This is a genomic window from Streptomyces sp. NPDC020965 (assembly GCF_044333555.1).
Taxonomy (GTDB): domain Bacteria; phylum Actinomycetota; class Actinomycetes; order Streptomycetales; family Streptomycetaceae; genus Streptomyces.
This window is the reverse complement of the sequence record NZ_JBIRRE010000008.1, coordinates 173,015-230,685: the sequence shown is the minus strand read 5'-3', so window position 1 is coordinate 230,685 and position 57,671 is coordinate 173,015. Positions and strand designations below refer to the sequence as shown.

Genomic DNA, 57,671 nt, shown 5'->3' with positions numbered 1-57,671 from the left:
CGGCACCCGATCGTGTCGCCGTCGAGAGACCCGTCCGCGAATCGGAGTCCCGTGGCTGCTCCCCGTGCGCGGTCCCCGTGGGCGGGGGCGCTGCGGAAGTCCGGCCGGGAAGCCGAGTGGTTGAGCGTCCTCGAATTCAACGAGGCATACGCGGCCGAGGTGTTCTTCTGTCTCGGGCGGCGGCCGGTACGTCGATCCCGCCGTGATCAATCCGCGCGGCGCCGGACCATCGGCGGGGGATATCGGCATTGCCCATCACCTGTTCGAGCCGATAACATCCCCGATGTGACTGCCGGGTCGGCCATGTGCCACAAGCGAGTAGGGTTCCCGGCCTCGGCGTGATGCCGGGGCGGGCGCGAGCCCCGCCTTTTCCCTCCGTACACCGTGTGCCGTGTGCGATCTGTTCTGCGCTCTCGCGTGTTCATTCCGCGTGTTCCGTGCGCTCGTGCTCGGTGTATTCGGTGTATCCAGTCTCCTCAGTGTGTTCCGTGGGCCCGTCGTGCTGTTCGGCGCGCCCGGTCCCACCACACCGCCCCGCCCCCGTAACGCCGCACGCCGCGTGAGCGTGCCGGCTCGATTCCTCATGTCCGCGTCCGCCTCCGGGCGGCTGTTCGCCATGCCCGTACGCGGTGCGCGGTCTCCGCAGAACCACAGAGAAAGAAGCGAATGCCCAACGATTTCAACCAGCGGATCATCGACGAGTTCCGCGCCAACGGAGGCCGCGTCGGCGGCCCCTTCGAAGGGGGCCGGCTGCTCCTGCTGACCACCACCGGCGCCCGGTCCGGCGCCCGCCACACCACTCCCGTCGGCTATCTCCCCAACGGTGGCGACAGCGTGCTCGTCATCGCGTCGGCCGGGGGCGCGCCGCACCATCCCGACTGGTACCACAACCTGGTGGCCGTCCCCCGGGTCACCGTCGAGAGCGGCGTCTTCACCTATGACGCGGAGGCCGCCGTCCTGACCGGCGACGACCGTGACCGCGCCTTCGCCCGCGCGGTCGAATCCGACCCCGGCTGGGCCGAGTACCAGGCCAAGACCTCGCGGATCATTCCCGTCGTCGCCCTGACGGAGATCCCGGCCGGGCCCCCGAATGTGTCGGCGGCTTCTTGGGGCGATGCGGTGAAGCTGATTCACGACGGATTCCGGAGTGAACTCGCCCTGATCCGGCAGGAGATAGCGGATTCCGGCCCCGGTCTGGGCGCGCAGCTTCGGATCAACTGCCTGAGCGTCTGCCAGGGGCTGCACAACCACCACACCGGCGAGGACAAGGGCATGTTCCCGATGCTCGGCGAGCGCCATCCCGAGCTGGCGCCGGTGCTGGACCGGCTGCGGCGGGAACACGAGAAGATCGCCGCCCTCATCGAGGAACTCCAGCGGGTCATTCGGGTGGACGGGGCCGATCCGCTGGTGGTGCTGCCGGAGGTCGAACGACTCACGGATGAGCTGGAGAGCCATCTCCGCTACGAGGAGGAGCAGTTGATTCCGCTGCTCGACGCCTGATCGGACGCTTCCCGGGCCGCCTTCGCCGGCGACCCGGGAAGGGGTGTCATCCCGTACGGTCCGCTTCCCGGGAGCGGAGCGTACGGAAGAACGCCCGGACGTCACCGACCAGCGCCTCTGGTTCCTCCATCGCCGGAAAGTGCCCGCCGCGGTCGAATTCCGTCCACCGCACGATGGTGTTCGTCTCCTCCGCGATATGCCGGAGCGGAATGAAGTTCTCCTCCGGGAAGACGGCGAGCGCGGTGGGCACGGTCGACGGGGCGGGCGGTTCGCCGAAGTAGTCGGCGTGCGCGCGCTCGTAGTAGATACGGGCGGCTGACCCGGCCGTCCCGGTGAGCCAGTACAGCATCACCGTGGTGAGCAGCAGGTCGCGGTCGATGGCGCCGTCCGGGCGGTTCCGGGTGTCCGCCCACTCGTGGAACTTCTCCGCGATCCAGGCGAGTTGACCGACGGGGGAGTCGGTCAGGCCGTACGCGAGGGTCTGCGGCCGGGTCGCCTGGATATCGGCGTACCCCTGCCGGTCCCGGCTCCACTCCCGGCCGCGCCGCCAGGACGCCAGCGTCCGTTCCCGCTCGGCCGGGGAGAGGGCGGCCAGTTCCCCGGGGCCGGGTTCGGCGGTGACGGAACCGCCCGGCAGCAGATTGAGATGTACGCCGATGACCCGGTCCGGATGGGTCCGCCCCAGCTCCCGCGAGATCGCCGAACCCCAGTCGCCGCCCTGCGCCCCGTACCGCTCATGGCCCAGTCTGCGCATCAGCTCCCCGAACGCCGCCGCTATCCGGCGCGGCTCCCAGCCCTTGTCGCGGGTCGGTCCGGAGAGACCGAAGCCGGGGATGCCGGGCACGACCAGATGGAAGGCGTCACGGGGGTCGCCACCGTGGGCGGCGGGGTCGGTGAGGGGGCCGGCGATCCGCAGGAACTCGGCGATGGAGCCCGGCCAGCCATGGGTGATGATCAGCGGGGTGGCGTTCGGTTCGGGCGAGCGGATGTGGGCGAAGTGGATGTTCGCCCCGTCAATGACCGTGGTGAACTGGGGCCACTCGTTGAGCGCCGCCTCGGCGGCCCGCCAGTCGTAGCCGTGCCGCCAGTACCGGACGAGCTCCTGGAGACGGCCGAGGGGCATCCCGTAATCCCAGCCCACGCCGGGCAGTTCGTCCGGCCAGCGGGTGCGGTCGAGGCGTTGCCACAGATCGTCCAGATCGCTCTGCGGGATATCGATACGGAAGGGCCGGATGCTGTCGTCGGAGGAGATCGTCACGGCCGGGGATGCTATCCCGCCCGCGGTACCCGGCACGGCCCGACCCGTCGCTCGGCGCGCGGGGGGAGGGAATGCGCCCCCCGGCGGCCCGGCCCCCCGACCGGGTCGCCTTCGCCCAAGGACGGAACACTCACCGTACCCCCGGACGGTGTATCGCCGGAGGGCTCGAATGGGACACCGACTGGCCGATACGAGTCTCCGGCCGGCGCCCGCCGTCAGACGGGGTGCCCCCGCGGGGGGTCCGGACGCCGTATGGAGCATTTCGGCGGTCGTCCCGGCCGGGGCGGGCGGATGGTGTGAGGAGGAACAGCGCACCGCTCCCGCCGGCCCGCGGCGGGCGGGTCAGAGAGGACGCACCGCCATGCAGTTCACCGACGAGGAGATCGCCTATCTCCAGTCCCAGCCGCTCGCGCGGTTCGCGAGCGTCGCGGCCGACGGGCAGCCGGACGTGGTTCCGGTGGCCTATGAGTTCGACGGGGCCTACTTCTGGGTCGGTGGTGGTGGGCGAGCCGTCACCGGGACCCGTAAATTCCGCAATGTCCGGGCGGGGAACCCGAAGGTCGCCCTGGTCATCGATGACATGGTCTCCCTGGACCCGTTCATCGCCCGCTGTATGCGGATCTACGGGCTGGCCGAGGAGCCCTTCGACCGGGTGGGACTGGTCGGCCCCGGCACCTATCTACGGATCGCCCCGACCCTGAGCTGGAGCTGGAACCTGGAGGGATATCCGGCCGGTCCCGACTGGTACGTGCCGCGACGCACGGTGCACGCTCCGCCCGCCACGGGCTGAACCGGTCTCTTCCGGCCACCCGGGCGGCCCGGGGTGCGCTTTGTCCGGTCGCAGCCTCCGGCGTTCGCGGCGGTGATGGCGACAGGGCCGGCTGGGGACCGGGTGATCGTGGGCGCGGAGGGGTGCCCTCCGGCGCGAACTTACGGCCCTCGGCCCGCGCGGTGCGAGGGTGCCGCCGGGACCGCGGCCCACGATCTAGACAGTGGCCGAAAGTAGTTGTGTGCTGGCCCGGGAGTGATGAAGAGGAGCCCACCACCTTGCTTGGCGGGAGCCGGGCGACCTAGGGTGAATGCGCTTTCAATCGCACGAGCACAGGGTGTTCCGACCGCGATTCGGCACAGAACAGCGATCGGAACAGCGATCACAGGACAGAAGAAGCGGACGGTCGGACGGTTGAGCACTCCCACTGTGTACGACGTCGCCGAGCGGTCGGGCGTCTCCATCGCGACGGTCTCGCGGGTCTATCGGAACCCCGACTCGGTCCGCGCCCAGACCCGGGACCGGGTGCTGGCGGCGGCGCGGGCACTCGGCTATGTCCCCAGCGGGAGCGCGCGGGGGCTCGCGAGCCGCACCACCGGCGTGCTCGGACTCTGCTTCCCCGACTACACGGACCCGGACGCGGAGGCCGACGGAGTCGACGCCGAGGACGACGACTCCGGCGTCATGCTCTATTTCGACCAGATCCTGCGCGGGATGGAGCGGGCCGCCAGACGCCATGGCTACGCGCTGCTCATCGCCGCGTCCCCGGAGAGCGGGCCGCGGAGTCTGGTGGAGCAGGTCGCCGGGCGGGTCGACGGCTTCGCCGTGCTCGCCCGGACGGTGCCCACCGAGGACCTGGAGGTGATCTCCCGGCGGCTGCCGGTGGTGATGCTCGCCGGGCCGCGCGAGATCGACCACCTCGACCATATCGAGGTGGCCAACGCGGATGGCGAACGTGAGCTCACCCGCCATCTCATCGAGGACCACGGACTGCGCCGGCTCGCGTTCATCGGGGGCGAGCTGGATTCACCGGATGCGCTGGCCCGCTTCGCCGGCTTCCGCGCGGCATGCCGTGACGCCGGCCTCCCGGTGCCCGACGAGCCGGCGGTTCAGGGCGTGATGATGACCCGGGCCGAGGGCGCGCGAGCCGCCGAGACGCTGCTCGACCGGGCGGGGGAGCGCCCCCAGGCGATGCTGTTCGCCAATGACCAGATGGCGGTGGGGGCGTTGCACGCCCTGGAGCGGCGCGGTGTGCGGGTGCCGGAGGACATCGCCGTGGCCGGCTTCGACGGGATCCCGCTGAGCCGGATCGTGCGACCGGCGCTGACCACTGTGCGCCAGCCGATGCTGCGGCTCGGCGAGGAGGCGGTGGGCCTTCTGGTGCGGCGTCTCCAGGACCGCACCCGCGATCCGGTCTCGCTGATGCTCCCGGTGTCGGTCGCCCGGCGGGCCAGCTGCGGCTGCGGCCCGGACGGTCCCCGGGCGTCCGCCGCACCCGCTCCACGTGTGCGGGGAGAAGCGGAATAAGTCACAACCGCTTCTGATTCGCAAACACCCGGCCTAGCGTGCAGAGGTCGGGTGTTTTGATGTCCGCGTCGTTACCGAAGCGTGATCACAAGGGTTCTTGCGGATGTCCGGGCCGCTGTCGCAGGGTGATGTATGCGCTTACAGGCAGCGCATACATCACCGGTTCGTCGTGCCGGAAAGCTCAAGGAGGAGCCCCATGCACCGCACTGCCAGAACAGCCTCGGTCGCCGTCGCGCTCGCGGCCACGTTCGGAATCTCCGCGTGCGGCAGCTCGGGCGGGGCCGGGCTCTCGGCCGACGAGAAGCAGACCCTGACGGTCTGGGCGATGGGTACGGAGGGCGAGAAGCTCGGCGACGTCGCCGCCGCCTACAAGAAGCAGAACCCCAATGTCACGGTGAAGGTGACCCCGGTGGGCTGGGACGTCGCCCATCAGAAGCTGGTCTCCGCCGCCGCGGCCGGCACCCTGCCGGATGTGACGCAGATGGGTTCCACCTTCATGGGCGAGTTCGCCGAGCTCGGCGTCCTGGAACCGGTGGACACCGAGCAGTTCGCGAAGGACGATTTCTTCCCGGCCGCCTGGGACGGCAATGTCGTCGACGGCAAGGTGTACGGAGTCCCCTGGTACGTCGACACCCGGGTCCTCTACTACCGGACCGACCTGGCCGCCAAGGCCGGTGTCACCAAGGCGCCCGCCACCTGGGCGGAGATGTCGGCGCTCGCGACCGCCTACCAGGACAAGGCCGACACCAAGTGGGGCATCTCCCTCCAGCCCTACAACCTCGACGCCTGGCAGAACTGGCTGCCCTTCTTCTACTCGGCCGGTGGCGAACTGATCAAGGACGGTAAGCCCGCCCTGGACAGCGAGGCCGCGGTCACGGCCCTCGCCGAGTACGCCTCGTACTTCGAGAAGGGCCTTGCCAAGAAGAGCGTCCAGCCCGGCTATGACGTCATCAAGGACTTCGGCAACGACAGTGTGCCGATGTTCATGTCCGGGCCCTGGCAGACCACTAACATCGCTGACAACCAGCCCGAGCTGAAGGGCAAGTGGGCCGCCGCGCCGATACCCGCCGGCGCCTCCTCCACCTCCTTCGCGGGCGGTTCCAGTCTCGTCATCGCCAAGGACAGCGAGCACAAGGCCGCCGCCCGCGAATTCATCAAGTACCTCACCGACGCCAAGGGCCAGGCTGACTGGTACGAGCGCACCACCGATCTGCCGGCCAACAAAGCCGCCTGGAACGAGGGCAAGCTCGCCGCCGACCCGAACCTCAAGACCTTCCGCACCCAGATGGAGACCGCCAAGGCGATACCGGCGCTCGCCCAGTGGGCCGAGATCGGCTCCAAGATCGATGACGCGATCGAGTCGGTGACCCAGGGCAAGGCCAGCCCGGCAGAGGCGGCCAAGAAGATGCAGTCCGCCACCGCGGGCCTTGTGGAGTAGTGCCGTGAGCACTGTCACCGAAACGGTCGCGAAGGACCAGGCGGGGGCGCGCGGACCGTCCCCGGCCGGGCGACCGCCGCGCAAACGGCGCGCCGGCGTCCAGAACCTCGCCGGCTGGCTCTTCTCCACCCCCTTCCTGGTGCTGTTCGCGGTCTTCATGGCCCTGCCGATCATCGCCACACTGGTGATGAGCTTCACCGACTTCGGGCTGCGCAATGTCACCGACCCGTTCTCGGCGGAGTTCATCGGCTTCGAGAACTACACCAAGCTCTTTCAGGACGAGAAGTTCCTCGAATCGCTCTTCAACACCGCGTACTTCGTCGTGGTGGGTGTACCGCTGACCATCGCGGCCGGACTGGTCATCGCCGTGCTACTGAACAACGGCATCGGCCGAATGCGCTCCTTCTTCCGGATCGGTTTCTACGCTCCGGTCGTCACCAGCATCGTCGCCATCGCCGTCGTCTGGCGCTTCGTCCTCGACCCGGCCGACGGCCTGGTCGCGGGCGTCGCCGCCGAACTGGGGATGACCTCGCCCGACTTCCTCGGCTCCGAGACCCTCGCCATGCCCTCCCTGATCGTGATGGCCGTGTGGCGCAATCTCGGCACGGTCATGGTCCTCTTCATCGCGGGTCTCCAGTCCATCCCGACCGAGGTCCGGGAGGCCGCCAAGCTGGACGGGGCCGGCATGTGGCAGGAGTTCCGCACGATCACCGTGCCCCTGCTGCGTCCGACCCTGCTGTACGCGACCGTGATCACCACCATCGGCTATCTCAATGTCTTCGAGGAGCCGTTCGTGATGACCAACGGTGGCCCGTCCAACAGCACGCTGACGGTCTCCCTCAACATGTACCGAGAGGGCTTCAACTTCTTCCACATGGGCTACGCGAGCGCCATGGCGTATGTCCTGTTCGTCGTGATCATGGGCATCACTGTGCTCCAGCTCCGTCTGCTGAAGGACAACACCAAATGAGCGCCGAACGACTGAAGAAGCCCGCGGCCTATCTGCTGCTCAGTGTGGGTCTGGTCCTGATGGCGACGCCCTTCCTCTGGATGGCGCTGTCCTCCTTCAAGACCAAGCCGGAACTCGCGGCCAGCCCCCCGGTGTGGATCCCCACCGAATGGACGCTGGCCAACTTCCGGGAACTCCTCGACCTGCTCGATCTGCCGGCCTATTTCCTCAACTCCACCATCGTCGCCAGCCTGGTCACCATCTCCAATCTGCTGTTCTGTTCGATGCTCGGCTATGCGCTGGCCAAGCTGAACTTCGCCGGCCAGAACAAGGTCTTCGGTCTGGTCCTGGGCGCGCTGATGGTGCCCGGCAACCTGATGCTGCTGCCGCTCTTCGTGCTGATGAGCAAGATGCAGCTCATCGACTCCTACGCCGGTCTCGTCCTGCCCTTCGCGGCCGGTGCCTTCGGGGTCTTCCTTATGCGGCAGTTCATGCTCTCCGTCCCGGACGAATTGCTGGAGGCCGCACGGCTGGACGGTGCCGGAGAGTGGTACATCTTCTGGCGGATCGTGATGCCGCTGGTGAAACCGGCCCTCGCGACGCTGGCGATCCTTACGTTCCTCCAGTCCTGGAACAACTTCGTCTGGCCACTGATCGCCACCAACGATCCCGATAAATACACCCTGCCGGTGGCGCTGGCGACCTTCGCCACCGACCCCAACCGGGCCAATGGCGCCAATGGCGTCCTGATGGCCGGCTCCTTCCTGGTGGTGCTGCCCGTGCTGCTCGTCTTCGCGGTACTGCAGCGGCACTTCACCCAGGGCATAGCGACCGCCGGTCTGAAGTAGCGCGGTTCGACCTGGCCCACCCGGCCCGCGGTAGTCCGGCCAGAAGGGGCCCGGTCTGCGGCAGTCCGGTCCGAAGAGGCCGGGCGGGCGATGGCCCCGGCCGGTCCCCCCGGGCCGGGCGGTGGCGACGCCCGGCCCGAGGGGGACCGGCTCGGGAGGACCGACCGGAACGAGCACGGTCCGCACCCGACCGGCTCGGCTCGACACGGCCCGCCCGTGAACCGCCGGGCGGCCTCCGGGGCCCTGTCCGAGGGCCCCGGAGCCCCTCGCCTCCAGCTCACCCCGGCCCCGGCTCACCCCGGCCCCGGCTCACCCCGGCCCTGGCTCACCCCGCTCCGGGCCACCTTCCAGGCTCCCCAACGAACTCCAGCGGCGTCCGCGCCGCCGCCGTACCACCCCACACCCCCCTATGGAGAGGTTTGTATCGCTATGAGTGAAAAGTCTGCTGCCCATGTCGACTGGGAGTCCCGTATCGGCAAGCCCAGCGATGTCCGGCTCACCGGAGTCGGCGAACTCCCTGCCCCCACCGGGCTGACCGCCGAGGACAGCACCGGCCATGTCCTGCTGGACTGGGCGCCGGTGGACGGCGCGCTCGGCTATCTGGTGCATCGCGCCGACTCGGCCGACGGTCCGTACGAGCCGTTGGACCACCTCGGCGGCGATGTGCTGGCGGTACCGCACCCTCCGTACGCCGACACCCTCGCCGAGCCCGGCCGGAGCTACTCCTACAAGGTCGCCACCTGGTCCGACAGCGGCGCCGGTGAACTGTCCGAGGCCGCCACGGGCAGCGCCAGGGCCGCGGGCCCGCAGCCCGCCGAGGTCATCGTCACCCTGGACGCCGCGGCCCCCACGACCGAACTCCCCGGGGTCTGGAACAGGATGATCGGCGCGGAGCACTTCTCCCTGCTGACCTGGGAAAAGCCCGGAGCGGGTGGCTCCGACGTCGCCGCTGAGTACGCCCAGGCGCTCGGGATCGTCCGCGACGAGATCGGGGTGCGGACCGTACGCGCCCACGGCACCTTCCTGCCCGAGACCGTCTCGGTCCGCGCCGACGGCTCCTTCGACTTCGCCGGCCTGGACGAGGTGTACGACCGGTTCCTCGCCACCGGCCTCAAGCCGGTCGTCGAACTCTCCTTCATGCCGAAGGAACTCGCCTCCGACCCCGAATACACCGTCTTCGACTACAAGGCGCTCGTCTCGACCCCCGGCGACTGGGACCGCTGGGGCGACCTCTGCCGTGATCTGACCCTCCACCTCCAGGACCGCTACGGCAAGGACGAGGTCGCCGGCTGGGAGTTCGAGGTCTGGAACGAGGCCAATCTGGAGGTCTTCTGGAACGGCACCCAGGACGACTACCACCGCCTCTACGAGGTCGCCGTACGCGCCGTCAAGGGTGTGGACGAGCGGATCAGGGTGGGCGGGCCGTCCTCCGCCGCGGCCGGCTGGGTCGGCGCGCTGCTGGAGCACTGCCGGACGCACGACGTCCCCGTCGACTTCGTCTCCACCCACACCTACGGCAACGCGCCCCTCGACTTCCGGCCCATGACCCGCGCCTTCGCCGAGGCGACCGGGCGGCCCGAGCCGGAGATCCTGTGGACCGAGTGGGGTGTGACCCCCACCCACTTCCACCGGGTCAGCGACTCCGTCTTCGCCGCGCCCTTCGTCCTGCGCGGCATGAAGAGCGCGCTCGCCTCCACCGACTGCCTCTCCTACTGGGTCGCCTCCGACCAGTTCGAGGAACTGGGGTGGCCGCCCCGCCTCTTCCACGGCGGCTTCGGGCTGCTGACCGTCGGCAATCTGCGCAAGCCGCGCTTCTGGGCGCTGTACCTGCTCTCCCAGCTCGCCGGGGGCCGGATCCCGGCCACGCTCACCGGCGACGGAGCCGACGCGCTCGTCGAGTCCATCGCCACCCGGTCCGATGACGGGTCCACCCTGGACGTCCTGGTCTGGAACGGGACGCTCGACCAGTCGAAGATCGACGGCTCGGCGGCGCTCGACCGGACGATCACCCTCCGGGTCTCGGGGCTCGTGCCCGGGGCCGCGTACACCGTGTCCTCCAGGCGGGTGGACGAGGAGCACGCCAACATTCGCGCCGTCTGGGAGAACCTCGGCGGCGGCGAATGGCCGGACGAGCGGCAGTGGGCGGAGCTGCGCACCGCCGACCGGCTGCCGGAGGAGGGCCTCGCCCCGATCGTCGCCGACGCGGACGGATCGGCTGCCCTGAGCGTCGATCTGCCCAATCCGGGCATCCGCTTCCTGCGGCTCGCCCGCGGCTGACCCCGCTGGATCCGGGGGCCGTCGGAACCACGGCGGCCCCGGATCCCGCACCCTCACCGCCACCCCTCCGCATCCATCACCGGGAGCCGGAATCACATGGACCGTCTCGACCGTCGTACGCTCCTCACCGCCGCGGGGGCAGGGGCAGCAGCCCTCTCCCTCCCGGCGCTTTCCGCACCGACCGCATCCGCCGCACCGACCGGATCCACCCCGCTGACCCGATCCGCCGCGCCGTCCTCCGCTGCCGCCCCCCGGGGCGTGGCACGTTCTCATGCCTCTGATACACCGCTGCTCCGCAAGTGGTTCCGCGACACGTACCACTCGATCGAAGCGCTGACGACCGACTTCGGGCTCACCGCCGACAAGGCCGACATCAGCGGCCCCGGCCGGCCCGTCCCGTCGCGGAACACCTCGCCCACCAACATCGGCTGCGGCCTCTGGTCCACCGTCGCGGCTGGCGGACTCGGTGTGATCGGCCGCCCCGCGATGCGGCAGCGGCTGGACCATATGGTCACCGCCGTCGAGAAGCTCGAACGACACCACGGCTTCTGGGTCAACTGGTACGACTCGTACGACGGCTCCGTACTCACCACCTGGCCGGAGAACGGCAACCCCGTCCGGCCCTTCCTCTCCTCCGTCGACAACGCCTGGCTCGTCGCGGGGCTGCGGATCGCCGCCGACGCCGAGCCCCGCCTCGGGCGCCGTATCGCCAGGATCCTGGCCGACGCCGACTGGTCCTACTTCTACACCCCGTACGACCCCGCCGACCCGGTCAAGGGCCCCGGCCAGCTCCGGGGCGGATTCTGGACCGACACCGGCGAGCCCACCGGCCACCACTACGGCGCCCTCAACACCGAGCCCCGGATGGCCAGCTACCTCGGCATCGCCGACGGCTCGCTCCCCACCGACCACTACTGGCACATGCTGCGCACCATGCTCCCGGAGCACGAGCAGGAGCAGTACCCCGCGGGTTCGTATGTCACCGTCGACGGCGTACGCGTCTGGAACGGCCACTACACCCATCGGGGCCGCAAGATCGTCCCCGCCTGGGGCGGTTCGATGTTCGAGGCGTTGATGGTCCCCCTCTTCGTCCCGGAACCCGAGTGGGCCCGGCGCTCCTGGGGGCTGAACCACCAGCGGTTCGTCCGTTCCCAGATCGAGCACGGCCTCCAGGAGGAGAAGTACGGCTACTGGGGCTTCTCCCCGGCCAACATCCCCGACGGCGGTTACCGCGAGTACGGCGTCGACGCCATCGGCATGCAGGTCGACGGCTACCACTCCGGGGGCGTCGTCACCCCGCACGCCTCGTTCCTCGCCCTCCCGTACGCACGACGTGAGGCCATCGCCAACCTCAAGGCGATGGCGCGCGACTTCGGCGCGTACCACGACGGCTACGGCTTCCGTGACTCCGTCGACGTGCGTACGGGACGGGTCAGTGACTTCGTCCTCGCGCTCGATCAGGGCATGGTCGCGGCGGCACTCGCCCAGGAGCTCCGTCCCGGCCTGCTCCAGCGGCCCTTCCGTACCGGCGGTTTCGCCTCCCGGGTCAAGCCGCTCCTCGCCAAGGAACGTTTCAGCATCTGACCCCCAGGAACCTACGCCCGGGCATCTGCCTCTGCGCCCCGCACGGAAACCGGTGCGCCCGGACACCTGCGCCCAGGCACGTGCGCCCAGGCGCCTCCGCCCGGCACCTGCACCCAGGGACCTGCACCTGCGCCCGGCACGGAGACCTCCTCCTGGGGGCACCTGCGCCCAGTACCGCCACCCCGGCGCGGAACGCGGAGAGCGGGGGTACCACGGTCATCACCGTGGTACCCCCGCTCCCGCGATCCCGGACCGGACACCGGACACCGAACACCGGCGCCGTGACGGCCCCGGGCGGGCACCCGGGCCGGCCGGGGATTCCCCCGGCCGGCTCAGAGCGCTCCCTTCCGCCGTTCCCGCATCAAGAGGTAGCCCAGATACGCTCCGCCGATCGCCATCGTGTAGATGCCGACGGGCAGGTTGTCGAAGAGCGGCAACTGCTGAGCGCAGAGATCCGCCAGGACGAGCAACAGCGCACCGGTCAACGTGGCGAGCAGCAGATGGGGCCCGGACACCCGGGTGATCCGCTTCGCGATCTGCGGCGCGGTCAGCGCGATGAACGCGATCGGGCCGGCGACACTGACCGCACCCGCCGAGAGCACGATGGCGAGGACCACGGCGAAGGTCTTGGTGTTCCTCGGCTCGGAGCCGAGGCCCTGCGCGATGTCGTCGCCCATCTCCCCGATGTCGAGCCGACGGGCGATCAGCGCCGTCAGCGGGGCCACGACCAGCAGCACCAGCCAGATCATCCGGGCGTCGTCCCATGACCGTGCCGCCAGGCTGCCATTGACGTACGCGGTGAGTACGGACGCTTTGTCCCGCTCCATCGAGTAGACGACGTACTGGGTGACGGCCGCGCCGATCGCGGCGACCCCGATACCGGCGACGACGAGCCGGGCGGGGTTGCGGAATCCGGTTCCGGTCGACACGTAGACCAGGGCCATGGCGAGTACGGCGCCGGCGAGCGCGCCGACGGGTACCGGCACCACGCCGGTCAGCAGCAGCGCCGCGATGGCCGCCCCCGCTCCCGCCCCGGCGCCGAGACCGATCACGTCCGGACTGCCCAACGGATTGCGCGTCGCGGACTGGAACAGCGCACCCGCCAGACCCAGCGCCCCACCGGTGCCCAGGGCGACGACCAGCCGGGGTCCGCGGAGCCGTTCCAGCACGAATGCGTTCTTGCCCCGGGCGCCGCCGGTGAGCGCGTCGGGCAGCTCGGCCAGCGGGATTCCCAGCCGCCCGAGCGCGAGGGTGGCGACGGATGCCACCACGATCAGGACCAGCACCACGAGTGCCGTGATCACGGACACCCGCCGGACCGGAACGGCGATACGCGGCCCGATCCGGAGGAATCCCCTCGGGGCTGAGGAACTGGCGGTGGTACGCGGGACCGTCGGCGTCGAGGTCATGCGTTCCCCCTCATTCTGCGTACGGCGATGAGCAGCGCGGGCGCGCCGATGAAGGCGGTCACGACGCCGACCATCAACTCCTGGGGGCGCATCACGACCCGGCCGACGACATCCGCCGCGAGCAGCAGCGCGGGTCCCAGGATGATCGAGAACCCGATCTGCCAGCGGAAGTCCACCCCGACGACGGCCCGCACCACATGCGGAACGGCCAGGCCGACGAAGGCGATCGGACCCACGGCCGCCGTCGCCGCCGCGCTGAGCAGCGTCGCGGCGAAGAGGCCGGAGGTGCGGACCAGCCAGGGGTGGGCGCCGAGCGCGGCGGCCGTCGCGTCACCGAGGGCGAGCGCGTTGAGGCTGTGTCCGAGCACCGCGGCGATGACGAGACCGGCCGCGGCGAACGGCAGCATGGCCAGGAAGACATCGAAATCCCGGCCGCCGAGCGCGCCGACCACCCAGTACCGGTAGCTGTCGAACACCTGGGGTTCACTCAGGGTGACCGCCTGGATGTACGCCATCAGGACGGCGGAGAGTACCGCACCCGCCAGCACCAGCCTGACCTGGCTCCTGCTGGCCCCCGCCGCCCCGATGACCTGCACCAGTACACCGGCGAGCAGGGCCCCGGGGAGCGCCCACCACATGGTGGCGGTGGATCCGGTCACGCCCAGGAACGCGGTTGCGGTGACGATGCTCGCCGACGCTCCCGCGTTGATCCCGAGGAGTCCGGGGTCGGCCAGCGGATTACGGCTGACGCCCTGCATCAGGGTGCCCGCGACGGCGAGGCAGAGCCCGGCCAGTACACCGAGCGCGGTCCGGGGGTAGCGGCTTTCGATGATGGTCGTCGTCTGCGCGTCGGCGGTGCCCGAGAGCACATCGACGACATCGCCGAACGACGTGGTCCGGCTGCCGAACATGACACTCGCGAAGAGGGCGAGCGCGAGCACGCCCAGACCGATGAACAGGAACGACACCCGCCGGGCGGTACCCCCCTTGTGGGAGGCACCGCCCGGCGGCGCGTCGGTGACGGTAGTCATCCGGGGAGTGGGTCCCCGCCTACTTGCCGGCGGCGGCGAGGGCCTTGTCGATCAGCGGCAGATACCGGTCGATCGTCCACGGCACGGTCAGCGGGTTGATGATCGAGGAGGCGGTGACGAAGGAGTTGTTGTCACCGACCACCACGGCGCCCTTCTTGACCGCCGGGATGTTCCCGTACAGCGGCTGCGCCTCGATCTCCTTGCGGTTCTTGGCGTCGCTGTAGAAGGTGAAGATCAAGTCGCTGTCCTTGAGCTTCTCCGCGTTCTCCAGACCGATCAGCGCGGAGTCGGTGCCCTTGGTCTCCTTGAAGCCGTTGACCACCGGGTCGACGGTCAGGCCGAGCGACGAGACCATCTTGACCCGCTGCTCTTCGGGCTTGAAGACGCCGAGGGTGCCAGGACCGGTGTTGTAGATGTACGAGAACGTGCGGTTCTTGTAGGCCGGGCGGGTCTTGGCGGCGTCGGCGAGCTGCTTCTCGATCGTGGAGGTCAGCTTCTTCGCCTCTTCGGGCTTGCCCAGCGCCTTGGAGATGATCCCGATCTGCTCGTCCCAGTTGGTGCTCCAGGGCAGATCCGGGTAGGCCACGGTCGGCGCGATGTCCTTGAGGATGTCGTACTGCTCCTGCGTGACACCCGACCACGGCGCGAGGATGATGTCCGGCTCCAGCTCGGTGATGGCCTCCATGTCGAGTTCCTCGCCACCGGTGAACTGCTTGGGCAGCTTGTCGCCCGCCTTGGTCACCGCCTCGTGGATCCACGGCAGGTAGCCGGTCTTGTCGCTGCCCCACGGGTAACTCTCGATGCCCACGGGGGTGTGTCCGAGGGCGATGGCCGTCTCGGTCGAGCCCTGGCCCAGGGTGACGACCCGCTTCGGCTCCTTCGTGATCTCGGCGGTGCCGAGGGCGCTCTTGATCGAGACCGGGAACGCTCCACCCTTCTCCGACGCGCCCGACTCCTTCTTGTCGCCGTCCTCGGACGACGAGCAGCCGCCGATGGTGAGTACGGCGGCGGTCGCGGTGGCCGCGGCGGCGAGCGCGCGACGACGCGCGCGAGTGAACCCGAGCATGGCTGTTCCTCAAGAGTCGATGTGCAGGGCAGCCGACCCGGTGTCCGTCGGGAGGGCTCCTCGGAGGAAGGGTCCTCTGGAAACCGCCGCCGTCGGACGGGCCCCACCCCTCCCGTGATCCCGGCAATGCGGGCACGGCGAACTGCGGCACTGATCAGCTTAGGTAAGCCTAAGCTATGACTGACTCAACGTTCAACCACCCTCGGCGGGGGGTCTGCGGCGCACCTGCGCGGGGTCCGTGCGTGGGCGGCGCCGGTCCGCGGGGCGCGTGGGTGGCGCCGGTGAGCGGACGCCCGGCCGGATTGGCCGAAAGAGGACAGCGAGTCGTCGTTCCCTCCCGATCGGCCTATGACAGGCCCCACGCTGTCCCTAGCATGGCCGTCTTCATTAACTCTGGTTCTACTAGACGCGGGTGAGTACTGGATGCGAGCGGAGTCGTGGCGCCCGGACGCCATCGACACGACGGTGCCCAGCGTGGCACGGATGTACGACTACTACCTGGGGGGCAGCGACAACTACGAGTCGGACCGGCTGGCGTGCGAGGAACTGCTCAAGCAGGTTCCCAGCACCAAGGTGCTGGCGGTCAACAACCGTCGCTTCCTGCAGCGTGTGGTGCGCATGCTGGCCACCGAGTACGGCATACGGCAGTTCGTCGACCACGGCTCCGGCCTGCCCACCCAGGACAACGTCCACCAGGTCGCCCAGGCCGTGGACCCGGCCGCCCGGGTGGTCTACGTCGACAATGACCCGATCGTGCTCGCGCACGGACGGGCGCTGCTGGACGAGAACGACCGCACCGCCGTCATCCAGGCCGATATGCGGGACACCGAAGGCATCTTCGGCCATGAGGAGACCACCAGGCTGATCGATTTCAGCCAACCCGTCGCCGCCCTCTTCGTCTCGGTGATGCACTGCATTCCCGATGAGGACGATCCGGCCGGCCTCGTACGCCGGGTCGCCGAGCGCCTCGCGCCCGGCAGCTTCCTGGTCGTCTGCCAGCTCGTCAGCGATCGGCCGCAGATCCGGGACTTCGTGACGCAGTTCATGGCCGAGGCGACCGGCGGCCACTGGGGCAGGGTGCGCGAGGAGCGCGAGGTCGTGGAGTACTTCAACGGTCTGGAGATCCTCGAACCGGGCCTGGTGGAGGTCTCGACCTGGCGGCCGGACAACGAGCTGGCCCCCGTGCAGCAGACCGACGAGTGGATCGAGTGGGGCGGCGTCGCCCGCCTCGGCTGACGGCGTCCCCGAACCGTGGTGACGGCGTCCCCGAACCGTGGCCCGTACCGGGGGAGCGGGATTCGGGTGGAGCACCAGCGGCCCGGGTTCCCCGATGGCACCGAAAGGTCTCAGCCGGGGAGCCTGGGCCGCGTCCATGAGCGGCCGGAGGCACTCGTCCCCCCGTCGCGCCCGGGTCAGTAGGTGCTCAGTCGCTCCCGCAGCACCGCGAGGGTCTCCGACGGGGTCAGCGCGCACGCTCCCAGCCGGTCCAGCATGTTCCGGTACTGCTCGACCGTCTGGGGCTTCTGGCTGAACGTCGAGTCCGTCAGGTGCTCGATGTACACGGCGTCTTTGAGGTCGTTGAGCGCGAACCGCAGATAGGTGACGCCGGTGCCGACCCCGACGGCGGCCGACACGTCCAGCGGGGCGATCTGGAGCGTGACCCGGGGCCGCTCCATCATCGTGATCAGGTGCTGGAGCTGTGCGCGCATCACGTCCCGGCCGCCGACCGTCCGCATCAACACCGATTCGTCGATCACCGCCCAGAGCCGCGGCGCGTCCGGGTGGTCGAGCTGCCGCTGGCGCTCCTGCCGGAGATCGACCCGCCGCAGTACGTCATGGGCGAGGAGCTGGCCGGGACCGGCCTTGATCACGGCATGGGTGTACGCGGGGGTCTGGAGCAGCCCCGGCACATAGAAGGGCTCGTAGGTGCGGATGCGTTCGGCCGCACCCTCCAGCGAGACCAGCGGGGTGAAGAAGTCGGAGAGGACATCGCTGAACGAGCGCCACCAGTCCGCCCGCCGGGACTGGTCGACGAGCCTGAGGAACTCGCCCACGTACTCCTCGGACTCCACGCCGTAGAGGTCGAGGAAGGACAGTGCGTCGGCCTGCTTGCAGCCGTGTCGGCCCAGTTCGATGCGGCTGGTCTTGGAGCGGGAGAAGCCGAGTGTGCGGTCGACGGCCGCGGGGTCGAGCCCGGCGGCGGTGCGCAGTTCGCGCAGCTTGCCGCCGAGGATCAGCTTCAGCGCCGTGGGGTTCTTCTCCACCGCCCCCAGCGGTCGTACGAACAACGACGCGTTCGGGTCGGTTGCAGCCATCGGGCGCTCCTGCGGAAGGACCGGAAAGAAAGATGCCAGTATCCATCAACGGTCACGCCGCCATCACGGAATGATTTGTTCCTACAGTGCTTTTCAGCCGATGACGGAGTCGAAGTCGCCGTCCCGGGCGCCGGCCACGAACGCGGCGATCTCGTCACGCGTATAGATCAGTGCCGGTCCCTGCGGATCGCGGGAGTTGCGGATCGCGACCGAGCCACCGGGCAATCGCGCCAACTCCACGCAGTTTCCCGTGGCGTTGCTGTGCCGGCTCTTCGTCCAGACGACGGAGTCCAGTGCGCTCGCACACATGCCGTTGATGAATCGCTCCACTGCGACAGCCCTTCGTCCTCATGTCTGCGTTCGCCGCCGATCCCGGCAAATGCAATCCCGTCTGCAATCCCAGATGCAATTGCATTATGCAGTGCCGCTCGACCATACTCGTTCCACGGCGACTGCGGCAGCGCCGAAGTCCACTTCCTCCAGGGGGACATGACCAGTGACGACCGACCTGTCAGCCTCAGTGAGTACGAGCACCGGGCACGGTCGTGGCTTCCGTGGTGTCGATCCCGTTGTGGGTCGTCCGCTGCGGTCGGCCGCGCCGGGTGAACCTCCCTGGGGAGTGGGTCAGGACGTCTGTCCCGGCGGTTTCGCCGCGTGCGGACTGGACGGTCGGTTGCGCAACGCACCGCAGGCGCGGCGGTTCGTCACCATGACGCTCAACAGGTGGGCGCTGGGCGTTCTGGTGCCCGACGCGGCCCTGGTCGTCAGCGAGTTGGTCACCAACGCCGTACAGCACGCGCTCGACCCCACCGCCCGGGACGCGGGGGACAGCGGGGAGTATCCCGTCTGGCTCGGGATATTCCGGCACCCGAGCGATCTTGTCTGTGCGGTCACCGACCCCAGTCCGGCGCCGCCTCGTCCTCGTGACGCGGACGCCTCCGCGCTGGGGGGCCGGGGGCTCACCCTCATCGAGGCGGTCAGCGAGACCTGGTCGTGGTCGCTGACCCCGCCCCGGGGCAAGACGGTCTGGGCGACGCTGCCCCTGTACCCGGCCGGTGCCTGACCCGACCCTGTCGGGTGGGGCGTCCGGCCCGCTTCTACCACCCCGGCCCCGCGGACGACTCGCTGTCGTCCCGGCGCCGCGGAGGGCGAGAGGGGGACGAGGGGCGGGGGTCCGAAGGCAAGCCCTTCCGACCCCCACCCCTCGCTCGTGCCGGCCGTACCGTCCCTGGCGGGCGCGGTCAGTAGTTGAAGGCGACCCCGCGCGAGGCGGAGATGCGCTCGGACGCGTGACCCGCGTGGATGTTCAGCGGATTGCCGGCCGTGTTCCGCACCTTGAGACTGGCGCGCAGCTCGGTGCAGTCGCCCAGCTGAGCCCGGGTCGCGTACAGGGTGTTGGTGACCGCCTGGTGGTGCTTGGCGTCGGAGATGGTCCACTTGCCCACGGCGCTCTTCAGCGGTGCGCCGCAGGTCGTGCCGTCGGGCCGCTGCGGCTGGGCCTCGATCCAGGTCTCCGCCGAGCTGCCCTGATATGCGGGTGTCCCGCCGCCGCAGATGGGCGAGCCGGCCGTGCACGTGCTCACATTGGCGTCCAGCACGATCGCGACCCGGTCGGTGGCGGACGCCGTGTAGGTGTACCCGAGGGTGGAGGCCGTCGTGCCCCGGGCGACCACGGCGTTCCCCGAGGCCGGTAGCGTCCAGCGGGCGGCTGAGGGGTAGACGGCGCGGGCGAGCTGGGCGCCGGCCGGTATCCGCATGGTGACCTGACGGCCGCTGTGGATGATGCTGGAGTACGCCGTCACGGACAGCCGGCAGGTGAAGCTGCCCGCGTCGGGTGCGATGAACAGCCACCGCAGTGTGGGCCGCAGCGCCGCCTCGCCCGGGGGCACCAGGTTCGCCGCCCAGTAGGCGCCCGTCTCGGTGCCGGCCGGCAGGGTGGCGCCGTTCGCGTAGCGACAGCGGACCGCGAAGGTGTTGCCGATGTTGTCGCCCTGGGCCAGCGCCGAGACCGCGACGGCCGTCATGTTCCGCGACCACAGGTACGACGCTTCGCCGGCGGCGGCGGTGAAGGTGACCTCCGTACCCGGGATATCGGCGTAGTAGTCCGGCGCGGCCGGGGGCTTCACCGGGTAGTCGAACTGGACCGAGTCGGCGGACGCCGGTGACACCGCGGCCGCCCCCAGTGCCAGTGCCGCCGCCAGCCCCGCCGCCAGTCTCCTGCCCCGCCTCTGGTCACGCATGGTGCCGCCCCTCTTTCGGTGATCGGTGATCGGTCGACCTTAGGCGGCCGTCCCGTATCCGCTCAACGGCGACATCGGGCCTCTTCAGGGCTGGATAGCGGTGGCCGAGAAATGTCCTGGCGGGACGTCAGAGAGCCTCCTCGCCCTCGAGGAAGGTACGGAGCACATCGATGTCCGCGATGCGTGAGGGATCCACCCGCCGGGGGTCGTCACCCAGCACGACCAGGTCCGCCCGCTTGCCCGGGCTGATGCTCCCGGCGCTCCTCTCCCACCGGCAGGCGTACGCCGCGTCCACGGTGTACGCGCGCAGTGCCTGGTCGACCGTGATCCCCTCGGCCGGTCCGATGATCCGGCCCGAGGTCGAGGCGCGCTCGACCATGAACTGGATCGCCCGCAGGGGCGCCCCGTCCGCGACGGGCCGGTCCGAACTGCCCGCGACCCTGACCCCGTGGTCCAGGAAGCCCCGGCCCCGGTAGAGCCAGGGGGCCCGCTCGTCGCCCATGATCGAGGCGTAGTCGTCGCCGAAGTACCGCAGGAAGGCCGGCTGGACGACGGCGGTCACCCCGGCGTCGGCGAATCGGCGCAGTTGGTCCGGGCGGACCAGTCCGGCGTGTTCGATCCGGTGGCGGGCGTCGGGGCGGGGGAGTAGCCGCTGGGCCTTCTCCAGGGCGGTCAGCGCGATGTCCACCGCATGATCACCGATGGCGTGGACGGCGAGCTGCCAGCCCGCGAGATGGCCGGCGACGATGGTCTCCTCCAGCGGCCGCGGCGTCCGTTGGAGTTGGCCCATGGTCTCCGTGCCCTCGTACGGGCTGGTCAGCGCGGCCGTACGGGCCATCATGCCGCCGTCCACGAAGATCTTCAGGGCGCCGAGAGAGAGCCGTCCGTCCCCGAAGCCCGTGCGTAGCCCCAGTCCGAAGGCGTACGGGGTGGTGTCCTCGGGTGCCGCGTCGACCGGGCGCAGGGCGTCGGCCGCCACCATCAGTTGGAGCCGGACCGGCAGCCGCCCGCTCTCGTGGGCGAGTTGGTAGGCCGCGGCTTCGATGGGGCTGTGAGCGAAGAGTTCGCTGCCTATCCCCGCCTCGGCGCAGGCCGTCACGCCTTCGGCCCGGCAGAGCCGCGCCGAGCGCTCGATGGCCGCCACCAGCTCGGCCTGGGTGTGCGCCGGCCGCAGGAGTCGGGCGGCGCTCATCGCCTCCTCGGCCAGGAAGCCGTCGCTGCCCGCGGCGGCCTCCGGGGGCAGCCGGTCGAGGATGGCGCCGTTCACCACGCATCCGTGCCCGGAGATGTGCCCGACGAGCACATCGCGGCCCGCGCTCACCGTGTCCAGCTCCCGTGCCGTCAGATGGCGCCCCAGCGGGCGCTGGTCGTATCCGGCCAGGTCGACCCAGCCCCCCGGAGGGGTGGCGGCGACGGCGCGCGCCACCACGCCGAGGATGTCCTCGATCCGGTCGCTGGGGGCGACGCTCGGGGCGACGGCCTTCAATCCGGCCCACACCATATGCACATGGCTGTCGATGAAGCCGGGGAGTACCGTCGCGCCATCGAGGTCGATGGTGCGACGCGCCGGGAGACCGGCCACCTCCTCGTCGAGGCCCACGACGAGGCCGCGCCAGATGCCCAGCTCCCGGGCGCGGGGTCGGGCCGGGTCCATGGTGATGACCTGGGCGTTGGTGATTCTGGTGCAGAGCACAGGGTTTCCCTTCGGCGGGCGGGGGTCCCGCGTCGGTCGGAGTCTCCCTCACACGGCAAGATATGCTTAGGTGAGGCTAACCTAAGAAGGTGTTGGTCAATGGATGAGTCACAAGTGACCTCTGTGAATCACCTGGAGACATGGGCCGATGGTGTGGTCGCGGAGCTCGCAGCGCAAGAGGCTCTGGACCGCTCTCTGCTGAGCGCCCTGCCAGGGAAGCCGTCGCTGCGGGAGGAGACCGCCGCTCGGATGGCTGACGCGCTCCGCGCGGCGGCCCTGGGGCTGAACCCCGGCGGCTGCGCCGTCGCGGCCGGTGTGTCCGAACGGCTGCTGCTCACCTGGCAGGCGCGTGAGCCCGCGTTCGCCGCCGCCATGGCGGCGGCGGCCGAACTCGCACGCGTCCGGACGCCGTCGACGTCCGTCCGGCTGAGCCCGCTCTCCCTGCGCGTGGTGCTGAAGGCGGTACGGGACGGTGCGCTGCACGCGCCGGCCGCGGCGCTGGTCGGCATGTCGGGGCGGGCGTTCTACCGGCTGCGCCGGGAGAGCCCCGAACTCGGTGCCCTGGTCGCCGCGGCGCGGCGGGCGAGGCCGAGACGGGCCGACCGGCGCAAGAAGTGGCAGGAGCGCGAGCGGGGATATCGGCTGGTCCGGGTCGACGAGGCGTCACCCGTGCGGGAACCTACGGGAATCGGCCACCATGCGGTCCAGGAGCGCGGCTCCGCGGACGATTTCGGGGAGGCCCCGGACGAGACGGACGAAGTCCTCGGCGGGTACGACGACCCCCGGACGGGGGGCCACCACACATCCGTGCTCGAGGGGGGACACGGGCGAAAGGTGGCGGAGCGCCGTAACTCCCAGCCCGGGCACGGTCATGGCCACGAACACGGCCTCTCGGCCCGGGCCCGGTACCGGCTCTCCTTCTGACCCGGCTCCCGTCCGCCGACGGCCGAACGGCCCTCGGCGGACGGGGTGTCCGGTGCGCACGGCGCTCCGCCGCCGCGCCGGCCCCGCGCCCCGCACTCCGCTCCGGTCTCAATCCGGCGAACGTCGGGCATCGGGGTGGAACACCCGTGCGTACTTAGTCTAGCCTTACCTAATTCTTGTGCTCGTTCCATGGGCACCGCGAGACAGGTCCGGGGGGTGCGGTGGGTTCAACAGACCTGTCGGGACGAGTGGTTCTACGACGGTCGATCAAGGGACAGCGGCGCGATGTCGTGGTGGGCTCCCTGCTGGGCGCCGGACACCAGGCGGGCGAGGCCCTCGTACCCGTCCTGATCGGACTGGTGATCGACCACGGTGTCGCCGACGGCGACGGTGCCGGACTACTGCTCGGACTCGGCGCGTTGGCCGTCGTCTACATCGGTCTGTCCTTTAGCTTCCGCTTCGGCGCCCGCGCCGGGGAACGCGCCGCCGAGACCGCCGCACACCGGCTCAGAACCGAGTTGATCGGCCGGCTCTTGGCCCCGGAGGGCGGCGCCGACAGCGGCCGGCTGCCCGGCGAGCTGACCAATATCGCCACCCAGGACGCCAAACGCGTCGGCGCCGTCAACATGGCCGTGATCGTCGGGATCGCCGCCCTCACGGGACTCCTCGTCAGCGCGGTCGTCCTGCTGCGGATCTCACCCGCCCTCGGTCTGGTCGTCCTGCTCGGCACCCCCCTGCTCCTCTGGCTCGGTCATCTGCTGAGCAAGCCGCTGGAGCGCCGCAGCGAGGCCGAACAGGACCGCGCCGCCCACGCCTCCGGCATCGCATCCGACCTGGTCGCCGGCCTCCGGGTGCTCAAGGGCGTCGGCGCCGAGTCGGCCGCCGTCGCCCGCTACCGCGGCACCAGCCGCGATTCGCTCTCGGCCACCCTGCGCGCGGCCCGCGCGCAGGCGTGGCAGAACGGCATCGTGCTCACGCTGACCGGCGCGTTCATCGCACTCGTCGCCCTCGTCGGTGGACGGCTCGCCACCCAGGGGGACATCAGCCTCGGCCAGTTGATCTCGGCGGTCGGCCTGGCGCTGTTCCTCCTCGGCCCGCTCTCCGAGTTCTCCTGGGTCAACGCCGAACTGGCCCAGGGCCGTGCCTCGGCCGGCCGGATCGCCGAGGTGCTCGCCGCCGACCGCGCCGTGCTCCCCGGCACCGGTACCCCGCGCCGGCCCGTCGAGGGAGGCGTCCGGCTGCGCCAGGTGTCGTACGGAACCCTCCGGGACATCGACCTCGACATCGCGCCCGGGGACATCGTGGGTGTCGTCACCACCGACCCCGCCGACGCGACCGCGCTGCTGCGCTGTCTCGGGCGCCACGAGGACCCCGGGAGCGGCACCGTCGAACTCGACGGAGTCGCGCTCGCCACGCTCGATCCCGCCGATATCCGCGCCGAGATCCTGGTGGCCGAGCACGACGCGGATCTCTTCGAGGGCACCCTCGCCGCCAATGTCTCGGCCGCCGCGCCCGGCGCCGACATCGGTCCCGCGCTCGCCGCGTCGGGCGCCGACGACGTCGCCCGGACACTGCCTCGGGGCCGTGACACGGAGCTGACCGAGCGCGGCCGTTCGCTCTCCGGCGGCCAGCGGCAGCGGGTGGCGCTCGCCCGCGCCCTCGCCGCCGACACTCCCGTCCTGGTGGTGCACGATCCGGCGACCGCGGTGGACGCGGTCACCGAGGCCAGGATCGCCACCGGGATCCGTGACATCCGACGCGGCCGTACGACGATCATGGTGACGACCAGTCCCGCGCTGCTGGCGGTCGCCGACCGGGTGGTGCTCATCGAGGACGGCCGGGTCACCGGCACCGCGGCGCACGCCGAACTCGTCCGCGACCGCCTCTCCTACCGTACGGCGGTGCTCTCATGACCGATGCGATCGAGCCGACGGACGGGCCCGACGGGACCCGTCCGGCCGACGCGGCAGACGCGCCCGACGCGCCCGCGCCGCCACAGGCGACCGATCCGGCCGACGGTACGGGCAGTAAGGGCGCGACGCCCGGTGCCGGGCCCGGCCGGGTCCTGCTGCCCATCGCCACGGCCGCCCGCACCCGTGCCGCCGTCGGTGAACTCCTGCGCCCCCAACGCGGTCTGGCGCTGCGCGGCTTCGCCGTCATGGTGGTCGCCACCGCCGTCGGACTGCTCACCCAGCCGCTACTCGGCCGGGTCGTCGACCTGGCCGCCGACAACCGTCCGCCGTCCGCCATCACCACCACCGTGGTCCTGCTGGTGGCCGTCGCCGTCACCCAGGGCCTCACCACCGGTCTCGGCCTCTCCCTCATATCCCGGCTCGGCGAGACCGTGCTCGCCCGGCTGCGCGAGCGGTTCGTGGAACGCGCGCTGGGTCTCCCGCTGGAGCAGGTGGAGCGGGCCGGTTCCGGCGATCTGACCGTACGGGTCACCGGTGATGTGTCCCTGATCGCCGACGCCGTCCGCAACGCCCTCCCGGAACTGGCCCGTTCGCTGCTGGCCATCGTCCTCACCCTGGGCGCCCTCGCCCTGCTGGACTGGCGGTTCCTGCTCGCCGCCCTGCTCGCCGTCCCCATCCAGGTGCACACCGCCCGCTGGTACGTCCGGCGGGCCGTACCGCTCTACGCCGAACAGCGGGTGGCCAACGGCGCCCAGCAGCAGCAACTGCTCGACACCATCGGCGGCGGCGCCACCGTCCGCGCCTTCCGGCTGGAGAAGGAGCACACCGAACGAGTCGCCGAACGGTCCTGGTCGGTGGTCGGACTGACGATGCGGGGCGTCCACCTCGTCCTGAGCTTCTACAGCAGGCTCCACATCGCGGAGTTCATCGGACTCGCCGCGGTCCTCGGCACCGGGTTCCTCCTGGTGCGCGAGGGAGCCGCATCGCTGGGCACCGCGACCGCCGCCGCGCTCTACTTCCACAGCCTCTTCACCCCCATCAACTCCGCGCTGGTCCTCATCGACGACGCGCAGTCCGCCATCGCGAGCCTCGCCCGGATCGTCGGCGTGGCCGACCTGCCGCTGCCCGAGGAGCCCGCGCGGGCCGCCACCCCGCGCGACGCCTCCGTCACCGTCACCGGTCTGGGCCACGCCTACCAGGACGGCCACCCGGTCCTCGACGGCGTCGAGCTGGCCCTCGCCCCCGGCGAGCGGGTCGCCCTGGTCGGTGCGAGCGGTGCGGGCAAGACCACCCTGGCCAAGCTCATCGCGGGCATCCACCGGCCGACCACGGGCACCCTCCGGCTCGGCGGCGAACGGCTGGACGAGATCGGTCCGGCCGCCATCCGACGCACGGTCGCCCTGATCACCCAGGAGACCCATGTCTTCGCCGGATCCCTCGCCGACGATCTCCGGCTCGCCAAGTCCGACGCCACCGAGGCGGAGTTGCGCGACGCCCTCGACCAGGTGGACGCCCTCGCCTGGGTGGAGGCGCTCCCCGACGGCCTCGACACCGTCGTCGGCGACGGCGGGCACCGACTCAGCGGCGCCCGGACCCAGGCCCTCGCACTGGCTCGGCTGATCCTCGCCGATCCGCCCGTCGTCATCCTGGACGAGGCCACCGCCGAGGCCGGCAGCACCGGTGCCCGCGCCCTGGAGAAGGCTGTCGCCCGCGCCGTGGACGGCCGTACCGCACTGATCGTCGCGCACCGGCTGACCCAGGCGGCGACCGCCGACCGCGTCGTCGTCATGGACGCCGGACGCGTGGTCGAATCCGGGACCCACGACGAACTCCTCGCCACCGGGGGGCGGTACGCGGAGCTCTGGGATGCCTGGTCGGGCACCCGCCGGACCGGACCGGCGACCCCGCACGGGCCCCTCGACACCGGGCCGGCCGCCGCGCCCGGCCCGGACGGGCCCCCGGGTTCATGACCCCGGCGCCCCCGCTGGTGGGTCCGCGCGCCCGGCCGAACCGCACCCACGGACCCCACCAGGTGCCCCCGGCCGGATTCCCCCCCCGTAGACCACGCAGATCACACAGACCCCACACCCCCACCGACAGAGAACGACAGAAACCCGAACCGAAGGACCACGATGGCCCGCTCCCAGCGCACCACTCGGCTCGCCGCCGCGCTCGGCTCCGCACTGCTGCTCCTCGGCACCGCCACTGCCTGTGGCGACGATGGTGACTCCAGCAAGGACAGCGCCGGCAAGGACACCTCCGCGAAGTCCGGTGACTCCGCCTATCCGGTGACGATCCCGCACAAGTACGGCACCACCAAGATCGACCGCGAGCCGAAGCGCATCGTCACCGTCGGCCTCACCGACCAGGACGCGGTGCTCGCCCTCGGTAAGGTCCCCGTCGGCACCACCGAGTGGATCGGCGGCTACCCGGGCGCCGTCGGCCCCTGGGCGAAGGACAAGCTGGGCGACGCCAAACCGCCGACCGTCCTCAAGGACACCGGCACCGGTCCCCAGGTGGAGAAGATCGCCGCGCTCAAGCCGGACCTGATCATCGCGCTCTACGGCGGTCTCACCAAGGAACAGTACGGATCGCTGTCGAAGTTCGCCCCGGTCATCGCCCAGCCCAAGGAGTACAACGACTACGGAATGCCGTGGCAGGAGCTGACCAAGCGGGTCGGCGTGGCCCTCGGCAAGTCCGCCGAAGCCACCAAGGTCGTCGCGGATGTGCAGGGGAAGATCGCGGCGGCGGCCCGGCCGGAGTTCAAGAACGCCACCGCGCTGATGGCGACGCCGTACGAGGGCATGTTCGTCTTCGGCAGCCAGGACCCCCGGTCGCGGCTGCTGACCAACCTCGGCTTCAAGCTGCCGGGCGGCCTCGACAAGGCGATCGGTGACCAGTTCGGCGCGAACATCAGCAAGGAGCGCACCGACTTGCTCGACCAGAGCGCCATCGTCTGGATGGTCACCGATGTCGCCAAGGAGTCGGCCAAACTGCACAAGGACGCCTCGTACGGTGATCTGAAGGTGGTGAAGGAGGGCCGCGAGGTCTTCGTGCACGAGTCCAGCGACTACGGCCACGCCACCTCCTTCGGTACGGTCCTCAGCCTGCCGTACGTGGTGGAGCGGCTAGGCCCGCAGCTCGCCGCCGCCGTCGACGGGAAGCCCGCCACCAAGGTGGCGCAGCCCACCGCTCCCTGAGCCCCGGACCGCCGGAAGGGGCCGGCCCGCGCGTCACGCGCGGGCCGGCCCCTTCCGTGCTCGCTAGGTCGTGTCTTCAAAGTCCCGTCTGCCTGCCGTGCCCTGGCGCGCACCCTCGCCGCGTTGTCGTCAGTCGCCAACGGGCCCCCGTAGCCCTGCGGGCACGGGCGGTACCCCCACCCTGTGCCCTGGCGGGCACGGGCGGTACCCCCACCGCGTTGACTCTCCCCCAGCCTCCGGCCGGGAGGTGCCCCCATCCTCCGGCCTTGCGATCCGTCCCCTCGGCCCTTGCGGGCCTGGGGAGACCCCACGCCTCGGCCCTTGGGGGCCTGGGGAGGCCCCCCATGCCTCGGCCCTTGGGGGCCTGGGGAGGCCCCCCATGCCTCGGCCCTTGGGGGCCTGGGGAGGCCCCCCATGCCTCGGCCCTTGCGGGCCTGGGGAGACCCCATGCACCAGACCCCGCCAGCCCCGCCCTCCGGGCGGACGACGCTACTGTGAAGACACTCCCTAGCCCTCCATGGCCTCGACCAGGCTCTTGGGCCGCATATCGGTCCAGTTGGCCTCGACGTACTCCAGGCACGACTGCCGGGACCCCGGGCCGTGCACGACCCGCCAACCGGCCGGGACGTCCGCGAAGTCGGGCCACAGACTGTGCTGGTCCTCGTCGTTGACCAGCACCGAGTAGCCGCCGTCGGGGTTCTCGAACGGGTTGCTGCTCATCGTTCTCTCTCCTTCGGATATGTGTCGGGGGTCAGTTCCGGTGGGTGGCGCGGTGCGTCAGCCCTTCCAGCGCCCGGAACCAGGTCTCCGCCAGGTCCTGGACGGTCTCCGGCAAGACCAATCCTTCCAGCCAGGACCAGTGCGCGGCCAGGACCGGTCCGTCCGCCCGGTCCTCGGTCACCACATTGATGCCGAGCGCATGACCCTCCCGCATCGCGTCCTCCGCACCGATGTCGGCCACCTCCTCCTCGGGAGCGTACGACCAGTCCTCCGCCTCCGGGACGGAGAACCGGCCCAGATAGTTGAACTCGATCCGGGGGGCGTCCCGTTCCGCCAGTACCGCGCGGGTCCGGGGGTTGAGATGCCGCAACATGCCGTAGCCGACGCCGTTCGCGGGCAGCGACGCCAGATGCGCGCGGACCCTCTCCACGGCCGTGTCGGCGGCCGGTCCGCCCGCGAGGGCCTCCGCGAGATCGATCGGGCCCGGATCGAGCCGGACCGGGAAGACGCTGGTGAACCAGCCGACCGTACGGGACAGATCGGCGCTCTCGCCGGCGAGCTCCTCCTCGCGGCCATGGCCTTCGAGATCGACCAGGACCGAGGTGTCGGTACCACCGTGACGGCGCCGCCAGTCGGCGACCGCCAGGCCGAGCCCGGCCAGCAGTACGTCGTTGACGCTCGCGCCGAAGGCGGCGGGCACCGCGGACAGCAGCGGGCCGGTGCGCTCCGGTGGCATCCGCAGCGCCAGTTCCCGCGTGTTGCCCGTGGTGTCGATGGCCGGGTCCGGCTCCCGTTCCAGCGGGAACGGTTCCGTGCCGCCGTCCAGGACCGCGGTCCAGACGGGCAGTTCCGCCTCCCGGGCCGGGTCGAGCGCCAGCTCCGTCAGCAGCCGCGACCAGCGCGCGAACGACGTCTCCACCGGTGCCGGATCGGCTGGGAGGCCGGCCGACACCCGCTCCCAGGCCGCCGCCAGATCCGGCAGCAGCACCCGCCAGGACACCCCGTCCACAACCAGGTGGTGGGCCATCAGCAGCAGCCGTCCCGGCTCGTCACCGGCGTCGAACCACACCGCCCGCACCATGTCACCGGCGTCCGGGTCGAGCGTGGCACGCGCCCGGTGCGCATGCTCTGACACCGCGGCGCCCAGCGCTTCGGCGTCCCGGCCCACGACGTCTACCCGGTCGATCCAAGCGGTCGTGTCCACCGCCCCCGCCGCCGGGACCTCCAGTGACCAGTCGTCGGCGGAGCGCCGCACCAGCCGGGCCCGCAGCAGATCGTGCCGGTCGGCCAGGGCCTGGAGGACGGCGGCCAGCGAGCTCTCCGTCAGTGCGGCGGGCGTCTGCACCAGCGCCGCCTGGTGGTAGGTGCCGAAGGGGCCGCCCAACTCCCGCAGCCAGTGCATGACCGGGGTCAGCGGCACCGTGCCCGTACCGTCGTCCGACGGCCGGGCGCCCGCGTCGCCGATGGTCGCCACGGCGCTCAGCGCCGCCACCGTGCGGTGCCGGAAGACCAGCCGCGGGGTGATCCGTACGCCCGCCGCGCGGGCCCGGCCGACCAACTGCATCGCGATGATGCTGTCACCGCCCAGCGCGAAGAAGTCGTCGTCCACGCCGACCCGGGCCACGCCGAGCACCTCGGTGAACACCGTGTGGAGCGTCCGCTCCAGCGCGGTGCCCGGCGGCCTCCCGGAGGAGGTCGCCGAGAAGTCCGGCGCGGGCAGCGCGGCCCGGTCCAGCTTGCCGTTGCGGAGCCGGGGCAGCCGCTCCAGCACCACCACGGCGGCCGGGACCATGTAGTCCGGCAGCCGTTCGGCGACATGGGCGCGGAGCAGCGCCGGGTCCGGGGCCTGCCCGGCGGCCGGCACCACATACGCCACCAGGTGCTTGCGGGGACCGTCCGCGCGGACCGTCACCAGCACCTGACCGGTGGCCGGATGCGCGGCCAGCGCGGCTTCGATCTCCGCCAGTTCGATCCGGAAACCGCGGATCTTGACCTGGTCGTCGGCGCGGCCGAGGTAGTCGATCCGACCGTCGGCGGTCCAGCGAGCCAGGTCACCGGTCCGGTACAGCCGTCCGCCCGACCCCCCGAACGGGTCGGCGACGAACCGCTCGGCCGTCAGCGCCGGACCGCCGAGATAGCCGCGGGCCAGCCCCCCGCCCGCGAGGTACAGCTCGCCCGGGACCCCGGGGGGCACCGGTCGCAGCAGTCCGTCGAGCACATAGGCCCGGGTCCCCGCCACCGGCCGCCCCACCAGCGGCCGTTCGCTCTCCCGCACCCGGGCGACCAGGGCGTCCACGGTCGACTCGGTCGGACCGTAGAGGTTGAAAGCCTCCGTCCCGCGCAGCGAGCCGAGCCGCTCCCACAGTGCGGCGGGCACGGCCTCGCCGCCGACGCCCACCACCGCGAGCGGGCAGTGGCCGTCCCGGACGAGGCCGCTCTCCGCCATCTGCGCGAAGAACGACGGGGTGACCTCCAGGAAGTCGAAACCGTGCTCGACGACGGCCGCGGCCAGCAGTTCGGGGTCGCGCCGGGTCTCCTCGGACACCACGTGCACACAGTGCCCGTCGAGCAGCCAGAGCTGTGGCTGCCAGGACGCGTCGAACGAGAACGACCAGGCGTGCCCGGCCCGCAGCCGCCGCCGTCCGGTGGCCGCGACGGCCGGTTCGTACAGCGTCTCGCGGTGACTGTGGAAGAGGTGCCCCACACTCTCGTGGGTGACCACCACTCCCTTCGGGCGGCCCGTGGACCCGGAGGTGTAGATGACGTACGCCGGGTTCAGCGGGGTGAGCGGCGCCGTGCGGTCCGCGTCGGTGAGATCGGCGGGGGAGAGGGCGGCGAGCCGTTCCGGCGTCCCGGGACCGTCCAGGAGCAGCCGCTCCCCGGGGAGCCCGTCCGCCAGCGCCCGGGTGGTGAGCGTCAGCACCGGACGGGCGTCGGCGAGCATATCGGCGGTACGGGCCGCCGGGGCGTCCGGATCGAGCGTCAAGGAGGCCGCGCCCGCCTTCTGCACCGCCAGGATCGCCAGCAGGGTGCGGGCGGTCCGGGGGAGCGCCAGCGCGACGATCCGCTCCGGCCCGGCCCCGTACGCCACCAGCAGCCGGGCCAGTCGGTTGGCCTCGGCGTTCAGTTCGGCGAAGGTGAGCGCGATCCCGTCGGACGCCACCGCTGGCGCCTCCGGCGACAACCGGACCTGCTGTTCGAACAGCGCCGGTACGGTGGTCGGTCCGGCCGGTGCCGGCCGGTCGTTCCACTCCACCAGTGTGCGGTGGCGCTCGGCGTCGCCCAGGACGTCGATCCGGCCGATCCGCACCCCCGGATCGGCGGCCACGGCCCGCAGCACCCGCAGCAGCCGCTCGGCGAAGGACCGGGCCGTCGCCGCGTCGAACAGATCAGTGCTGTACTCCAGCACCCCGTCGGCACCGCCCCCGCCGGGCCGCTCCACGAAGTCGAAGGAGAGGTCGAACTTGGCCGTCGTCTGCCCGACGTCCTCCCGGGCGCCCCGCAGACCCGGCAGGCCCACATCGTCCCCGCCCGCGGCCAGATAGACGACCATCACCTGGAACAGCGGATGCCGGGCCAGCGAACGGGCCGGATTGACCGCTTCCACCAGCTTTTCGAACGGCACGTCCTGGTGGTCGAAGGCGGCGAGATCGGACTCCCGCACGCGCGCCAGCAGGTCACGGAAGGCCGGATCGCCCGAGGTGTCCGTCCGCAGGACGAGCGTGTTGAGGAAGAAGCCGACCAACCCCTCCAGCGCCTCATCGGTACGCCCGGAGATCGGGCTGCCGAGCGGAATGTCCTCGCCCGCGCCCAGCCGGGTCAGCAGCGTCGCCACGGCCGCCTGCATCACCATGAACACGCTGACGTCACAGGAGCGCGCCACGCTCCGCAGACCGGCGAGCAGCTCCGCGTCCAGGGAGAGGTCGGCCGTCCCGCCCCGGTAGGTGGCCTCCAGCGGGCGCGGTCGGTCGGTCGGCAGCGCCAGTTCCTCGGGCAGACCCGCCAGCGCGTCCCGCCAGAAGGCGAGCTGGTGCTCGCCGACCTCGGCGAGCAACTCCTCTTGCCAGAGGGTGTAGTCGGCGTACTGCACCGGCAGCGGCGCCCACTCCGGGGCCCGGCCCGCCGACCGGGCCGCGTAGGCGACCGCCAGATCGTGGTGGAGCGGCGCGTCCGACCACTCGTCACCGGCGATGTGGTGCACCAGCACCAGCAGCGCGTACTCCCCGGCGCCGAGCCGGAACACCGTCACCCGCAGCGGCGGTTCCCGGTCCAGCTCGAAACCGTACGCCGCGGCCCGGGTCAGCCGCTCGCCGAGATCGCGCTGCCGGGTGTCCACCAGCTCCACCGGGATCACGGCCTCCCCGGGATCGAGGATGCGTTGGTACGCCCGCCCCTCCTCCTCGGGGAAGACCGTGCGGAGCGTCTCGTGCCGGGCGGCGAGGTCCTGCACCGCGGCGCGCAGCGCGCCGATGTCCAGATCGCCGGAGAGCCGCCAGGCGGACGGCATGTTGTACGTGGCGCTCGCGCCGTCCACCTGGTAGAGCACCCAGAGCCTGCGCTGGGCGGCGGAGAGCGGCAGCCGCTCGGGCCTGGCCCGCGCCGTCAGCTCGGGCCTGGCGGTCCTGGCCGGCCCCGCCAGCCGCTCCGCGAGCCGGGCGACCGTGGGGGAGTCGAACACCTCCCGCAGGGACACCTCGGCGGACAGCGCCGACCGCACCCGGCCGACCAGCCGCATCGCCAGCAGCGAGTGGCCGCCGAGGGCGAAGAAGTCGTCGTCGACGCCGACCCGGTCGAGGCCGAGCACCGCGGCGAACTCCTCGCACAGCACCTCTTCACGCGGAGTGCGCGGCCTCCGGCCGGTCACCACCGCCGCGAAGTCCGGCGCGGGCAGCGCCGCCTGGTCCAGCTTGCCGCTCACGGTGCGCGGTAGCGACGGTACGGTCAGGAACGCGGCCGGCACCATGTGCGCGGGCAGCACGGCCGTGACATGGGCCCGCAGGACGGCGGCGTCCGGTGCCGTGCCGGCCGCGGGGACGGTGTACGCGACCAGCCGGGGCGCCCCGGGGGAGTCCTCCCGGACGACGACCGCCGCCGACGCCACCTCGGGGCGCGCGGTGAGCAGCGCCTCGATCTCCCCGAGCTCGATCCGGAAACCACGCAGCTTCACCTGGCCGTCCGCGCGACCCAGGAACTCCAGCGAGCCGTCCCGTCGGCGCCGGACGAGGTCTCCGGTGCGGTACATCCGGGAGCCCGGCGGGCCGAACGGGTCGGCGGTGAACCGTTCGGCGGTCAGCCCGGGGCGGCGCAGATAGCCCATGGCCAGGCCCGCCCCGGAGAGGTACAGCTCCCCGGCGACCCCGACGGGGACCGGCCGCAGCCGGGCGTCCAGGACGTGCGCCCGGGTGTTGGCGACCGGCGCGGCCCATGTCCCGCCCGCACCGCCGTGCCAGCCGTACGCGTCGACCGCGCACTCGGTGGGACCGTACAGATCGTGGGCCCGTACGCCGGGCAGCGCGCACAGCCGCTCCCACAGCGCGGGCGGGGTCGCCTCGCCGCCCACCGCGACGACCCGGGGGTGGTAACGGCCCTCCGTCAGGAAGCCGTGCTGGGTCAGCTCCCGCAGATAGGTCGGGGTGACGTCGAGGAAGTCGATCCGCTCAGCGCCCAGATACGCGTACAGCGCCGCCGGGTCCATCATCGTCGCCTCGTCGGCCACATGCAGCTCATGGCCCGCGAGCAGCCACAGCAGCGGCTCCCAGGAGCCGTCGAAGGAGAACGACGCCGCGTGCACGGCCCGCAGGACGGCTCCGTCGGCCGCGCGTTCGGCGGGCGCGATCAGATCCTCCCGGTGCGAGGCGAACAGATTGCTCAGCCCCCGGTGGGTGCCGACCACGCCCTTCGGACGCCCCGTGGAGCCGGAGGTGAAAATGACGTACGCGGCGCCGTCGGGCGCCGGCACGGGCAGCGGACCACCCGCCCGGGCCGTGGATCCCGCGTCGGCCGGTCCGTCGTCCAGCGGCAGCCGCTCGGGCCCCGCCGGCCAGGACCCGTCCGTCAGCAGCACCCGCTCGGGACCCGCCGCCGGCAGCCGCTCCGCCAGGGCCGCGGTCGTCAGCACACAGAGCGGCTCCGCGTCCGCCAGCATGAACTCCAGCCGATCCACCGGATACTCCGGATCGAGCGGCAGATAGGCCGCCCCGGCCGCGAGCACGCCCAGCAGCGCCGGGACCATCTCCCGCCGGGGGAGCGCCAGCGCGACCACCGTCCCGGCCCCCGCGCCGCGCCGCCGCAGCAGCGCGGCGACCGCGTCCACCCGCGCACCGAGTTCGGCGAAGGTCAGCCGGCTGTCCCCGGTGACCAGGGCCGTCCGTCGGGGGCGACTCCGTACCGCGTCCGAGAACAGCTCCGGCACCGTGCGGGGCTCCGCCGGCCGGTCCGTCGCGTGCCACGGCGCCGCCAGCTCGCCGTCGGTGAGCACCCGCAGTTCGCCCACCGGCCGGTCCGGCGCGGCGCCGATCTGCTCCAGCAGCGACACCGCCCGGGCGGCGAGCGACTCCGCCGTCTCCGGATCGGCGAGATCCATCGCGTACTCCAGCAGCAGCGTCAGATCCCGTCCGGCGCCATGGTCGACGAAGGTGAAGTCCAGATCGAACTTCGCCGTCCCGGTGTCCATCTCGAACCACTCGGTCGGCAGACCGAGCAGATCCGGATCGCCGTCCGGGCGGTGGTGGTACCCCAACATCACCTGGAACAGCGGATTGCGGTCCGCGACCCGGGCCGGGTTGACCGCCTCGACCACCCGGTCGAACGGCACATCCTGGTGTTCATAGGCGGCGAGCGCCGACTCCCTTACCCGGGCCAGCAGTTCACCGAAGGTCGGATCGCCCGACAGATCCGTCCGCAGCACCAGCGTATTGACGAAGAATCCGACCAGCTCGTCCACGGCCGCGTCCGTACGCCCCGCGATCGGTGCGCCCAGCGGAATGTCATCCCCCGCGCCCAGCCGGTGCAGCAGCGTCGCCGTCGCCGCCTGGAAGAGCATGAACATACTGACGCCGCGCTCCGCACACAGCTCGCGCAGCACATCACCCGTCCCGGCGGGCAGCGTGGCACGCACCGTGCCACCCCCGCCCGTGGTCCCGCCGGCACGCGGCCGGTCCAGCGGCAGCGCCACCTCGTCGGGGAGTCCGCGCAGCGCCGCCACCCAGTGGTCGAGCTGCTGCTCCCCGACCTCCGCGAGCAGTCCCTCCTGCCAGAGGGAGTAGTCGGCGTACTGCACCGGCAGCGGCGCCCACTCCGGTGCCCGGCCCGCCGACCGGGCCGCGTACGCCGCGTTCAGATCGGCGAGGAACGGCCGGTCGGACCACTCGTCGGTGGTGATGTGATGGAGCACCACCGCCACCACCTGATCGGCGGGACCCAGCCGCAGCACCTCGGCCCGCAGCGGGAGTTCCGCGCCCAGATCGAAGGGACGCCGCTGCGCCGCCTCGATCCGCGCCGCCAACTCGCCCTCGGTGCACTCCGTGACGGTGCACACCGGCTCCGCATCGGCGGCCGGGACGATCACCTGGTACGGCTCGCCCTCATGCGTCGCGAACCGGGTCCGCAGCGATTCGTGCCGCCCCACCACATCCCGCAGGGCCGCCCGCAGGGCGTCCGTGTCGAGGACTCCGCGCAGCCGGAAGACCAGCGGGAAGTTGTACGCCACCCCGGTGCCGGTGATCCGCTCCACCAGCCAGAGCCGTCGCTGTGCCGCCGACAGTGGAATCCGCTCCGGACGCGGCGCGCCGGCCTCCAGCACGGGCCGGGCCGGTCGGGCCGGATCCGCCCGCAGTGCCAGCAGCTCCGGCGTCGGCGCCTCGAACAGATCCCGGATCGCCAGCTCGGCGCCCAGCTCGGTACGAGCCCGGCTGATCAACCGGGTCGCCAGCAGGGAATGCCCGCCCAGATCGAAGAAGTTGTCCTCGGCGCCCACCCCCGGCAGCCCCAGCACCTCGGCGAAGAGCCGGCAGAGCACCTCCTCCCCGGGGGTTTCGGGTCCGCGTCCCGCCGACAGGGCCACGCCGGGTTCCGGCTCCGGCAGCGCCCGGACATCGAGCTTTCCGTTGTCGTTCATCGGCAGCCGGGGGAGCACGACCCAGGCGGCGGGGACCATATAGGCCGGCAGCCGCTGCCCCAGATCCTCCCGGACCCGCCGGACCAGATCGCCGGTGCCGCGGGTGGAGGCGGGGGTGTTGGCGTGGGCGACGGAGCCGCCGGGACGGTGTAGACCCGCCGTCACCCGGAAGGCGCCCCGGACGAAGACGGCCTCGTACTGGCCCGGCTCACTCGCCCAGGTCGTCAGGGTGCGGTAGCCGAGCGCATCGCCCAGCTCGCGCAGGGCCTCCGGCTCGACCCCGCCGCCGTCACCGCGCGGCAGCCGGCCCGCGGCCACGGCCTCGACGGCGGCCAGTTCAGCGGCCGTGCGGGCGTCCGGCACCCGGACCACCCGTACCGTGTCCGGGCCCTCGGCCAGCCGCGCCGCGACCGCCTCGATACCCGACCACACCATCATGGGAGCGTCCGACAGATCCACGGCGTCCCCGGCGCGCTCGGCGTCGGCGGTCCGATACAGCACGGCGTCGTACCGGTGCCGGGTCAGCTCGTTCTGGTACCGGCCCCGCTTGGTCCGCAGATCGACACCGAGGCCCAGTGTGGTGAACCAGTCCGGGTCGACCAGGAGTTCCTTCTCCAGGGCGATGCCCCGGTCCACCGCCCGGCGGACCGTCTCCGGGTCCGCCGCCGCGCCCGCCCGGGTGAGCTGGATACCCGTCTGGAAGGCGCGGGCGAGCCGCAGATTGCGCACATCGCCGACGAACAGCGCCCCACCGGGGGCGAGCAGCTCCATCGCCCCGGTGACGACCTCGGCCAGATGGTCCAGGCTGGGGAAGTACTGCACGACGGAGTTGATGACGACGGTGTCGAACCAGCCACTCGGCAGTCCGTCCGTCACTCCGGCCGGCTGACAGCGCAGTTCGACCTTGGCGGCCAGTGCGGGATCGCGGCGCAACTCCTCCCCGATCTTGCGGATCACGGGCGCGGCGAAGTCGGTGGCCCAGTACGCCTCGGCGTCCGGGGCGAGCTGTGACAGCAGCAGACCCGAGCCGACGCCGATCTCCAGAATCCGGCGCGGGCGCAGCTCACGGATGCGTTCGACGGTCGCCGACCGCCATTCGCGCATATGCGCCAGCGGGATGGGGGTGCCGTCGTAGGAGCTGTCCCAGCCCGCGAAGTCCTCGGTGAAGACCGCCGTGCCGATCTCGGTGTACTCGGCGGAGTAGATCTCCTGCCATTCGCCGATCTGCTCCCGCTCCGCCGCCCGCCGTTCCTCATCGCCGGGTTCGGCCGGGACGACATAGCCCACCAGCCGCTGGGTGCCGGGCGCGGAGGCGTCGTCGCGGGCGACCACCGCGGCCTGGGCGATCCCCGGATGCTGGGCGAGCGCCGTCTCGATCTCGCCCAGTTCGACCCGGTGACCACGGATCTTGACCTGGTCGTCGGTGCGGCCGAGGAAGTCCAGATTGCCGTCCGGGCGCCGCCGCACGAGGTCGCCGGTGCGGTACATCCGCTCACCGGGCAGTCCGTACGGGTCGGCCACGAACCGTTCGGCGGTCAGCCCCCGCCGGTCCAGATAGCCCCGGGCGAGCCCGACACCGGCGATGTACAGCTCACCGGGGACGTCGTCGGGGACCGGGCGCAGCCAGGCGTCGAGCACCCGCGCACGGGTGGCGCGGATCGGGCGGCCGACGGTCGGGGTCGCGCTGTCGTGGGTCCCCCCACCGAGGGTGTTGATCGTGTACTCGGTCGGTCCGTACAGGTTGTAGCCGTAGGTCCCCTCGGTGTCGCGCAGCCGGTTCCACACCGCCTCCGTCACCGCTTCGCCGCCGAGCAGCACCAGCGGCGGGCGGTGCCCCTCCAACAGGCCCTCCTCGATCAGGAGATGGGCGTAGGTCGGGGTCACATTGACGACATCGATCCGGCGGGACTCGCAGTACGCGACCAGCGCGGTGGCGTCCCGGCGCAACTCCTCGTCGCAGATGTGCACCTCATGCCCCTCCACCAGCCAGAGCAACTCCTCCCAGGACATATCGAAGGCGAAGGACACGGTGTGCGCGATCCGCAGCCGCCGGCCCCCGGCCGCGGCGATGGCCGGGGCGAAGATCTCCGTCTGATGGTTGAGCTGCATATTCGTCAGACCCCGGTAGGGCGTGACCACCCCCTTGGGGCGGCCGGTGGAACCCGAGGTGTAGATGACGTACGCCGGATGCTCCGGGCTGAACTCCACCCGCACCGGCTCGGCCGACCCCCGGGCCAGCTCCGCCACGACGGCCGGATCGTCCAGCAGCACACGCGGCACCTCCGCCGACAGTGTCCGCGAGACGGCCGAGGTCGACAGCAGCAGCAGTGGCCGGGCGTCGTCGAGCATCAGCGCGAGGCGGTCGGCCGGATGGTCCAGTTCCAGCGGCAGATAGGCGGCTCCGGTCCGCAGTACGGCGAAGAGCGCCACCACCATGTCCATCGACCGCGGCAGCCCCAGCGCCACCACCCGCTCCGGCGCCGCGCCCCGGGCCAGCAGCAGCCGGGCCAGCCGGTCGCAGCGCTCGTCCAGCTCCGCGTAGGTCAGCGTCCGGGACCCGAAGACGACCGCTGTGGCCTCCGGCGTACGGGCGGCCTGGGCCGCCAGCATGTCGGCGACGGTTTCACGTGGAACAGGCTGACGGCTCTCCGCGTCGGCCCGGCGGAGCGCCGCGCGCTCCCCGGGCAGCAGCGGATCGAGCGACCCGGTCCGTGCCGTCGGATCGGCCAACAGCCGGTCCAGGAGCACGGTGAAGCGGTCCAGCAGATCCCTCGCACGGGCGTCCGTGATCAGATCCGGTCGGTGGGCGAGGGTGAATCGGACCTCGCGGCCCGGGGTGACGACCAGGTTCACCGGATAGTGCGTGGCATCGACATTGGCGACCGCGCTCGCGCCGTGCCGGTCCGCCAGCTCGGCGAGCCGTTCCTCGGTGTCGGCGTTGCGCAGCACGAACAGCGTGTCGAAGAGGCGGCGGTGGCCGGTCTCCGCCTGAAGGACGCCCAGGCCCAGATACTCGTGCGGCATCAGCTCCATGCGCTCCGCCTGGATCCGGCGCAGCAGGTCCAGCAGCGGTTCCCGGGGGTCGAAGGCGATCCGCGCGGGCACCGTGTTGAGGAACATGCCGATGACGTTCTCGACGTCCGGCACCTCACTCGGGCGTCCGGCGACCGTGGTGCCGAAGACGATGTCCGTCCGGCCGGTCGCACCGGCCAACGCCAGACCCCAGGCCGCGTTGAAGACCGTGTTGAGGGTGAGGCCGTGGCGGCGTGCGGTCCTGCGCAGCCGTTCGCTCTCGGCCTCCGGCAGCACGGCGTCGAGATGGACCGGGACGACCGGCTCCAGACCCCGCCCGGCGGCGCTCGGCACCAGCAGCGTGGGCTCGTCCAGACCGTCGAGCGCGGCCCGCCAGGCATCGGTGGCGTCCGTCGTGTCCTGCCGGTCCAGCCAGGTCAGATAGTCCCGGTACGAGCCGGGGTGGGCCAGGCCCCGGGCGTCGCCGCCGCTCTCGTACAGCGCGAACAACTGGTCCAGGAAGAGCCAGGCCGACCAGCCGTCCCACAGCAGGAGATGGCGGCCGACGACGAGCCGGTCGCCGCGCCCGGCGCCGAGCCGGACCAGCAGCAGCCGGAAGAGCAGCGGCCGGGTGAGGTCGAAGCGGCGGGTCCGCTCCTCCGCCAGCAGCACGGTGAGCCGGGCCTCCTGCTCCGCCGCGGCCAGCCCGGAGAGATCCACCTCCACCAGCGGGATCTCGGGGTCCCGGACGATGAACTGCACCGGTTCGCGCAGCCCGTCACTGGTGAACCCGGCCCGCAGGCTCGGATGACGCTCCAGCAGGGCTGCCACGGCCGTCCGGAGCCGGTCGGCGTCCACCCGCTCGGCGAGGTCGAACGACTCATGGACCGTGTAGACGTCCAGGGCGCTGTCGCCCGCGTCATAGGTGGAGTGGAAGAACAGGCCCTCCTGGAGCGGCGCCAGCGGCCAGATGTCCGCCACCCGGCCGGGGGCGAGCCGCTCGACCCGGGCCCGCTCCTCGGGAGTGAGGTCGACGGCGGACGCCGGGACGGACTCCTGCTCAGACGGGCCGGTGAGGGTCGCCGCGGCGGCCAGGGCGGCCGGGGTGCGGTGCTCGAAGACGGCGCGCGGGCTGAGGACGAGACCGGCGCTCCGGGCCCGGCTGGAGACACCGATGGAGCTGATGCTGTCGCCGCCGAGCAGGAAGAAGTCGTCGTCCACGGAGACCTCGGCCAGCTTCAGCACGGCGGCGAAGATCTCGGTGAGCAGTTGTTCCCGCGCGTCCCGGGGCGCCCGCGCGGCGGCCCGTACGAGCTCCGGGGCGGGCAGCGCGGCCCGGTCCAGCTTGCCGCTCGGGGTGAGCGGCAGGGCGTCGAGAACCACATAGGCGGCGGGCACCATGGGCGCGGGCAGACTCCCGGCGAGCGCGGTCCGCAGCTCCCCCGGGTCCGGTGCGGCAGCGTCCGGGCCGCCGGCAGGGACGACATGGGCCACCAGGGCGTTGTCCCGTACGGTGACGACCGCCTGGGCGATCCCGGGGTGCCGGCCGAGTGCCGCCTCGATCTCCCCCAGCTCCATCCGGACGCCGCGCAGTTTGACCTGTCGGTCGGTGCGGCCGAGATACTCGATCTCTCCGTCCGCGCGCCGCCGCACCAGGTCACCGGTGCGGTACAGGCGGCTGCCGGGCGGTCCGTACGGATCGGCCGTGAACCGTTCGGCGGTCAGCGCGGGCCGGGCGTGATAGCCCCGGGCGAGCTGGACACCGGCGAGATACAGCTCACCCGGCACCCCCGGCGGCACCGGCCGCAGACAGCTATCCAGCACCCGGAGCCGGGTGTTCCACACCGGGCGCCCGATGGGCACGGTGCCGGTGTCGCCCTCCGCGTAGGTGTGGTGGGTGACGTCGACGGCGGCCTCGGTCGGCCCGTAGAGATTGTGGATAGGGACACCGGTGAGCCCGTACCAGCGGCTCGCCGAGCTCACGCTCAGGGCCTCGCCGCTGCTGAAGACATGGCGCAGCGACCCCGCCCACGACGGATCGGCGGTGACCTCGTCGGCCAGCAGGAACGCGTCCAGCATCGACGGCACGAAGTGCAGCGCGGTGACGCGCTCGGCGCGCACCAGGGCGGCCAGATAGGCCGGGTCACGGTGCCCGTCCGGCCGGGCCAGCACCACGGCCGCGCCCTCCAGCAGCGGCCAGAAGAATTCCCACACCGAGACGTCGAACCCGGACGGCGTCTTCTGGAGGACACGGTCACCGGCCCCCAACCCGTAGGTGTCCTGCATCCACGCCAGCCGGTTGACGATGGCGTCATGGGTGACGAGCACGCCCTTGGGGCGGCCGGTGGACCCGGAGGTGTAGATCAGATACGCGGGGTCGCCGGGCCGGGCGGGCCGGTGCACGGGGGCGCCCGGGGTGTCGTCCGACGCGTCGACGAGGAGCGGTGTCAGCCCCTCCGCCGCGGGCAGCGCCGGAGCGGCGGTGGTGGTGACCACCGTCGTCGCACCGGAGTCGGCGAGCATCCCGGCCACCCGGTCGGCCGGGAGATCCGGGTCGAGCGGCAGATAGGCCGCCCCGGACTTCACCACGCCGAGCAGGGCGACCATCAACTCCACCGAGCGCGGCACGGCGACGGCGACGATGTCATCCGCGCCGGCGCCCTCGGCGGCGAGCCGGCCGGCCAGGGACGCGGCCCGGGCGTCCAGCTCCGCATAGCTCAGCCGCTCCGTGCCGAAGACGACGGCGGTGGCGTCGGGCGTCCGGGCGACCTGCGCCGCGAACGCACCGGCCAGGGTGGTGGCGGGCAGTTCCCGTACCGCACCGGCCGGATGGGCCGTCGCCGACTCCTCGGACGAGAGCAGGTCGACGGTGGCGGCGGATCGGGCCGGGTCATCGGCGAGCGCCTCCAGGATCCGTTCGAGGCGGGCCGCGATCTCCCCGACGGCGGTGGTGCCCAACCGTTCGGTGTGGTGCTTGAGCCGCAGATCGAGCCGGGCGCCCGGCTTCACGATCAGCGCCAGCGGATAGTGCACCGCGTCGTGGAACTCATGGCCGGTGATCCGGATCGTGCCCGAGGGGTCGGTCAGATCCGTCTCCGCCGGATAGTTCTCGAACACGACCAGGGTGTCGAAGAGGTCGCCGCCACCGGCGTGCCCGGCGATCCGCCCCAGCTCGGCGAGGCCCAACTGCTGGTGGTCCAGGAGCAGCGCCTGTTCGTCCTGGAGCCGGGTGAGCAGCGCCGACAGCGGGTCGGCGGGCGTCCAGCGGAACCGGGTCGGCAGCGTGTTGATGAAGAGCCCGACCATCGACTCGATGCCGTCGACCGCGCCGTCCCGGCCGGAGACCGTGGTGCCGAAGACCACGTCGTGCCGGCCGGTGAGCCGCCCGAGCAACAGGCCCCACGCGGTCTGGACCACGGTGCCGAGGGTGACACCGTGCGCCCGGGCGCGGTCGGACAGCCGGGCGGTGGTCCGTTCGGAGAGTTCGAGCCGGATCTGTCCGGGACGCGGTGCTGCGCCGTCTCCCGCCGCCGTGACCAGCCGGGTCGGTTCCTCCAGACCTGCGAGGGCGGTCCGCCAGGTCGACCGGGCGGCCTCCTGGTCGAGCCCCGCGAGCCGGCGCAGATGACCGCGGTACGGGGCCGGGGCGGGCAGTGCCGCGGGCTCGGCCCCGTACAGCGCGAGCAGTTCCCGGTGGAGCACCGGCAGCGACCAGCCGTCCGCCACGATGTGGTGGAACGTCAGCACCAGTGCGGACCGTGCCGCGCCGGTCCTGACGAGCGCGCAGCGCAGGAGCGGCGGCCGGGCCAGGTCGAACGGCCGTGCGCGTTCCTCCGCCGCGACCGCGTCGGCCGACGCCGGTCCGGTCCCTGCCGAGAGATCGACCTCCCGCCAGGGCAGCTCCACCTCGCCGGCGACGATCTGTACGGGGGAGCCGTCCGACCGCTGCCGGAAGGCGGCGCGGAGCGGGGCGTGCCGGTCCAGCACGGCCTGCGCGGCACGGCGCAGCGCCGCGGCGTCCACCGCTCCCGCCAGCTCGATCACCTGCTGGACGACATAGGCGTCCCGGTCGCCCGCGCCCGCCACGGCGTGGAAGAAGAAGCCTTCCTGGAGCGGGGTGAGCGGCAGGATTTCCTCGATCACCAGGGGGTTCGCGCCCTGGATCCGCTCTCGCTCACCGTCGTCGAGTGCGATGAGCGGCGCTGCGGCGGCCGGGGGGACCGCCGCGTCGTGGTCGACGGCGACGGACCGGAGCGCGGCGACCGTACGGTGCCGGAACACATCGCGCGCGGTGAGGGACAGCCCCTCCCGGCGGGCGTGGATCAGCAGTTGGATGGCGGTGATGCTGTCGCCGCCGAGCGCGAGGAAGTCGTCGTCGATCGAGACCGACCGCACGCCCAGCACCCGTGTGTACAGCCCGCAGAGCAGTTCCTCCCGAGCGTCGCGCGGTGCCCGGCCGGAGCTGAGGGCGCCGTAGTCCGGCACCGGGAGCGCATGGGGGTCGATCTTGCCGCTGGGGGTGACCGGCAGCCGGTGCAGCGGTACGAAGGCGGACGGCACCATGTACTCCGGCAGCCGCTCGGCGGTGTGCGCGCGGAGGGTCTTCAGCAGGGTCGTGATGTCCCGGAACGGTGCCGGGCGGTTGGCGGGTGGAAAGCCGCCACCGGGCCGGTAGACCGCGCCGGCCGGCCCGTCGTCCGCGATGAGGACCACATCGAGGGCGCCGTCGTCGGCACCGCCGTTCCAGGTGACCTCGGTGCGGTAGCCGTGCGCCGCGCCCAGGGCGGGGAACGCCTCCGGGTCGGCGCTCTCGGCGCCCGGCCCGCTGCTGTCGTCGAGGAGGCGCAGATCGGCGAGATCGCCGGTGAGCCGGGCGTTGGGCACCCCGGAGATGCGGAGCCGGGCGGGCCGTTCCGCGAGGAGATCGGCCACGGCCGCGAGACCGCCGAGACGTGACCAGGGGACCTCCTGCTCCTCGGTTCCGGGCGTCGCCGGGTCCGCCCCCGGGGCGGAGGCGGACGGGCGCAGCACCACGTCGTACCGGTAGCGGCTCAGCTCGTTGTGGTGGACCGCGCGCTTGACGTGCACGTCCGCGTCGAAGCCCGGCAGCGCGGTGAAGAAATCGGGGTCGAGCAGCAGCTCGCTCTCCCAGCGGACCGACCGCTCCACGGCGTCCCGCACCGCCGCCTTGTCCGTGGCGTCCCTGCTGTCCGTGCTGTTGGAGGAGGGGGAGAAGTCAGGACGGCGGCTCTCCACCGCCGCCCGCAGCGTGCGCAGCAGCCGCAGATTGCGGACGTCACCGACGAAGACGCGCCCTCCGGGCGCGAGCAGCGCCGACACCGAGCGCAGCACCCCGGCGAGGTAGTCGGCGTTGGGGAAGTACTGGGCCACGGAGTTGATGACGACGGTGTCGAAGTACCCCTCGGGCAGTCCGTCGGTCTCGTGCGCGGGCCGCGCCCGCAACTCCACCCGGCCCGCGAGCTCCGGTACGGCGTCCACCTGGGCGCGCAGCGCCCGTACCGCCTCGTGCGAGAGGTCCGTGCCCCAGTACGCCTCGCAGTCGGGGGCGAGTCGGGAGAGGATCAGTCCGCTGCCGACCCCGATCTCCAGCACCCGCCGCGGGGTGCCGCCCTCAGATATGCGCTCGATCGTGGCGTCCCGCCACTCGCGCATCTCCTCGACGGGGATGGGGCGTCCGTCGTACATGCTGTTCCAGCCGGCGAAGTTCTCCCGGAATCCGTCAGAACCGGCCGCGCTGTAGAGCAGCTCATGCAGTTCCCGCCACTCCTCGACCCGTTCGGTCTCGTCGTCGCCCGCCGGGGCGTCGAGCGCGGGGACGACATAGGCGGCCAGCCGGCTCTCGCCCGGTCGGTCCTCCCGGGCGACCACCGTGACCTGGTCGACGGCCGGATGGCGGCGCAGCACGGACTCGATCTCGCCCGGTTCGATGCGGAAGCCGCGGATCTTGACCTGGGTGTCGGCGCGGCCGAGGAACTCCAGCCGCCCGTCGGCCTTCCAGCGCACCAGGTCACCGGTGCGGTAGAGCCGTTCACCGGGTGCGCCGTACGGATCGGCGACGAAGCGCTCGGCGGTCAGAGCGGGCCGGCCGAGATAGCCGCGGGCCAGCCCCGCGCCGCCGAGATAGAGCTCTCCCGTGACCCCGGCGGGGACCGGGCGCAGCCGGCCGTCCAGGACATAGGCCCGGGTGCCGGGGTCGGGGCCGCCGATCGGGACGATCGAACCGGTCGGGATGTCTGGATCGCAGAGCCCGAGGGTGGAGTTGGTGGTGGCCTCCGTCGGCCCGTAGGCGTTGAACATCATCCGGCCACGGGCGTACCGGGAGACCAACTCGGGGGAGACCCGCTCGGTGCCGGCGAGCAGGGTGGCCGTCTCCGGCAGCAGGACGTCGTCCGGCATGGCCGCCAGCAGCGCGGGCGGCAGGATCATGAAGGTGACGCCCTCGGCGCGTGCGTACGCGGCGAGCGGTTCGCCGGGCACCCGGCGCTCGGACGGCACGACGATCAGCCGGCCACCGGAGAGCAGTCCGAGGCAGAGGTCCCAGAACGCCACGTCGAAACTGGGTGAGGCGAATTGGAGCACCCGGCTGTGCGGGCCGATGCCGAACCGTTCGCTCTGGGTGGCGACCAGCTTGGCGACCCCGCTGTGGGCGAGGACGACGCCCTTGGGGCGGCCCGTCGAACCCGAGGTGTAGATGACATAGGCCGCGTGCAGCACCGTCAGCGGTCCACCGCGGTCGGCGTCGGACGGATCGTGGGCGGGCCGCCGCACCAACTCGGCCGCCACATCCGGGGAGTCGAGCAGCAGTCGTTCGACGCCGTCCCGCTCGGGGAGGTCCGGCGCCGTTTCCCGGGTCGTCACCAGGCAGTCCGGCCGGGCGTCGTCCAACATGTACGCGATGCGGTCGGCGGGGTAGTCGTGGTCGATCGGCAGATAGGCGGCGCCGGACTTCAACACGGCGACCTCGGCGACGATCAGCTCGGCCGACCGGGGCAGCGCCAGCGCGACGATCCGTTCGGGGCCCGCGCCCCGGGCGATCAGGGCGTGGGCGAGCCGGTTGGCCCGCTCGTCCAGTTCGGCGTAGGTCAGCCGCTCGTCCTCGAAGACCAGGGCGACGGCGTCGGGGCGCTCCCGGACCCGCTCGGCGAAGAGGGCGGGCCAGGTGGTCGGGGGCACCTGGTGGTCGGTGGCGTTCCACTCCAGGACCACGCGCCGGTACTCGTCCCCAGGCATCAGGGTGAGCGCGCTGACAGCCGTTTCGGGTCGGGCGATGCCGTCGGCGAGGAGGGTCGTGAAGTGGCCGATGAGCCGGTTCACGGTGGCGGGTTCGAAGAGATCGGGGCGGTAGACCGCCCGTACCGCGTCCGGCGTGACGTCCAGCAGCAGATCGAGCGGTCCGTACGCGTGGTCCGTCGGGTCGGCCGGCAGCGGGTCGGGCGGGCCGGACTCGTCGTCGGTCGGGTCGGCGGGCAGCGGGTCGGGCGGTCCTGAAGCCGCCGTGCGCAGCGCGGTGTTGAAGAACAGCCCGCCGCCGCGCAGCGGTTCCGGCCGCACCTCCGCGACCAGCGCTCCCAGCGGCACCCGGTGCGCCTCGGCCTCCTCGACCGCCCGCGTCACCCGCCCCGCCAACTCCCCGAAGGACGTGTCCCCGTCCACCGCGACGCGCACCGGCAGTCCCCGGTGTCCGACAGTGAGATCCGTGGCCCCGCCGTAACGGTGCAACAGGGCGACGAACGCCGCGAGCAGGACCTCGTCCGGCGCTGCCCCGTCGAACGGACCGGTGCGTACCGCTCGTTCCCCGGCTGCCACCTGCGGATGGGGCCGGTCCACAGGCAGTACCGCTTCCCCCGGGCGCGGTGTGAGCAACCGCCGCCAGTATGCGACGACTTCTTCAGATACTGCCTCAGATCCGGACAAGGTGGCCGTGCCTCCCAGCAGGTCGGTTCCGGCCGGTGGGCCGGAAGCGGTGCGCGTCATACTAAGGTAAGGGTTACCTAATCCAATAGGGGTTCACTTGATGGTGGGGAGCGCGGCCCGCGCTGCTCTACATTGAAGGTCTGCCTAACCTAAGGAAAGTGACGTGGGGAGCTTGGTGACCACGGCGAAACGCCCCCGTGCGGTACTCCTTCTGGTGCTGCCCGCTACCGCTCTCGTCGTCCTGATCGTGCTGTCCCTGGCCTTCGGCGCCCTGAGCGTGCCCCCCGGCCAGGTGTGGAACACCCTTCTCGGCGACGCCCCCAGCACCCGGGTGGAGAACGCGATCTGGTCCGTGCGCGTCCCGAGGACCGCCCTCGGTGTCGCGGCCGGCGCGGCGCTCGGGCTCTCCGGAGCGTTGATGCAGGCGCTGACCCGGAACCCCCTCGCCGATCCGGGCGTGTTGGGGGTCAGCGCCGGCGCCGCCTTCGCCATCGTGCTGTCCGTCGGAGTCCTCGGCCTGGGCTCCCTCTACGGCTACATCTGGTTCGCCTTCGCCGGCGCGCTCGCCGCCAGTGTGCTGGTGTATCTGATGGGCGGCCTGGGGCGGTCCGGTACGACACCGGTCAAACTCGCGCTCGCCGGCGTCGCCATCACCTCCCTGCTCTTCTCGCTCACCAGCGCCATCGCGCTCACCGACCCGGACGCCCTCAACCGCTACCGCTTCTGGTCGGCCGGATCGCTGGCCAACCAGGACGGGGAAGTCCTGCTGCGGGTGCTGCCGTTCCTCGTCGTCGGCGCGGTCATCGCCCTCGCGCTCTCACCCGCGCTGAACAGCCTCGCCCTCGGCGACGACGTGGCGACGTCGCTCGGGCTGAAGCTCGGACTGATCCGGGTCCTCGGGGTGTCCGCCGTCACCCTCCTCACCGGAGGGGCCGTGGCCGTCATCGGGCCCGTGGTCTTCGTCGGCCTGGTCGTCCCGCATGTCGCCCGCGTACTCACCCAGTACGCCGGTGTCGGCCCCGACTACCGCTGGCTGATGCCCCTGTCGGCGACGCTCGCGCCCAGTCTGCTGCTCGCCGCCGACATCACCGGCCGTCTGCTGGCGCGTCCCACCGAAATCCAGGCGGGCATCCTCGTCGCCTTCATCGGCGGCCCGTTCTTCATCGCGATGGTCCGCCGCCGACGTCTTGCGGAGCTGTGAGCATGACCGATCTCCTGTCCGGACCCGGCCCCGCCCGCAAGTCCGATCCCGCCAAGCCCGCCCACGGGCCCGACCGGCTCCCCTTCCGGCTCACCGTGCCCCCCGTCTCCGGGGTGCTGCGGCCCCGGCTGGTCGGGCTGTGCACCGTGCTCGCCGTCGCCACCTTCCTCGTCTTCTGCTGGGGCATGACCGTCGGGGACATCCCCTTCGGTCTCACCGAGGTGATGCGGGCCGTCGTGGGCGCCGGTGACCCCGGCACCCAGCTCATCGTCGAAGAGTTGCGGCTGCCCCGGGCGCTGGCCGGCCTCCTCGTCGGCCTCGCCTTCGGCGTCTCCGGCGCCCTCTTCCAGACGATGACGCTCAATCCACTCGCCAGCCCGGACATGATCGGCATCACCCAGGGCGCGGGCGTCGCCGTCGTCGCCGGCATCGTCCTCGGCTGGGACGGCGGACTGGGCACCCAGACCCTCGGACTGCTCGGGGCGCTGGGCGCCGCGCTGCTCGTGTACGTGCTGGCCTGGAAGCGCGGCACGACCGGCTACCGGATCGTGCTCGTCGGCATCGGCGTCGCCTGGATCTGCACCAGCGCCACGGACTACCTGATGGCGCGCGGCGAGCGGATGGAAGCGCAGTCCGCCCTCGGCTGGCTCGTCGGCAACCTCAACGGCCGCACCTGGGACCATGTCGGCCCACTGGCCATCGCCCTCGTCGTGCTCCTCCCCGTCGCCCTGCTGCTCGGCCGGCTGATGCTGACCCTTCAGTTCGGCGACGACGTGGCCCGCGGTCTCGGCACCCGCGTGCAGCCCGTCCGGCTGGCCGTGCTGCTCACCGGCGTCGGACTGGTCGCCTTCGGCACCGCGGCGGCCGGTCCCGTTGCCTTCGTGGCGCTCGCGGCCCCGCAGATCGCGCAGCGGCTGGCCCGTACCGCCTGGCCGCCCCCACTGGCCTCCGGACTCACCGGCGCGCTCGCCGTACTCGTATCCGATCTGATCGCGAGGAAGCTGATCTCCGGCACGGAACTTCCCGTCGGGATCGTCACCGGCGTCCTCGGCGCCCCCGTACTGCTCTGGCTGCTCATCCGCGCCAACCGCGCCGGCTCAGGAGGCTGAACCCCATGACCGTGAAGTCAGAGAACCCTGCCGGCCCCGAACTGCGGGCGGAGGGACTGCGGCTGGCGTACGACGACCGGATCGTCGTCGACGACCTCGACGTGGCGGTGCCGCCCGGCCGGATCACCGCGATCGTCGGGGCCAACGCGTGCGGAAAGTCCACCCTGCTGCGGGCGCTCGCCCGGCTGCTGACGCCGAGGGCCGGCTCCGTGCAGTTGGACGGCCGGTCCGTGCATTCCATACCGACCAGGGAACTCGCCCAGCGGCTCGGCATCCTGCCGCAGTCACCCGTCGCCCCCGAGGGGCTCACCGTCATCGACCTGGTCGGCCGGGGCCGCTCCCCACACCAGACCTGGTGGCGGCAGTGGTCGAGCGGCGATGAGCGCGCGGTACGGGAAGCGCTGCGCGCCACCGCGATGACCGACCTCGCCGACCGGCCCGTCGACGAACTCTCCGGCGGTCAGCGACAGCGCGCCTGGATCGCGATGGCCGTCGCCCAGGGCACACCGGTACTGCTGTTGGACGAGCCGACGACCTATCTCGATCTGGCGCACCAGATCGATGTGCTGGACCTGATCACCGATCTGAACCGGAACGAGAGCCGTACGGTCGTCATGGTGCTGCACGACCTCAACCAGGCGTGCCGGTACGCCGATCACGTCATCGCGATGAAGTCGGGGCGGATCGTTGCGGAGGGCGTCCCCGCCGAGGTCATCACCGCGGCCCTGGTCGAAGAGGTCTTCGGGCTGCGCTGCCAGGTCGCCCCCGACCCGGTCAGCGGCACCCCGATGATCATCCCGATGGGCCGGCACCACGAGATCACCGACGCGGTCGCGACCGGCGGACGGTGATTCCCCGGCGCCCGGCGCCGGCCCACTGGGGTCTTTCGTTCGGATCAGGCTGGATCAGCAAGACTCAAACGAGAGGCCCCAGGGGGCCGGGCGTCAGGGGCGGGCGGTGAGATAGCCGCCCATCGTACGGAAGTAGTCGGTGGCGGCGTGCTCGGCGCCGTCCTCCGTACGCACGCGTTTGACCACCAGCCCGGGGCACCGTCCGGAACGCGCGTCCGCACCGGCGACGATGACGATGCCGTCGCCCTCGCGGATGAAGATCCGCCCGGGAGTGCCGCCGTAGGGTTTCTCCGAGACCGCCGCCGACACGATCCGTATCCGCTGGCCGCGGTGGTGGGTGAAGGCGTTGGGGTACGGGTCGGACTGGGCCCGCACCAGTCGCTCCAGCTCGGCCGCGGGCCGGTTCCAGTCGATCCTGCTGTCCTCGACGGCCCGCTTGTGGAAGAAGCTCGCCCGGGAGCGGTCCTGCACGACCGGGACGACGGTGCCCGACTCGATCAACGCCAACGCGTCGCGCACGATCGGCCCGATGAGGTCGACCGTGCGGTGGAAGAGGTCCGTCGCGGTGTCGGCCGGGCCGACGGTCACGGCGCGCTGGAGCACGATGTCCCCCATGTCCAGCTCGGCGTCCATCCGGTGCGCGGTGACGCCGACTTCGGGCTCTCCGTTGATGAGTGCCCAGATCAGCGGGGAGAAGCCCGCGTACGACGGCAGCAGCGAGTCGTGCACATTGAGCGTGCCGTGCGTCGGTAGGTCGAAGATCTCCGGCGGGAGCCAGGTGCGCCAGTTGTTCGCGACGATGATGTCGGGCCGCACCTCCCGCAGCGCGTCCGGCAGTTCGTCGTCGGGACGGTTGCGCAGGAGCACCGGCACACCGTGCTTCTCGGCGAGGTCGGCCACCGAGTCGTCCCAGATCTTCTCGTACACGTGGTCACTCTTGGGATGAGTGACGACGAGGACCACTTCGTGCTCGGAGTCCAGCAGAGCCTGCAGCGTGCGATGGCCCCAGGTCTGATAGCCGAACATGACGACCCGCATAGTGAATCCTCCTCAGACATTGCAAGGTAAGGCTAACCTTATCTAACATGTGCCTGCTTAGGGAGGCGATGACGCGGTGAACACACTGCACAGTGGTTCGGGCACCATCTACGACGTTCTGGGGATCGGTTTCGGACCGTCCAACCTGGCCCTCGCGATTGCGGTTCAGGAGTACAACGCCCAAGTCGCCGACGGAGAGAGGATCCAGGCCGGATTCCTGGAGAAGCAACCACGGTTCGGCTGGCACCGGGGAATGCTCATCGATGACGCCACCATGCAGGTGTCCTTCCTCAAGGACCTGGTGACGATGCGTGACCCGACCAGCGACTACAGCTTCCTGTGCTACTTGCGGGAGCGGGGCCGGCTCGTCGACTTCCTCAACCAGAAGACGCTCTTCCCGCTGCGCATCGAGTTCCACGACTACTTCGAGTGGGCCGCGGCCCGGGTGGCCGGACTGGTGGAGTACGCGGCGGAGGTCGTCTCGGTGAAACCCGTGACCGAGGACGGCGAGGTCCGCTGGTTCGACGTCGCCACCCGCGATCCGCGCGATCCGAGCGGCCGTCTGACGGTCCGCCGGGGGCGCAATCTCTGCGTGGCCACCGGCATGGAGCCCCGACTTCCCCCGGGGACCGTTCTCTCCGACCGGGTCTGGCACAACAGCGAGTTGCTGCCCCGGGTCGCCGAGCTGGTGGAACGGCGGACGCCGATACGCCGGGCCGTCGTCCTCGGTGCCGGTCAGAGCGCCGCGGAGGCGGTCGACTATCTGCACCGCAGCTTCCCGGACGCCGAGATCTGCTCGGTCTTCGCCAAGTACGGCTACACGCCGGCCGACGACAGCCCCTTCGCCAACCGGATCTTCGATCCCGAGGCCGTCGACATCTACTACGGCGCGCCGCGTGACGTGAAGCGGTCCCTCTTCGAATACCACCGGGGCACCAACTACTCGGTGGTGGACATGGAGTTGATCGAGGCGCTCTCCCGGACCATGTACCAGGAGAAGGTCCAGGGGCGGCAACGGCTGCGGATGCTGAACATCTCTCGGCTGCGGGGGGTCGAGACCCCTGGCGACCAGTTGGAGATCACGGTGGAGTATCTGCCGACGGGGGAGCGGGACGTCCTCGACGCCGACCTGCTCGTCCATGCGACGGGCTATCAGCCGCAGGGCATCGGGGAGCGGCTGGGCGAGATCGGCAAACTCTGTCTGCGTGACGACGAGGACGCGCTCCTGGTGGGGCGCGACCACCGGGTGGCCACCGTGGCCAATGTCGAGGCCGGCATCTACCTCCAGGGCGGTACGGAGCACACCCACGGCATCACCTCGACCCTGCTCTCCAACACGGCGGTGCGGGCGGGGGAGATACGGGCCGCGCTCCTCGCCTGCCGACAGCCCGTGCGCGATCGGGGCTGACCGGAGACCCTGAGCCCGGGAGTACAGGGGCCCCGGGGATACAGGGGTGTGTCCCGCCGCCAAGGAGAGGGGTATGGGCGGCGGGACCCACCCACCCCAGTGCTGCGGGACGCACCCACTCCCGTGCTGCGGGACGCACTCGTTCCCGTACGGCAGACGCGCCGGACTGCGGGACGCACCCGCTCCCGGGCGGCCGGGTGCGCCGGGCGATGCGCGGTATCAGGGCAGCGCATGAGCCCCCCGGCGGGGGAGATCCACCGGAATCGCCCCAGTCATGACCCCTGCGCACATCCGCCAGGGCGAATCGTTTCCCCGCCGTCGTGTGGCGGTCGTCTCCCCCCGCTCCATCGGGCGCGCGGCGGCCCCGTCCATGCCCCATGCTGTGGTAAAGACCAGTGGCGCTGGATCGGGTTCGGGCCGTTCCGTGCCCAGTTGGGGGAGGCAGTTGTACATGCGAAGATGCTTGGCGCTGGTCGTCGCTCTCGTGGGATTCCTCGTTCTACCGCCGGCCCCGCAGGCCGGCGCGACCACGGCGACCGCCGTCTTCACGCGGACATCGACCTGGGACGGCGGATACCGGGGCGCGTACACCGTCACCAACAGCGGCCGTACCGAACTCAGCGGCTGGAGCGTCACCTTCGGGCTGCCCGCGGGAACGTCCGTCGGAGCGTACTGGGACGCGGTGCTCACCCGTAGCGGTGCGCGGTACCGGTTCACCGGTGAGGAGGGCGCGGAGTCGCTGGCGCCCGGTGCATCGATCACATTCGGCTGGGTCTCCCACGGCGTCGGCACACCGGTGAAGTGCCGGCTGAACGAGGGTTCCTGCGGCGGTGGCGGCGACTCCAGGGCGCCGAACCCGCCGCCGGGGGTGCGGGTGGACGCCTCGTCCGGCTCCACCCTCACCGTGAAGTGGTCGGCCTCGACGGACGACTCCGGAGCCGTCCCGGTCTACGAGATCTCCCGCGACGGCGGGCCCCCGGTCCCGGCCGCCGGCACCTCGTACACGGCCACCGGCCTCCGGCCCGCCACCGGACACACCTTCCGGGTCCGGGCCAAGGACGCGTCGGGGAACGCCTCGGCCTACAGCACGCCGGTCAACGGCATGACGACCACAGCCGGCGGCCCGTCGACCGCCAGGATGGCCGTCGCACCCTATGTCGACATGGGGGCGACCCCGACGCCGAACCTGACCGAGATGGCCGCGCGGAGCGGGCTGCGGAACTTCACCCTCGCGTTCGTCACCGCGTCGGGCTGCAAGGCGATGTGGTTCAACTCCTATGACCCGCGCCGCGGCTGGGCCAGGGATCAGATCGACGCCGTCCGGGCCGCGGGCGGGGACGTCAAGATCTCCTTCGGTGGTGCCGCCGGCTCCGAACTGGCGCAGGCGTGCCGCTCCGTCGACGCGCTCGCCGCCGAGTACGAGGCGGTGGTCAGCACCTATGACCTCACCCATATCGACTTCGCCCTGGACTCCTCGATCCTCGCCGACCGGGGCGCCCTGAAACGCCGCTCCCAGGCCCTGGCCCGGGTCCAGCGCGACCATCCGGGGTTGCGGATCTCCTTCACCCTGCCGGTCTTCCCCGAAGGGCTGACCCCGGACGCCCTCGCGGCGGTCGCGGCGGCCCGGGACGCCGGAGTCCAACTGAACACGGTGAAGGTGATGACCGTGAACTACCACCGTGACATCGACTACGGCGACGCGGCGATACGGGCGGCCCGGAGCACCTTCACCCAGCTCGCTGCCCTCTACCCGGCCAGGAGTGACGCCGCGGTCTGGGCGATGGTCGGTGCGTCGGCGATGCCCGGCCAGAACGACGACGGCCGGTTCTTCACCCTGGCCCACGCGCGCCGGCTGGTGGCCTTCGCCCAACAGCAGCACCTGGGCGAACTGGCCTTCTGGGAGATGGTCCGCGACCGCAACGCCTGTATGGGGCCGCTGTTCCGATGTACCAACGTGCCGCAGACCGGATACGCGTTCTCGAAGATCTTCGCGAAGTTCACCGGCTGACCAGGACCGCCGGCCGGAGGACGCCGCTCCACGACCGGGGGCCCCGGTCACGCTCCTCGCGTGACCGGGGCCCCCGGCTTCAGGATCTTCACTACTTCAGGAGACGGTCCGTCGCCGCCTGCGCGTCAGTGCCTCAGTTGGCGTTGACCAGGTCGTGCGCGGGCACGGTCACCTTGCGGGCGCCCGGCTTGCCGCCCAGGACGATCTTGCGCAGGGCGCTGTTGTTGGTGAGGCTGGTCTCCTTGAGACGCTTGTCAGGGTTGGCCAGCACCTGGATGTAGTACGTACCGTTCGGCACGTCCGTGATGTCGAAGGACTGGCCCGGCAGGTCCTGGGTGTAGGTGTCGCCGGAGCCGACGTCGAGGACCTCACGCACCGAGATCGAGCTCTCCTGGCCGCACGCGGTGGACAGGTCGGTGTTGGACGGGTGCCAGTTGGCGTTCTTCACCGTGTAGTCGACCGCGTCGGTGTTGGCCAGGCAGAATGCCTCCTTGCCACTGCGCACGGCCTCCTTCTGGTCGGCCTTCAGCAGCCGGTAGCTGGCGAAGTCGGTGAAGTGCCAGTGCTCGTGACCCGGCCGCGGGTCCCACTCCATGGTGCCGGTGGGCGTGTAACCGATCTGCTTGCCCTTGGCGTCGTAGAAGTACTGGTAGGCGTCCATCAGCTCCTTGCCCGGAGCGCGGAAACCGTCCACGACGAGCTTGGCCGGACCCGCGTTCCAGACGTTGGCGCTGAAGGCCAGGTAGTCCTTGCCCGGGATGTTGTCCTCACCGTCGCTGATGGTGATGCCGTACGCCGGCAGCGACCGCAGGTCGGGCTTGGGAACGTTCGGGACGACCGCCTTGCCGGTGGGCCGCTTGGCGTTGGGCTTGGCGCCCGGGGCCTTGCGGGAACCGTCCGTGCGTCCCGGACCGTCGCCCAGGTTCGCCAGCGTGCGGGCGTTCGTCTTGAGCGCCCACGGCAGGGCCGGCGGCGCGGGGGTGTGCGGGCCGTGACCCACGTTGTACGACGGGCCGGTGCCGCTCGCCGCCTCGGCGACGGACCTGGGCAGCGCGGGGGCGCCGTGGTGACCGGCGTGTCCGGCCGCCTTGTGGGCGTCGTGACCGCCGGCCGAACGACCGCCGCCGCCCTCCCACTCGCGTGCGCGGACGGTCAGGTTGATCGTCTGCGGCTTGTTCGCGATGCCGAACAGATCACGGTACTTCTTGGTGACGGAGACCTTGGCGGTGTACTTGCCGACCGGCACGTCCACCGGCTCGCCGCCGTACCAGCCCGAGTACGTGTTGGACGCCCAACCGTTCTCCACACCCCACACCGAACCGAGGGTGAAGGGGTTGGTGGGGCAGCTCTCGGGGAACTTCGCCTTGGCGGGCGCGTCGGGACGGACCCGGCCCGAGGCGTTGTTCGGGCAGAACGAGTCGGTCCGCTTCACCACGGTCTTGCCGGCCGCGTTGGTGAGCGTGATCTGGACGAAGCCGGGCAGTCCGGTGAAGTCCTTGACCAGGCCCTTGGGCAGCGTCTTGGTGCGGGTGGTCTTTCCGTCGCGGATGATCTGCTTGGCGACGACGGGGTCCTTGTAGGACTTGCGCGTCACATTCAGTTCGAGCGCGCCGTTCTCGGCAGTGACGTACGTGCCGAGGTCGAGCCAGACGCCCGGCTCACCCTTCCACCGGTCGAGCGTCACATTGGCGGACGCCGCGATCAGGCTGAGCTTCGGCGTGGACTGCGCCTTCTTCTTCGTGTCGGGCGCGGCGCCGACGACGGCGGCGACCACGGTGAACGCCGCGGTCGCGGCGAGCGCGGAGCGCCATAGACGAGTGCGGTGAGAGCTGGTCATTCATCCTCGTTTTTACGAGTGCCACTGGGATGGGGGCGACCGGCCGGCGGGTACGAGAGCCGCTTCCGTTGCCCACCCCTGAGAGGGGGGCGGGGGTGCCGCGGGTTGTCTGTGTGCGCGGAAGTCATGGATGGTTGTCTGAAAACCGTTTGTCGTGTGCTAATCAAGCCGTAGTGAGGCTGATTCCTCGTTGCCGGGTCGCTGGTGTGGTAAAGCCCCTCTGGCGGTGCGGAGCCCGAAATCGGGCGCGGCCCCCCTGGCCGGTGAGCGAGGATGGAGGCGGCCCTCCGACCGGCCCTTCGACCGCCTCGGTGCACATCGGCCACTTCTGACCGCCCCCGGCGCACCGCGCCCGGGGCCCTGTCCGCACGACCGCGCCACGGAAAAGGGAACGTGCATGTCCGCCGAGTCCAGCAGTCCGTCTCCTGCCCCTGTACCCACTCCGGTACCCGCCGACCATCACATGGTGATCAAGGTCCGCGGAGCCCGTGAGAA

Annotated in this window: 32 protein-coding genes (1 of these 32 cut by a window edge); 20 read left to right on the top strand and 12 right to left on the bottom strand. The window is 71.5% G+C overall.

Features of this window, described 5'->3' with window-relative positions; all coding sequences use genetic code 11:
- Positions 1-666: 666 nt before the first annotated feature.
- The gene (locus ACH4S7_RS24190; protein WP_398523341.1) at positions 667-1,500 is read left to right on the top strand and encodes a nitroreductase/quinone reductase family protein; all 834 of its coding nucleotides are present in this window, start codon (positions 667-669) and stop codon (positions 1,498-1,500) included.
- Positions 1,501-1,546: 46 nt separating this feature from the next.
- Here the strand turns inward: ACH4S7_RS24190 and ACH4S7_RS24185 are convergent, their stop codons facing one another.
- On the bottom strand, positions 1,547-2,752 hold the full coding sequence (locus tag ACH4S7_RS24185; RefSeq protein ID WP_398523547.1) for an epoxide hydrolase family protein: 1,206 nt from the start codon (positions 2,750-2,752) through the stop codon (positions 1,547-1,549).
- A gap of 367 nt (positions 2,753-3,119) precedes the next feature.
- On the opposite strand from ACH4S7_RS24185, the gene ACH4S7_RS24180 reads away from it, so the two are divergent.
- From ACH4S7_RS24180 to ACH4S7_RS24150, 7 genes are all read left to right on the top strand, one after another.
- Positions 3,120-3,548 (top strand): PPOX class F420-dependent oxidoreductase, encoded by a 429-nt coding sequence (locus tag ACH4S7_RS24180; RefSeq protein ID WP_398523340.1) that lies wholly within the window; start codon positions 3,120-3,122, stop codon positions 3,546-3,548.
- Between the two features lie 393 nt (positions 3,549-3,941).
- Complete coding sequence (locus ACH4S7_RS24175) at positions 3,942-5,054, top strand: LacI family DNA-binding transcriptional regulator (protein WP_398523339.1); 1,113 nt, start codon at positions 3,942-3,944, stop codon at positions 5,052-5,054.
- Between the two features lie 196 nt (positions 5,055-5,250).
- Positions 5,251-6,492: a sugar ABC transporter substrate-binding protein gene (locus tag ACH4S7_RS24170; protein WP_398523338.1), complete on the top strand. Its 1,242-nt coding sequence runs from the start codon at positions 5,251-5,253 to the stop codon at positions 6,490-6,492.
- A gap of 4 nt (positions 6,493-6,496) precedes the next feature.
- The gene (locus ACH4S7_RS24165; protein WP_398523337.1) at positions 6,497-7,462 is read left to right on the top strand and encodes a carbohydrate ABC transporter permease; all 966 of its coding nucleotides are present in this window, start codon (positions 6,497-6,499) and stop codon (positions 7,460-7,462) included.
- On the top strand, positions 7,459-8,289 hold the full coding sequence (locus ACH4S7_RS24160; RefSeq protein ID WP_398523336.1) for a carbohydrate ABC transporter permease: 831 nt from the start codon (positions 7,459-7,461) through the stop codon (positions 8,287-8,289). Before ACH4S7_RS24165 ends, ACH4S7_RS24160 begins: the two co-directional genes overlap by 4 nt.
- A 429-nt stretch (positions 8,290-8,718) precedes the next feature.
- Entirely contained in the window at positions 8,719-10,566 is a 1,848-nt protein-coding gene (locus ACH4S7_RS24155) for a glycoside hydrolase (protein ID WP_398523335.1), read from the top strand.
- Between the two features lie 96 nt (positions 10,567-10,662).
- Positions 10,663-12,150, top strand: a complete 1,488-nt coding sequence (locus ACH4S7_RS24150; RefSeq protein WP_398523334.1) for a glucoamylase family protein — start codon at positions 10,663-10,665, stop codon at positions 12,148-12,150.
- A 332-nt stretch (positions 12,151-12,482) separates the two neighbouring features.
- Here the strand turns inward: ACH4S7_RS24150 and ACH4S7_RS24145 are convergent, their stop codons facing one another.
- From ACH4S7_RS24145 to ACH4S7_RS24135, 3 genes are read right to left on the bottom strand one after another with little or no spacing between them, the layout of a single operon-like run.
- Entirely contained in the window at positions 12,483-13,559 is a 1,077-nt protein-coding gene (locus ACH4S7_RS24145) for a FecCD family ABC transporter permease (RefSeq protein WP_398523333.1), read from the bottom strand.
- Positions 13,556-14,590 carry a FecCD family ABC transporter permease gene (locus ACH4S7_RS24140; RefSeq protein WP_398523332.1) on the bottom strand — a complete coding sequence of 345 codons (1,035 nt, stop codon included), beginning with the start codon at positions 14,588-14,590 and terminating at the stop codon, positions 13,556-13,558. Before ACH4S7_RS24140 ends, ACH4S7_RS24145 begins: the two co-directional genes overlap by 4 nt.
- Positions 14,591-14,609: 19 nt before the next feature.
- Positions 14,610-15,656, bottom strand: coding sequence for an iron-siderophore ABC transporter substrate-binding protein (locus ACH4S7_RS24135; protein WP_398523331.1), 1,047 nt, complete (start codon positions 15,654-15,656; stop codon positions 14,610-14,612).
- Between the two features lie 423 nt (positions 15,657-16,079).
- Between ACH4S7_RS24135 and ACH4S7_RS24130 the strand changes: the two genes are divergently transcribed.
- Positions 16,080-16,892: an SAM-dependent methyltransferase gene (locus tag ACH4S7_RS24130; protein ID WP_398523330.1), complete on the top strand. Its 813-nt coding sequence runs from the start codon at positions 16,080-16,082 to the stop codon at positions 16,890-16,892.
- A 176-nt stretch (positions 16,893-17,068) separates the two neighbouring features.
- On the opposite strand, the gene ACH4S7_RS24125 is transcribed toward ACH4S7_RS24130, so the two are convergent.
- Both ACH4S7_RS24125 and ACH4S7_RS24120 read right to left on the bottom strand, forming a co-directional pair.
- Positions 17,069-17,971: a helix-turn-helix domain-containing protein gene (locus ACH4S7_RS24125; protein WP_398523329.1), complete on the bottom strand. Its 903-nt coding sequence runs from the start codon at positions 17,969-17,971 to the stop codon at positions 17,069-17,071.
- Positions 17,972-18,064: 93 nt separating this feature from the next.
- On the bottom strand, positions 18,065-18,280 hold the full coding sequence (locus tag ACH4S7_RS24120) for a DUF397 domain-containing protein (RefSeq protein WP_398523546.1): 216 nt from the start codon (positions 18,278-18,280) through the stop codon (positions 18,065-18,067).
- Positions 18,281-18,590: 310 nt separating this feature from the next.
- On the opposite strand from ACH4S7_RS24120, the gene ACH4S7_RS24115 reads away from it, so the two are divergent.
- Complete coding sequence (locus ACH4S7_RS24115; RefSeq protein ID WP_398523328.1) at positions 18,591-19,034, top strand: ATP-binding protein; 444 nt, start codon at positions 18,591-18,593, stop codon at positions 19,032-19,034.
- Positions 19,035-19,212: 178 nt separating this feature from the next.
- Here ACH4S7_RS24115 and ACH4S7_RS24110 read toward each other — a convergent pair whose 3' ends face one another.
- Both ACH4S7_RS24110 and ACH4S7_RS24105 read right to left on the bottom strand, forming a co-directional pair.
- Positions 19,213-20,211, bottom strand: coding sequence for a hypothetical protein (locus ACH4S7_RS24110; protein WP_398523327.1), 999 nt, complete (start codon positions 20,209-20,211; stop codon positions 19,213-19,215).
- Between the two features lie 127 nt (positions 20,212-20,338).
- A complete protein-coding gene (locus tag ACH4S7_RS24105) occupies positions 20,339-21,904 on the bottom strand; it encodes an amidohydrolase (RefSeq protein ID WP_398523326.1) in 1,566 nt (521 codons plus the stop codon).
- Between the two features lie 114 nt (positions 21,905-22,018).
- Between ACH4S7_RS24105 and ACH4S7_RS24100 the strand changes: the two genes are divergently transcribed.
- The 4 genes from ACH4S7_RS24100 (at position 22,019) to ACH4S7_RS24085 (ending at position 27,941) form a co-directional block, all read left to right on the top strand.
- Entirely contained in the window at positions 22,019-22,828 is an 810-nt protein-coding gene (locus tag ACH4S7_RS24100) for a hypothetical protein (protein WP_398523325.1), read from the top strand.
- 221 nt (positions 22,829-23,049) lie between these two features.
- On the top strand, positions 23,050-24,741 hold the full coding sequence (locus ACH4S7_RS24095) for an ABC transporter ATP-binding protein (protein ID WP_398523324.1): 1,692 nt from the start codon (positions 23,050-23,052) through the stop codon (positions 24,739-24,741).
- Positions 24,738-26,711: an ABC transporter ATP-binding protein gene (locus tag ACH4S7_RS24090; protein ID WP_398523323.1), complete on the top strand. Its 1,974-nt coding sequence runs from the start codon at positions 24,738-24,740 to the stop codon at positions 26,709-26,711. Before ACH4S7_RS24095 ends, ACH4S7_RS24090 begins: the two co-directional genes overlap by 4 nt.
- Positions 26,712-26,873: 162 nt before the next feature.
- Complete coding sequence (locus tag ACH4S7_RS24085; protein WP_398523322.1) at positions 26,874-27,941, top strand: iron-siderophore ABC transporter substrate-binding protein; 1,068 nt, start codon at positions 26,874-26,876, stop codon at positions 27,939-27,941.
- Between the two features lie 507 nt (positions 27,942-28,448).
- Here ACH4S7_RS24085 and ACH4S7_RS24080 read toward each other — a convergent pair.
- Positions 28,449-28,661: an MbtH family protein gene (locus ACH4S7_RS24080; protein WP_398523321.1), complete on the bottom strand. Its 213-nt coding sequence runs from the start codon at positions 28,659-28,661 to the stop codon at positions 28,449-28,451.
- A gap of 31 nt (positions 28,662-28,692) precedes the next feature.
- Entirely contained in the window at positions 28,693-47,724 is a 19,032-nt protein-coding gene (locus tag ACH4S7_RS24075) for an amino acid adenylation domain-containing protein (protein ID WP_398523545.1), read from the bottom strand.
- 172 nt (positions 47,725-47,896) lie between these two features.
- Between ACH4S7_RS24075 and ACH4S7_RS24070 the strand changes: the two genes are divergently transcribed.
- The 3 genes from ACH4S7_RS24070 to ACH4S7_RS24060 are packed head-to-tail and all read left to right on the top strand — an operon-like array spanning position 47,897 to position 50,885.
- Positions 47,897-48,925, top strand: coding sequence for a FecCD family ABC transporter permease (locus ACH4S7_RS24070; protein ID WP_398523544.1), 1,029 nt, complete (start codon positions 47,897-47,899; stop codon positions 48,923-48,925).
- Between the two features lie 2 nt (positions 48,926-48,927).
- On the top strand, positions 48,928-50,034 hold the full coding sequence (locus tag ACH4S7_RS24065) for a FecCD family ABC transporter permease (RefSeq protein WP_398523320.1): 1,107 nt from the start codon (positions 48,928-48,930) through the stop codon (positions 50,032-50,034).
- Positions 50,035-50,039: 5 nt separating this feature from the next.
- Positions 50,040-50,885, top strand: coding sequence for an ABC transporter ATP-binding protein (locus ACH4S7_RS24060; protein ID WP_398523319.1), 846 nt, complete (start codon positions 50,040-50,042; stop codon positions 50,883-50,885).
- A gap of 93 nt (positions 50,886-50,978) precedes the next feature.
- Here ACH4S7_RS24060 and ACH4S7_RS24055 read toward each other — a convergent pair whose 3' ends face one another.
- Entirely contained in the window at positions 50,979-51,923 is a 945-nt protein-coding gene (locus ACH4S7_RS24055; protein WP_398523318.1) for a methionyl-tRNA formyltransferase, read from the bottom strand.
- A 76-nt stretch (positions 51,924-51,999) separates the two neighbouring features.
- Between ACH4S7_RS24055 and ACH4S7_RS24050 the strand changes: the two genes are divergently transcribed.
- Positions 52,000-53,331 (top strand): lysine N(6)-hydroxylase/L-ornithine N(5)-oxygenase family protein, encoded by a 1,332-nt coding sequence (locus ACH4S7_RS24050; protein ID WP_398523317.1) that lies wholly within the window; start codon positions 52,000-52,002, stop codon positions 53,329-53,331.
- Between the two features lie 451 nt (positions 53,332-53,782).
- Positions 53,783-55,339, top strand: a complete 1,557-nt coding sequence (locus tag ACH4S7_RS24045; protein ID WP_398523316.1) for a cellulose binding domain-containing protein — start codon at positions 53,783-53,785, stop codon at positions 55,337-55,339.
- A 133-nt stretch (positions 55,340-55,472) separates the two neighbouring features.
- On the opposite strand, the gene ACH4S7_RS24040 is transcribed toward ACH4S7_RS24045, so the two are convergent.
- Positions 55,473-57,176, bottom strand: coding sequence for a lysyl oxidase family protein (locus ACH4S7_RS24040; RefSeq protein WP_398523315.1), 1,704 nt, complete (start codon positions 57,174-57,176; stop codon positions 55,473-55,475).
- 463 nt (positions 57,177-57,639) lie between these two features.
- Here ACH4S7_RS24040 and ACH4S7_RS24035 point away from each other — a divergent pair, with 463 nt between their 5' ends.
- Positions 57,640-57,671 carry the 5' end (the start) of an ATP-binding cassette domain-containing protein gene (locus ACH4S7_RS24035; protein ID WP_398523543.1) on the top strand. 2,206 nt of this gene lie beyond the right edge of the window, so only the first 32 of its 2,238 coding nucleotides appear in the window; its start codon is at positions 57,640-57,642; its stop codon lies off the right edge, out of view.

Excerpts from the sequence above, each read along its gene's own strand:
- ACH4S7_RS24085 (WP_398523322.1), top strand. The coding sequence starts at position 26,874 with ATGGCCCGCTCCCAGCGCACCACTCGGCTCGCCGCCGCGCTCGGCTCC.
- ACH4S7_RS24170 (WP_398523338.1), top strand. The coding sequence starts at position 5,251 with ATGCACCGCACTGCCAGAACAGCCTCGGTCGCCGTCGCGCTCGCGGCC.
- ACH4S7_RS24155 (WP_398523335.1), top strand. The coding sequence starts at position 8,719 with ATGAGTGAAAAGTCTGCTGCCCATGTCGACTGGGAGTCCCGTATCGGC.
- ACH4S7_RS24190 (WP_398523341.1), top strand. The coding sequence starts at position 667 with ATGCCCAACGATTTCAACCAGCGGATCATCGACGAGTTCCGCGCCAAC.
- ACH4S7_RS24080 (WP_398523321.1), bottom strand. The coding sequence starts at position 28,661 with ATGAGCAGCAACCCGTTCGAGAACCCCGACGGCGGCTACTCGGTGCTG.
- ACH4S7_RS24130 (WP_398523330.1), top strand. The coding sequence starts at position 16,080 with ATGCGAGCGGAGTCGTGGCGCCCGGACGCCATCGACACGACGGTGCCC.
- ACH4S7_RS24040 (WP_398523315.1), bottom strand. The coding sequence starts at position 57,176 with ATGACCAGCTCTCACCGCACTCGTCTATGGCGCTCCGCGCTCGCCGCG.
- ACH4S7_RS24065 (WP_398523320.1), top strand. The coding sequence starts at position 48,928 with ATGACCGATCTCCTGTCCGGACCCGGCCCCGCCCGCAAGTCCGATCCC.
- ACH4S7_RS24160 (WP_398523336.1), top strand. The coding sequence starts at position 7,459 with ATGAGCGCCGAACGACTGAAGAAGCCCGCGGCCTATCTGCTGCTCAGT.
- ACH4S7_RS24150 (WP_398523334.1), top strand. The coding sequence starts at position 10,663 with ATGGACCGTCTCGACCGTCGTACGCTCCTCACCGCCGCGGGGGCAGGG.
- ACH4S7_RS24055 (WP_398523318.1), bottom strand. The coding sequence starts at position 51,923 with ATGCGGGTCGTCATGTTCGGCTATCAGACCTGGGGCCATCGCACGCTG.
- ACH4S7_RS24125 (WP_398523329.1), bottom strand. The coding sequence starts at position 17,971 with ATGGCTGCAACCGACCCGAACGCGTCGTTGTTCGTACGACCGCTGGGG.
- ACH4S7_RS24090 (WP_398523323.1), top strand. The coding sequence starts at position 24,738 with ATGACCGATGCGATCGAGCCGACGGACGGGCCCGACGGGACCCGTCCG.
- ACH4S7_RS24140 (WP_398523332.1), bottom strand. The coding sequence starts at position 14,590 with ATGACTACCGTCACCGACGCGCCGCCGGGCGGTGCCTCCCACAAGGGG.
- ACH4S7_RS24060 (WP_398523319.1), top strand. The coding sequence starts at position 50,040 with ATGACCGTGAAGTCAGAGAACCCTGCCGGCCCCGAACTGCGGGCGGAG.
- ACH4S7_RS24180 (WP_398523340.1), top strand. The coding sequence starts at position 3,120 with ATGCAGTTCACCGACGAGGAGATCGCCTATCTCCAGTCCCAGCCGCTC.
- ACH4S7_RS24145 (WP_398523333.1), bottom strand. The coding sequence starts at position 13,559 with ATGACCTCGACGCCGACGGTCCCGCGTACCACCGCCAGTTCCTCAGCC.
- ACH4S7_RS24045 (WP_398523316.1), top strand. The coding sequence starts at position 53,783 with ATGCGAAGATGCTTGGCGCTGGTCGTCGCTCTCGTGGGATTCCTCGTT.
- ACH4S7_RS24135 (WP_398523331.1), bottom strand. The coding sequence starts at position 15,656 with ATGCTCGGGTTCACTCGCGCGCGTCGTCGCGCGCTCGCCGCCGCGGCC.
- ACH4S7_RS24110 (WP_398523327.1), bottom strand. The coding sequence starts at position 20,211 with ATGCGTGACCAGAGGCGGGGCAGGAGACTGGCGGCGGGGCTGGCGGCG.
- ACH4S7_RS24120 (WP_398523546.1), bottom strand. The coding sequence starts at position 18,280 with ATGTGTGCGAGCGCACTGGACTCCGTCGTCTGGACGAAGAGCCGGCAC.